This is a genomic window from Nocardia brasiliensis (assembly GCF_042691675.1).
Lineage (GTDB): Bacteria > Actinomycetota > Actinomycetes > Mycobacteriales > Mycobacteriaceae > Nocardia > Nocardia brasiliensis_D.
On the sequence record NZ_CP170507.1, the window covers coordinates 8,542,587 to 8,600,257 of the forward strand.

Annotated in this window: 51 protein-coding genes (2 of these 51 cut by a window edge); 28 read left to right on the top strand and 23 right to left on the bottom strand. The window is 67.3% G+C overall.

Annotated elements, in window-relative coordinates:
* A protein-coding gene (gene leuS, locus ACFK0J_RS39500; protein ID WP_378734982.1) for a leucine--tRNA ligase crosses the window boundary here: on the top strand, positions 1–594 show its end. The gene continues 2,253 nt to the left of window position 1, outside the view; only the last 594 of its 2,847 coding nucleotides appear in the window; the start codon falls outside the window, past its left edge; the stop codon is at positions 592–594.
* Between the two features lie 69 nt (positions 595–663).
* On the opposite strand, the gene ACFK0J_RS39505 is transcribed toward leuS, so the two are convergent.
* A complete protein-coding gene (locus ACFK0J_RS39505; RefSeq protein ID WP_378734984.1) occupies positions 664–1,365 on the bottom strand; it encodes an SDR family oxidoreductase in 702 nt (233 codons plus the stop codon).
* A 196-nt stretch (positions 1,366–1,561) separates the two neighbouring features.
* Between ACFK0J_RS39505 and ACFK0J_RS39510 the strand changes: the two genes are divergently transcribed.
* Together ACFK0J_RS39510 and ACFK0J_RS39515 are read left to right on the top strand one after the other, a co-directional pair.
* Positions 1,562–2,899, top strand: coding sequence for a glycogen debranching protein (locus tag ACFK0J_RS39510; protein ID WP_378743331.1), 1,338 nt, complete (start codon positions 1,562–1,564; stop codon positions 2,897–2,899).
* 113 nt (positions 2,900–3,012) lie between these two features.
* Positions 3,013–3,747 (top strand): glycoside hydrolase family 25 protein, encoded by a 735-nt coding sequence (locus ACFK0J_RS39515; RefSeq protein WP_378734986.1) that lies wholly within the window; start codon positions 3,013–3,015, stop codon positions 3,745–3,747.
* Between the two features lie 68 nt (positions 3,748–3,815).
* Here ACFK0J_RS39515 and ACFK0J_RS39520 read toward each other — a convergent pair whose 3' ends face one another.
* From ACFK0J_RS39520 to ACFK0J_RS39550, 7 genes are all read right to left on the bottom strand, one after another.
* On the bottom strand, positions 3,816–5,882 hold the full coding sequence (locus ACFK0J_RS39520) for a PhoX family protein (RefSeq protein ID WP_378734989.1): 2,067 nt from the start codon (positions 5,880–5,882) through the stop codon (positions 3,816–3,818).
* Between the two features lie 95 nt (positions 5,883–5,977).
* Positions 5,978–6,265 carry a type II toxin-antitoxin system Phd/YefM family antitoxin gene (locus tag ACFK0J_RS39525; RefSeq protein WP_378734991.1) on the bottom strand — a complete coding sequence of 96 codons (288 nt, stop codon included), beginning with the start codon at positions 6,263–6,265 and terminating at the stop codon, positions 5,978–5,980.
* 57 nt (positions 6,266–6,322) lie between these two features.
* Positions 6,323–7,162, bottom strand: coding sequence for an alpha/beta fold hydrolase (locus ACFK0J_RS39530; RefSeq protein ID WP_378734993.1), 840 nt, complete (start codon positions 7,160–7,162; stop codon positions 6,323–6,325).
* A 31-nt stretch (positions 7,163–7,193) separates the two neighbouring features.
* Positions 7,194–7,490 (bottom strand): hypothetical protein, encoded by a 297-nt coding sequence (locus ACFK0J_RS39535; protein WP_378734995.1) that lies wholly within the window; start codon positions 7,488–7,490, stop codon positions 7,194–7,196.
* Between the two features lie 90 nt (positions 7,491–7,580).
* Entirely contained in the window at positions 7,581–8,306 is a 726-nt protein-coding gene (locus ACFK0J_RS39540; protein ID WP_378734997.1) for an amino acid ABC transporter ATP-binding protein, read from the bottom strand.
* 3 nt (positions 8,307–8,309) lie between these two features.
* Positions 8,310–10,106: an ABC transporter substrate-binding protein/permease gene (locus ACFK0J_RS39545; protein ID WP_378734999.1), complete on the bottom strand. Its 1,797-nt coding sequence runs from the start codon at positions 10,104–10,106 to the stop codon at positions 8,310–8,312.
* A gap of 171 nt (positions 10,107–10,277) precedes the next feature.
* Entirely contained in the window at positions 10,278–11,072 is a 795-nt protein-coding gene (locus ACFK0J_RS39550) for an LLM class F420-dependent oxidoreductase (protein WP_378735001.1), read from the bottom strand.
* 317 nt (positions 11,073–11,389) lie between these two features.
* Here ACFK0J_RS39550 and ACFK0J_RS39555 point away from each other — a divergent pair, with 317 nt between their 5' ends.
* Entirely contained in the window at positions 11,390–12,472 is a 1,083-nt protein-coding gene (locus ACFK0J_RS39555) for an ABC transporter ATP-binding protein (protein WP_378743333.1), read from the top strand.
* 74 nt (positions 12,473–12,546) lie between these two features.
* Here ACFK0J_RS39555 and ACFK0J_RS39560 read toward each other — a convergent pair whose 3' ends face one another.
* Positions 12,547–13,071 carry a winged helix-turn-helix transcriptional regulator gene (locus tag ACFK0J_RS39560; RefSeq protein WP_378735003.1) on the bottom strand — a complete coding sequence of 175 codons (525 nt, stop codon included), beginning with the start codon at positions 13,069–13,071 and terminating at the stop codon, positions 12,547–12,549.
* 99 nt (positions 13,072–13,170) lie between these two features.
* Here ACFK0J_RS39560 and ACFK0J_RS39565 point away from each other — a divergent pair, with 99 nt between their 5' ends.
* The gene (locus ACFK0J_RS39565) at positions 13,171–14,340 is read left to right on the top strand and encodes a thiolase family protein (protein WP_378735005.1); all 1,170 of its coding nucleotides are present in this window, start codon (positions 13,171–13,173) and stop codon (positions 14,338–14,340) included.
* A 40-nt stretch (positions 14,341–14,380) separates the two neighbouring features.
* Here the strand turns inward: ACFK0J_RS39565 and ACFK0J_RS39570 are convergent, their stop codons facing one another.
* Positions 14,381–14,689 (bottom strand): hypothetical protein, encoded by a 309-nt coding sequence (locus ACFK0J_RS39570; protein ID WP_378735006.1) that lies wholly within the window; start codon positions 14,687–14,689, stop codon positions 14,381–14,383.
* A gap of 127 nt (positions 14,690–14,816) precedes the next feature.
* Here ACFK0J_RS39570 and ACFK0J_RS39575 point away from each other — a divergent pair, with 127 nt between their 5' ends.
* On the top strand, positions 14,817–15,794 hold the full coding sequence (locus ACFK0J_RS39575; RefSeq protein WP_378735008.1) for an o-succinylbenzoate synthase: 978 nt from the start codon (positions 14,817–14,819) through the stop codon (positions 15,792–15,794).
* On the opposite strand, the gene ACFK0J_RS39580 is transcribed toward ACFK0J_RS39575, so the two are convergent.
* Both ACFK0J_RS39580 and ACFK0J_RS39585 read right to left on the bottom strand, forming a co-directional pair.
* Positions 15,795–16,313 (bottom strand): TIGR04338 family metallohydrolase, encoded by a 519-nt coding sequence (locus tag ACFK0J_RS39580; RefSeq protein ID WP_378735010.1) that lies wholly within the window; start codon positions 16,311–16,313, stop codon positions 15,795–15,797.
* Between the two features lie 34 nt (positions 16,314–16,347).
* Complete coding sequence (locus ACFK0J_RS39585; RefSeq protein ID WP_378735012.1) at positions 16,348–17,214, bottom strand: DUF2786 domain-containing protein; 867 nt, start codon at positions 17,212–17,214, stop codon at positions 16,348–16,350.
* Positions 17,215–17,335: 121 nt separating this feature from the next.
* Between ACFK0J_RS39585 and ACFK0J_RS39590 the strand changes: the two genes are divergently transcribed.
* The 6 genes from ACFK0J_RS39590 to ACFK0J_RS39615 all read left to right on the top strand — a co-directional run bounded on the left by ACFK0J_RS39590 (position 17,336) and on the right by ACFK0J_RS39615 (position 24,179).
* On the top strand, positions 17,336–18,637 hold the full coding sequence (locus ACFK0J_RS39590) for an ABC transporter substrate-binding protein (protein WP_378735014.1): 1,302 nt from the start codon (positions 17,336–17,338) through the stop codon (positions 18,635–18,637).
* 137 nt (positions 18,638–18,774) lie between these two features.
* Positions 18,775–19,707, top strand: a complete 933-nt coding sequence (locus tag ACFK0J_RS39595) for a carbohydrate ABC transporter permease (protein WP_246634852.1) — start codon at positions 18,775–18,777, stop codon at positions 19,705–19,707.
* Positions 19,707–20,585, top strand: a complete 879-nt coding sequence (locus ACFK0J_RS39600; RefSeq protein WP_378735016.1) for a carbohydrate ABC transporter permease — start codon at positions 19,707–19,709, stop codon at positions 20,583–20,585. The genes ACFK0J_RS39595 and ACFK0J_RS39600 overlap by 1 nt, the downstream gene beginning before the upstream one ends.
* A 204-nt stretch (positions 20,586–20,789) precedes the next feature.
* Positions 20,790–23,096, top strand: a complete 2,307-nt coding sequence (locus ACFK0J_RS39605; RefSeq protein WP_378735017.1) for a transglycosylase domain-containing protein — start codon at positions 20,790–20,792, stop codon at positions 23,094–23,096.
* Positions 23,097–23,284: 188 nt separating this feature from the next.
* A complete protein-coding gene (locus tag ACFK0J_RS39610) occupies positions 23,285–23,743 on the top strand; it encodes a GyrI-like domain-containing protein (protein ID WP_218472360.1) in 459 nt (152 codons plus the stop codon).
* A 10-nt stretch (positions 23,744–23,753) separates the two neighbouring features.
* On the top strand, positions 23,754–24,179 hold the full coding sequence (locus ACFK0J_RS39615; RefSeq protein WP_218472361.1) for a GyrI-like domain-containing protein: 426 nt from the start codon (positions 23,754–23,756) through the stop codon (positions 24,177–24,179).
* 227 nt (positions 24,180–24,406) lie between these two features.
* Here ACFK0J_RS39615 and ACFK0J_RS39620 read toward each other — a convergent pair whose 3' ends face one another.
* On the bottom strand, positions 24,407–25,504 hold the full coding sequence (locus ACFK0J_RS39620; RefSeq protein WP_218472362.1) for an inositol-3-phosphate synthase: 1,098 nt from the start codon (positions 25,502–25,504) through the stop codon (positions 24,407–24,409).
* Positions 25,497–26,054, bottom strand: coding sequence for a PadR family transcriptional regulator (locus ACFK0J_RS39625; protein WP_014989047.1), 558 nt, complete (start codon positions 26,052–26,054; stop codon positions 25,497–25,499). Before ACFK0J_RS39625 ends, ACFK0J_RS39620 begins: the two co-directional genes overlap by 8 nt.
* A gap of 170 nt (positions 26,055–26,224) precedes the next feature.
* Here ACFK0J_RS39625 and ACFK0J_RS39630 point away from each other — a divergent pair, with 170 nt between their 5' ends.
* The 3 genes from ACFK0J_RS39630 (at position 26,225) to ACFK0J_RS39640 (ending at position 31,343) form a co-directional block, all read left to right on the top strand.
* Positions 26,225–26,644 (top strand): DUF5318 domain-containing protein, encoded by a 420-nt coding sequence (locus ACFK0J_RS39630; protein ID WP_378735020.1) that lies wholly within the window; start codon positions 26,225–26,227, stop codon positions 26,642–26,644.
* Between the two features lie 673 nt (positions 26,645–27,317).
* Positions 27,318–29,495: a transglycosylase domain-containing protein gene (locus tag ACFK0J_RS39635; protein ID WP_378743336.1), complete on the top strand. Its 2,178-nt coding sequence runs from the start codon at positions 27,318–27,320 to the stop codon at positions 29,493–29,495.
* A gap of 132 nt (positions 29,496–29,627) precedes the next feature.
* Entirely contained in the window at positions 29,628–31,343 is a 1,716-nt protein-coding gene (locus ACFK0J_RS39640; protein ID WP_378743338.1) for a glycosyltransferase family 87 protein, read from the top strand.
* Here the strand turns inward: ACFK0J_RS39640 and ACFK0J_RS39645 are convergent.
* Positions 31,325–32,953: a TerD family protein gene (locus ACFK0J_RS39645; RefSeq protein ID WP_378735022.1), complete on the bottom strand. Its 1,629-nt coding sequence runs from the start codon at positions 32,951–32,953 to the stop codon at positions 31,325–31,327. The two genes, ACFK0J_RS39640 and ACFK0J_RS39645, sit on opposite strands and share 19 nt — an antisense overlap.
* 32 nt (positions 32,954–32,985) lie before the next feature.
* On the bottom strand, positions 32,986–34,350 hold the full coding sequence (locus ACFK0J_RS39650) for a TerD family protein (protein ID WP_378735024.1): 1,365 nt from the start codon (positions 34,348–34,350) through the stop codon (positions 32,986–32,988).
* Between the two features lie 238 nt (positions 34,351–34,588).
* Between ACFK0J_RS39650 and ACFK0J_RS39655 the strand changes: the two genes are divergently transcribed.
* The 4 genes from ACFK0J_RS39655 (at position 34,589) to ACFK0J_RS39670 (ending at position 37,721) form a co-directional block, all read left to right on the top strand.
* On the top strand, positions 34,589–35,212 hold the full coding sequence (locus tag ACFK0J_RS39655) for an AIM24 family protein (protein ID WP_378735026.1): 624 nt from the start codon (positions 34,589–34,591) through the stop codon (positions 35,210–35,212).
* Positions 35,213–35,221: 9 nt separating this feature from the next.
* Positions 35,222–35,950, top strand: coding sequence for an AIM24 family protein (locus ACFK0J_RS39660; RefSeq protein WP_378735028.1), 729 nt, complete (start codon positions 35,222–35,224; stop codon positions 35,948–35,950).
* Positions 35,951–35,952: 2 nt separating this feature from the next.
* Positions 35,953–36,717, top strand: coding sequence for an AIM24 family protein (locus ACFK0J_RS39665; RefSeq protein ID WP_378735030.1), 765 nt, complete (start codon positions 35,953–35,955; stop codon positions 36,715–36,717).
* A gap of 86 nt (positions 36,718–36,803) precedes the next feature.
* On the top strand, positions 36,804–37,721 hold the full coding sequence (locus ACFK0J_RS39670; protein ID WP_378735032.1) for an SGNH/GDSL hydrolase family protein: 918 nt from the start codon (positions 36,804–36,806) through the stop codon (positions 37,719–37,721).
* Here ACFK0J_RS39670 and ACFK0J_RS39675 read toward each other — a convergent pair.
* From ACFK0J_RS39675 to ACFK0J_RS39695, 5 genes are read right to left on the bottom strand one after another with little or no spacing between them, the layout of a single operon-like run.
* Complete coding sequence (locus tag ACFK0J_RS39675; RefSeq protein ID WP_378735035.1) at positions 37,718–38,704, bottom strand: NAD-dependent epimerase/dehydratase family protein; 987 nt, start codon at positions 38,702–38,704, stop codon at positions 37,718–37,720. The genes ACFK0J_RS39670 and ACFK0J_RS39675 overlap by 4 nt on opposite strands.
* Before the next feature lie 11 nt (positions 38,705–38,715).
* On the bottom strand, positions 38,716–39,561 hold the full coding sequence (locus tag ACFK0J_RS39680; protein WP_378735037.1) for an HAD family hydrolase: 846 nt from the start codon (positions 39,559–39,561) through the stop codon (positions 38,716–38,718).
* A complete protein-coding gene (locus ACFK0J_RS39685; RefSeq protein ID WP_378735039.1) occupies positions 39,561–42,059 on the bottom strand; it encodes a phosphoribosyltransferase in 2,499 nt (832 codons plus the stop codon). The genes ACFK0J_RS39680 and ACFK0J_RS39685 overlap by 1 nt, the downstream gene beginning before the upstream one ends.
* A complete protein-coding gene (locus tag ACFK0J_RS39690) occupies positions 42,056–43,270 on the bottom strand; it encodes an HpcH/HpaI aldolase/citrate lyase family protein (protein WP_378735041.1) in 1,215 nt (404 codons plus the stop codon). Before ACFK0J_RS39690 ends, ACFK0J_RS39685 begins: the two co-directional genes overlap by 4 nt.
* A 13-nt stretch (positions 43,271–43,283) precedes the next feature.
* Positions 43,284–44,501: a hypothetical protein gene (locus ACFK0J_RS39695; RefSeq protein WP_378735043.1), complete on the bottom strand. Its 1,218-nt coding sequence runs from the start codon at positions 44,499–44,501 to the stop codon at positions 43,284–43,286.
* Positions 44,502–44,645: 144 nt separating this feature from the next.
* On the opposite strand from ACFK0J_RS39695, the gene ACFK0J_RS39700 reads away from it, so the two are divergent.
* The 4 genes from ACFK0J_RS39700 (at position 44,646) to ACFK0J_RS39715 (ending at position 48,494) form a co-directional block, all read left to right on the top strand.
* Entirely contained in the window at positions 44,646–45,221 is a 576-nt protein-coding gene (locus tag ACFK0J_RS39700; RefSeq protein ID WP_378735045.1) for a TerD family protein, read from the top strand.
* A gap of 211 nt (positions 45,222–45,432) precedes the next feature.
* On the top strand, positions 45,433–46,530 hold the full coding sequence (locus tag ACFK0J_RS39705) for a DUF475 domain-containing protein (RefSeq protein ID WP_378735047.1): 1,098 nt from the start codon (positions 45,433–45,435) through the stop codon (positions 46,528–46,530).
* 92 nt (positions 46,531–46,622) lie between these two features.
* Positions 46,623–47,246: a Tellurium resistance gene (locus tag ACFK0J_RS39710; protein ID WP_378735049.1), complete on the top strand. Its 624-nt coding sequence runs from the start codon at positions 46,623–46,625 to the stop codon at positions 47,244–47,246.
* A 528-nt stretch (positions 47,247–47,774) separates the two neighbouring features.
* Positions 47,775–48,494, top strand: coding sequence for an alpha/beta fold hydrolase (locus tag ACFK0J_RS39715; RefSeq protein WP_378735051.1), 720 nt, complete (start codon positions 47,775–47,777; stop codon positions 48,492–48,494).
* Positions 48,495–48,509: 15 nt separating this feature from the next.
* Here ACFK0J_RS39715 and ACFK0J_RS39720 read toward each other — a convergent pair whose 3' ends face one another.
* Positions 48,510–51,932, bottom strand: coding sequence for a BTAD domain-containing putative transcriptional regulator (locus ACFK0J_RS39720; protein WP_378735053.1), 3,423 nt, complete (start codon positions 51,930–51,932; stop codon positions 48,510–48,512).
* A 192-nt stretch (positions 51,933–52,124) separates the two neighbouring features.
* Positions 52,125–53,510, bottom strand: a complete 1,386-nt coding sequence (locus ACFK0J_RS39725; protein ID WP_378735055.1) for a glycosyltransferase family 87 protein — start codon at positions 53,508–53,510, stop codon at positions 52,125–52,127.
* A gap of 169 nt (positions 53,511–53,679) precedes the next feature.
* On the opposite strand from ACFK0J_RS39725, the gene rpsF reads away from it, so the two are divergent.
* From rpsF to ACFK0J_RS39750, 5 genes are all read left to right on the top strand, one after another.
* A complete protein-coding gene (gene rpsF, locus ACFK0J_RS39730; protein ID WP_040740039.1) occupies positions 53,680–53,967 on the top strand; it encodes a 30S ribosomal protein S6 in 288 nt (95 codons plus the stop codon).
* Between the two features lie 87 nt (positions 53,968–54,054).
* Positions 54,055–54,612, top strand: a complete 558-nt coding sequence (locus tag ACFK0J_RS39735; RefSeq protein ID WP_378735057.1) for a single-stranded DNA-binding protein — start codon at positions 54,055–54,057, stop codon at positions 54,610–54,612.
* A gap of 58 nt (positions 54,613–54,670) precedes the next feature.
* Positions 54,671–54,922, top strand: coding sequence for a 30S ribosomal protein S18 (gene rpsR / locus ACFK0J_RS39740; protein ID WP_014989074.1), 252 nt, complete (start codon positions 54,671–54,673; stop codon positions 54,920–54,922).
* A 17-nt stretch (positions 54,923–54,939) separates the two neighbouring features.
* Entirely contained in the window at positions 54,940–55,392 is a 453-nt protein-coding gene (rplI, locus tag ACFK0J_RS39745; protein WP_378735059.1) for a 50S ribosomal protein L9, read from the top strand.
* A gap of 657 nt (positions 55,393–56,049) precedes the next feature.
* Positions 56,050–57,671 carry the 5' portion of a replicative DNA helicase gene (locus tag ACFK0J_RS39750; protein ID WP_378735061.1) on the top strand. The gene runs 1,462 nt beyond the window's last position, so only the first 1,622 of its 3,084 coding nucleotides appear in the window; it begins with the start codon at positions 56,050–56,052; the stop codon falls past the right edge of the window.

Consider the following 57,671-nt stretch of genomic DNA (forward strand, 5'->3'; position numbering starts at 1 on the left):
CTGGACTCCTCGCGCCCGTGGGCGACCAAGGATGTGGTCGGCGCACACCGGTTCCTGCAACGGATCTGGCGTCTGGTGGTCGACGAGGAGACCGGCGAGCTGCGGGTCACCGAAGCGGCCCCGTCGCAGGAGACCTTGCGGTTGCTGCACAAGACGATCGCCGGTGTGGACGAGGATTTCGCGGCGCTGCGCGACAATACGGCGGGCGCGAAGCTCATCGAGCTGACCAACCACCTCACCAAGACCTACCCCGACGGCGCGCCGCGTTCGGTGGTGGAGCCACTGGTGCTGATGCTGGCGCCGCTGTCTCCGCACATCACCGAGGAGATGTGGGAACGCCTGGGCCACACCGAATCCCTGGCGCACGGCCCGTTCCCGGTGGCCGATCCCGCGCTGCTGGTGGACGAGTCGGTCGAGTACCCGATCCAGGTGAACGGCAAGGTGCGCAGCCGAATTCAGGTGCCCGCCGACGCCGACAATGCCGCGATCGAAGCGGCCGCGCTGGCCGACGAGAAGATCGCGGCACTGCTGAGTGGCGCCGCTCCGCGCAAGCTGATCGTCGTCCCCGGCCGACTCGTCAACATCGTCGCGTAGTCCCCGATCGAAGACGCCCTGCAACTGAAAAGGCGGTGTGCAGGGCGTCTTCGATCAAAGTGGCTCGCCCTAACTCGATACCGGGCGAAGCACGATCTCCGTCGGATGCCCGTCCCGTGGCGTCTCGACGGCGTTGCGTACCGCCCCCGCGACGGTCTCCGCTCGAAGGAACTCCTCCGGCCGGTACTCGCGTCCCTCGTGGGCTATGATCTCGCGCTGCATGTCGGTATCGATGCGACCGGGATGGATCGAGGTCACCCGCAGCGTCGGTTCTTCCAGCCGGAGTGCGTCGCCGAAGGCACGCAACCCGAACTTGCTCGCGGCGTACGACGCCCAGCCCGCATTGGCGCGTAGCCCGGCGCCCGAATTGATCAGCACCACATGGCCGTCCGCCGCGCGCAACGCGGGCAGTAGCAGCCTGGTCAGCTCGACGACGGCGATCAAGTTGGCCTCCAACGTGTTTCGCCACTGATCGACGGTCGAGTCGGCAATGCTGCCGATATCCTGGACGCCCGCGTTGTGCACCAACACATCCAACCGCCGGATCGACTGGGTGGCCGCCGCCACCGCCGGATAATCGGTCAGCGGGACCGGCCAGCCGGTCGCGTCGGGCAGTTCCTTCAGGATGTCGCGCAGCGAGTCGGCGGACCTGGCGCCGAGCAGCAGCTCATACGACGGCGCGAGCTCGCGGGCGATGGCGGCGCCGAGCCCGCGGCTGGCACCGGTGATCAGCGCGGTCGGCTTCGGAGAGCTGGTCACGGCATTGGTCATGGGCCCCACCGTAATAGCCTGCGAAAGCAGAGCGATGCACGCATACATCGATAGTGGAATCTCGAGCAGCGAATTACGGACGGGGCATTCGAGAGTGAGAACCGCCGAGCACGAGCCCGCCACCGGCGGGTGGGACGAGGCCGAGTCGGACACCGCCGAGCGGGCGTACTTGCGGGTGGCGTCGCAGAATAGGGGGATGGCACACCCGGGTTTCACCCCGACACAGCTCGCGGCCCGCGCCGCCTACCTGCTGCGCGGCAACGACCTGGGCACGATGACCAGCGCCGCGCCGAGGCTGTATCCGCACATGTGGAGCTGGGATGCCGCGTTCGTCGCGGTCGGGCTGGCCCCGCTGAGCGTGGAACGTGCCGTGATCGAGCTGGACACCTTGCTGTCCGCGCAGTGGAAGAACGGGATGATCCCGCACATCGTCTTCGCCAACGGCGTCGACGGCTATTTTCCCGGCCCGGCCCGGTGGGAGTGCCGCAAGCTGGCCGCCAACGCGCCCGACGGCCCGGACACCTCCGGCATCACCCAACCGCCCGTGCACGCCATCGCGGTGCAGCGCATCCTCGATCATTCGCGCAGGCACGGCCGCAGCACCCGCGCGGTCGCCGAGGAATTCCTGAACCGCCGCTGGCCGGACCTGGTGCGCTGGCACCGCTGGCTGGCGCACGCCCGCGACCCCAAGGAAACCGGGCGGATCACGCTGTACCACGGCTGGGAATCCGGCATGGACAACTCGCCGCGCTGGGACCGCGCCTACGACAATGTGGTCCCGGGCGATCTGCCGCCGTACCACCGCGAGGACGTGCTGGTGGTCGCCGATCCGACGCAGCGGCCGAGCGACCGCGAGTACGACCGCTACCTGTGGCTGGTCGAGCAGATGCGCCGGGCGGGCTACGACGACTACCAGCTGGCCTCGACGATGAGTTTCGCCGTCGAGGACGTGTTCGTCACCGGGATCTTCGCGCTGGCCTGCGAGGTGCTCGCGAATATCGGCGAGGAGTACAAGCAGCCGAACGCCGACGTCCGCGACCTGTACGCGTGGGCCGACCGGTTCCGGACGGGCGTCGTCGCGACGACCGATGCCCGTACCGGCGCTGCCAGAGACTTCGACGTGCGGTTGCAGCGCTGGATCGGCACCGAGACGCTGTCGATGTTCGCCCCGCTGCTGTGCGGCGGGCTGCCGCGCGACACCGAACGCAGCCTGCTGCGCACGTTCGAGGGGCCGCGCTTCTGCGGGCATCCGGATCTGCGCTACGCGCTGCCACCGTCGACCTCGCCGGTGTCGCGGGACTTCCGTTCCCGCGAGTACTGGCGTGGCCCGGTGTGGCCGGTGATGAGCTGGCTGTTCTCCTGGGTGTTCGCCAGGCGCGGTTGGGCCGAGCGCTCGTTCATGCTGCGCGCCGAGGGCTTGCGCCAGGCCAGCGACGGCAGTTTCGCCGAGTACTACGAGCCGTTCACCGGCGAACCGCTCGGCAGCATGCAGCAGTCGTGGACGGCCGCGTCGGTACTCGACTGGCTCGGCTGAGGACGCGAACCAGCGGTTTGCGGCACGTCAGCTCCGCGTTCAAGTAAACGTTGCGCAACTGCCTCTTCCGCAACACTGGTCACAGGAAGAGCAAATGGCTATCGTCGAACGCCATGGACAACCCTCGTTCGAGCTCGACCATCCGTCGCCGCGGTACGGCGCTGTCCCTGATCGCCCTTTCGGGCATCCTCACGGCAACCTTGTCGCCGACCGCCGCGGCCGCGCCGACGGGACCCGATGTCTCGTCCTGGCAGCACATCGACGGACGACTGATCGATTGGTTCGCGGTGCGGCGCTCGGGTCACGAGTTCGCCATGGTGAAAGCCACCGAGGGCCTCAGCTACATCAACCCGTACTTCGTGCCGGACAGCCTGCTGATGCGGGCGGCGGGCGTGGCCCGAGGGACCTACCACTACGCACGCCCGCACCTGCCGCCGGAACCGCAAGCCGCGCTGTACGCCACGGTGGTGCTCGGCCAGAACGGTGCGCTGGATCTGCCGCCGGTGCTCGATCTGGAGACCACCGGCGGACTGCCGCCCGCCGCGCTGATCGACTGGACGCGCCGGTATCTGAACACCGTGCAGGCGCTGACCGGACGGGTCCCGATCGTCTACACCTATCCGCATTTCTGGCGCACGGCGATGGCCGACACCAACGAGTTCACCCGGTATCCGCTGTGGATCGCGGACTATCGGGGCAACGAGGCACCCGAGGTGCCGGGCGGCTGGCCGACCTGGACCTTCTGGCAGACCACCGACAGCGGTAGCATCGACGGCATCGCCGGGCCGACCGACTTGAACGTATACAGCGGCGCCCAAGGCGATTTCGCGCGCTTCGCCAATATGTAGTTCCAAAAGAATCGCGAAACCGCCACTCCTGCAGGTTCAGTGGCGGTTTCGCGCGGAGCCTGGGGGCGCTACGCGCCGATCCGGCCACCGTTCTTCTTCCACACGACCGCGACCGAGGGCCTGGGCTGTGCGGTGCCGCCGTCGGGCCAGTGGGACAACGGATTGTCCGGCGTGGCGTCGTCGGCCTCACCAGGATGCTGCACGCACACCAGAACGCGCGACTCGGTGACCACCGGGCCACAGGTCTCGGCGCCGCGCGGCACCGTCAGGAACTGCTTGGTCGCGCCCCGATTCGCGCCGTCGAGCACCACCGAGAACAGGCCGTCGTTCGACTTCAGGGCATTGCCATCGGTGGAGATCCACAGGTTGCCGTACGGATCGAAGGCCAAATTGTCCGGGCAGGAGATCGGGCTGACCTTCGACTTGTCGAAGCCGGCGAAGTAGGTGTCGGCGGCGTTCGGGTCGCCGCACACCAGCAGCAGCGACCAGGTGAACTTCGTGCCGGTGTGGTCGTCGTCGATCTCCAGGATCTGCCCGTTCTTGTTCAGGTTGCGCGGGTTCGCCTCGTCCGGGCCCTGCTTGCCGTCCTTGCCGCGGTTGTCGTTGTTGGTCAGCGCGACATACACCTTGCCGGTGTACGGGTTGGCCTCGAAGTCCTCCGGGCGGTCCATCTTGGTGGCGCCGACCTTGTCGGCGGCCAGCCGGGTGAACACCGCGACCTCTTCCGCGCTCATGCCGTCGACCAGCGATCTGCCCTTGCCGTCCGCGCCGGTCTCCAGCAGCGGAATCCATTGGCCGGTACCGGTGAAACCCTGCTCCGAGGGCTTGGCGCCGCTGCCGTCGATCTTGTCGGCGTGGTCGCCGGTGAGCTTCGCGACATACAGCGTGCCCGCGTCCAGGATGGTCAGGTTGTGCCGCATGCTCGACGCACCGCTACCCGATTGCACCTTGCGGGTGGACACGAATTTGTACATGTAGTCGAACTTTTCGTCGTCGCCGGTGTAGGAGACGACCTCACCCGACTTCGTGACGTAGATGGTGGCGCCTTCGTGCTTGAGCCGGCCCATCGCGGTGTGCTTGATCGGTGTCGAGGTGGGATCCCACGGATCGACCTCAACGACGCAGCCGAAGCGGTTGGCCTCGTTCGGTTCCTGCGCCAGATCGAAACGCTTGTCGGTGCGCTCCCAGTGGTTGGGCGTCTTGCCCGCAGTGAAGCCGTAGCGCTTGATCCGTGCCGCGGCAACGGTTTCGGTCACCTTATCGGCGTTGGCGAAGTAGCCGTTGAAGTTCTCCTCGCCGGAAAGCACGGTGCCCCACGGGGTCACGCCGCCCGCGCAATTGGCGATGGTGCCGAGCACTTTGGTGCCGGTCGGATCGGCGGTGGTCTTGACGAGGTCGCTGCCCGCGGCCGGACCGGTGAGCCGGAACTCGGTGGTCGCGGTGATCCGGCGGTTGTACTTGCCGAAGGTGGGGGTCAGCTTGCCGGTACCCGGCTCGCCGTGCACCTCGACCACGGTTAGCCCGTGTGCCGCCTGGGTGATCGCGATCTGCTCGTCGGTCGGCGCTTCCTTGTCGTAGCCGCGGAACATGTGCGGGCCGGTGGTGTATTCGTGGTTGACCACGAGCAGGAAGGCGTTCGCCTGGCCCTCGATCGGCAGCAGTGCGGCGAAGTCGTTGTTGTAGCCGAACTGCCTGGCTTGCGCAACGGCAGACTGCTTTTCGAAGTCGAAAGCGGGCGCATCCGCGAACAGCGGGTCACCCCACCGGATCACGACGGACTGTTCGTAGCCGTCCGGGATCACGATGGCGTCCTCTTTGTTCGGTGCGACCGCGGCGAAGTCGGTGCCCGTTCCGGGCGGGCCGCTCGGCGACGGCCCGGCCGATCCGGCGTTCTCTACGTCGTCACCGCAGGCCGCGAGCACACTGACCGCACCGACCGCGAGCACCGCCGCCGCGCCACCCTTGATCAGTCCGCGCCGATTCAGGGAGCTGACGATGTCACCGAAGTACGCACCCGCCGAGGTGTTGGGCACCTCGTGGAAGCAGGCGTTCGCGCATTTGTATTCGCAGGTCACCGAAGCACGCGCGGACTGGCCGTCGTGTTTCACAAAGAGGGCGAGGGGCTCGAGGCTCACGGCCGAACGGTAAATGATTCGGACAATCCGGAAACGACGTACAGATGAACAGCTGGCCAATTAGGTAACCCTCAGTTTGCTGTCCTCCGCATTCCTCAGCCACGGGAGTTGCGAACCACCGTCGGATGTACGCCGAGCAGATCGAGCATCTCGGAGATGGACATCGCCCTGAACTCGGTCGAACCCGCATAGCCCGGCCGCGCCGCGTCCGCCAGCTCGGCGTACAGATGCAGTCGCTCGTAGTCGGCCATCGACATGATCACCGCCACTTCGGTGCCGCCGTCGGTGATGATCGCGTCTTCACCGGTGGCGACCACGTCGCGGATGACGGTGCCGATGTCCGCGGACAGCTCGTGCAGATTGCGCGTATTCGTGTTGGGCATGCTCCGCATTCGGAGCGGCGCGCCCTTTTGGATCGGCGTGTCACCGTCTCGTTAGCGTCACGTACGGTGCGCGAGCAGATGCTGCATGATCAGCCGGGTCAATTCCTCGGGTGCCTGCTCGGGAATCCAGTGCGACACTTCTTCGAGCATTTCGAATCGATAGGGGCCGGTCACGTATTTTTCGGTGGCCAGGGCCGCCGTGGAGCCGATGGTGCTGTCCTCGGTGCTCCACACGTACAGCGTCGGCACCGTCACCGGCTCGGTCGGTCCGGACAGGCGCATCGCCCGGTACCAATTCAGTGCCGCGGTGAGCGCTTCCGGCTGAACGAGCCGCTCGACGTAGTCATCGATGCGTTCTTCCGGGATCTTCCATTCGAATATTTTGCGGAGCCCGGCGGCGTTGTCCATGAGCAGTTCCCGCTCGGCCACCCGCGGCCTGCGCAGCAGTGAAAAGTATTGCGACCGCTGCGCCTGATCCTCGTCCTCGGTCATCGCCCGCCGGAAGGCGGTGGGATGCGGCACCGACACCGCGGTGAAACTACGGATCCGCTCCGGCATCTGCGCCGCTGCCGCCCACCCGACGTGCGCACCCCAGTCGTGTCCGACCAGATCGAACCGCTGCCAACCCAATTGGTCGGCGATCGCCGCGACGTCGCCGACCAATTCATCGAGCCGATAGTCGGCGACCTGCGACGGCCGCACCCCTGCCGAATAGCCCCGCTGATCAGGCGCTACAACGCGACACCCACCGCCGCCGAGCGCATGGAGCTGGAACTCCCACTCGATGGCCGCCTCCGGAAACCCGTGCAACAGCATGACTTCACGTCCGCCGACCTCCCCGCAGGCCAGCGCATCGAACGTCCCCGCAGCGGTGGGAATCTCTATCGCCTCGATCACGCAGGTGACTCTAGAACCTCACACCGACCATTCAGTGCTCGTCGTAATGCCCGTCGTGCGCGGCGTGGCGGTGGCCGTCGTGGATGTAGTCGACGTGGTCGCCGTGCTGGACGGCGTCGTGCCCACAATTGTCGCCGTGCACGTGCGCGTGGTCGGTGTGCTCGGTGTGGCCGCTCGGCTCGCACTCGTCGTAGTGACCGTCGTGTTCGCGATGCAGGTGCCCGTCGTGCGCGTAGTCGACGTGGTCACCGTGCTCGATCGCCGGGTGCCCGCAGCCGGGACCGTGGGCGTGGTCGTGCTCGGTGTGCTGCATGTGCGCCGTTGTCATCAGATCTCCCTCTTTCCTAGCGTGGACAGATGGATTTGTGAGCGACAACACATTAGCATGTGCGCATCAATGAGGTTAACTAAGGGTGTGCTACAGCACCTGGGAGAGGAAGCGCTGTAGGCGCGGCGTCGACGCGTTGTCGAACAGCGCGTCAGGCGGGCCCGTCTCGACGACCTGCCCCTCGTCCATGAACACCACACTGTCGGAAACCGTTCGGGCGAAACCCATTTCGTGGGTCACCACGATCATCGACATGCCACCGGAGGCCAGGTCGGCCATCAGCGCGAGCACGCCCTTGACCAGCTCCGGATCCAGTGCCGAGGTGGCCTCGTCGAAGAACATCACCTCCGGCTTCATGGCCAGCGCGCGGGCAATCGCGACCCGTTGCTGCTGGCCGCCGGACAGGTTCGCGGGCCGCGTGTCGACCTTGTCGGACAGCCCGACGATCTCCAGTTGCTCCACCGCGACCGCGCGCGCCTGCTCCTTGGACAGTCCGCGCAGCTTGCGCGGGCCGAGCGAGACATTGTCGACCACGCTCTTGTGCGGGAACAGGTTGAAATGCTGGAACACCATGCCGATGCGCTGGCGCAACTTGTCCGGGTCCTCGGTGAGCACGGACTTGCCGTCGAGCAGCACATCGCCCTGATCCGGCTCGTACAGGCGGTTGAGCACGCGCAGCAACGTCGACTTGCCGGAGCCGGACGGGCCGATCACCGTGGTGGTCTTGCCGGCGTCGACGTGGATGTCGATGCCGCGCAGCACGTGGTTGTGCCCGAGGGTCAAATGCAGTCCGGTTCCGGTGAGGGAGGCACTCATGGGCTATCCGCGCCCTTCCGTGATCGTGGCGGCCTCGAGCGGGTCGATCGGCTTGTCCGGCCGGCCGGTGCGCATGCGGCGGTCGATGTAGTTCACCAGGTGGGTGAGCGGGATGGTCAACAGCAGATAGACCAGGCCCGCGGCCACCAGCGGGGAGAGGTTTCCGGTCTGCGCGTTGAGGTCGCGACCGACCGCGAACAGTTCGCGCTGGGTGGCGAGCAGGCCGAGAAAGTAGATCAGCGAGGAATCCTTGATCAGCGCGATGAACTGGTTCATCAGCGCGGGCAGCACCCGCCGGACGCCCTGCGGAATGACCACCAAGGTCATTGCCTGCCGGTAGCCGAAGCCGATGGCGCGGGCCGCCTCCAACTGACCGGGTTCGACGGACTGGATACCCGAACGGAAGATCTCGCCGATATAGGCCGATGCCAGCAATGCCAGCGCTACCGCGCCGAGCCAGTAGGGGTTGTTACCGGTCACGTTCCGGGCCACCGGGCCGATGCCGAGGCCGATCAGCAGGATGATCACCACCGCGGGCAGACCGCGGAAGATGTCGGTGTAGACCCGGGCCGGCCAGCGCAGCCAGCGGGTCCGCGCGATGCCCGCCACCGCGAGAAGCATGCCGAGGACGGTGCCCAGCACGCCCGAAACCACCGCCAGAATCAGGGTATTCGGCAAACCGGTTTTGAGCAGGTCGGGAAAAGCCTTGCGGTACAACGACCAATCGAAGAATGTGTCCTTCAATTGTTGCAGCGTGGATTTCGGGGCGTTCTGCACGGCCGCTTCCGGCTGATGTTCCGCGGCAAGGGCGGCGAAGTCCGGCAGCTGCGGCAGCGGCGCGGCCTTGGAACCCGGCTTCCAGCCCGGCGGCAGTTCCCTCGGCACCCAGTCGCTGTACAGCTTGGCGTAGGTGCCGTCCTCGATCACCGCGTCGAGGCCGCTGTTCAGCGCGTCGATCAGCGGCTGGTTGGTCTTGGCGACCGCCCAGCCGACGAAGTTGTCCAGGCTGAAGGTGTTCTGCACCACCGCGGTTCCGTCGCCCGGCTTGATCGCGCCCTCCGCCTGGGCCGACGGCGCCACCCAGGCGTCGACCTGGCCGGACTTCAGATTGGCGTAGGCGGTGTTGTAGTCGGGGAACTTCACCGGATCCAGATGCAGCGTGTTGACCACGTACTCGTCCTGCACCGTGCCCTGCACGACGGCGATCCGGGTGCCCCGGTTCAAGTCCGAAAAGCCTTTGATGGCACTGCTGTTGGGGGCGACCAGGGAGAAGTAGCCGAAGTCGTAACCGTTGGTGAAGCCGACCAGCTGACGGCGCGCGTCGGTGGTGGTGATGCTCGACGAGCCGACGTCGAAACGGTTGCCCGCCACCTGGGCCAGCAGGCCGGCGAACTCGGTGCCCGAGAACTCCACCTGCAAGCCCAGTTTCGCGGCGATGGCCTTCAGCAGCTCGTTGTCGAAACCGGTGAACGAGCCCTGCCCGTTCACGCAGATGCTCGGCGGCGCGTCCGACAGCGTGCCGACGCTGAGCTTGCCCGGCGTGATCAGCCCCAGCTTCGAGGTGTCGATCGAAGCCAGCGGTGCGGTGGTCGCGGTGGTGTATTTGTCCGTGCCCGCCGACTGCGCGGACGCCAGGTTCGTCGGCGCGGGCGATGCCGCGCTCACTCCCGGCGGCGCACACAGATCGCGCGCCGACGACGCATCATCGGAGCCGGAACCGCACGCCGTGGCCGCGAGACCGACAGCAAGCAATATCACGGCGATCAACGCACGAGACCGCACAGCGGGCAGACCAGCCATGATGAAGAACCCTAGCCGCGCCCGAGTGCTAACCCGCAGCTACCCCAGCGGCCGGGCAGCGCCACCTGGGCCGTGACAAGTCGGACCAGGAACGCCCTAGTTCGGATCAGCGTGATCCGAACTAGGCAACGCCGGGGCACATCGCGCCCGGCAATCCAGGTCGGCCAGGATTCAGGCGAGTCCGCTCACCGGTTCCGGGTTCACCTCGTCGCGCCAGCGCACCGCCCGCTCGACCTCACTCAGGTCGTAGCCCGGACCACTGACGCCGACGGTGAACAGGGACACACCGGCGTCGACGAAGGCCGGGGCCTTCTCGATCCCCGGCCACGGCACCGAGCGCTCGATCTGGGACTGGTCGGTGCCGACGGCGGCGCAGTGGTCGGCGAGCACCTTGTTCTTGTGCGCGAGTTCGTCGAGGTCGGCGAAGCTGTGCCACAGGTCGGCGTACTCGGCGACCAGGCGCAAGGTCTTCTTCTCGCCACCGCCGCCGATGAGGATCGGGATCTCCCGGGTCGGCTGCGGGTTCAGCTTCTTCAGCCGGGCGCTGAGCCGGGCCATGTTGTCCTTCAGCAGCGCGAGCCTGGTGCCCGCCGTGCCGAATTCGTAGCCGTATTCGCTGTAGTCCTTCTGGAACCAGCCCGCGCCGATGCCGAGGATGAGCCGGCCGTCGCTGATGTGGTCCACCGTGCGCGCCATATCGGCGAGCAGGTCGGGGTTGCGGTAGCCGCCGCCGGTGACCAGCGCGCCGATCTCCACCCGTTCGGTCTGCTCGGCGAAGGCGCCGAGCATGGTCCAGCATTCGAAGTGCGCGCCCTCCGGGTCGCCGGAGAGCGGGTAGAAGTGGTCCCAGTTGAAGACGACGTCGACACCCGCGTCCTCGGCCCGCAGCACCGCGTCACGAATGAGTCCGTACTTGGGTGCGTGCTGAGGTTGCAGCTGTACTCCGATACGAACGGCTCGACTCATGGATGGCTCCTCGTCGCTGCGGATTGACTTCCATGATCGAGGCTACCGGCGTGGCCGAAATCCAGCTCGGTGATTCGGCGGTGCGTATCGCATTCCGGTCTGCTAGGTCGGGATATGCCGGGCGACAGGCGATTCCGCGCCTGGGCCGTCCGATCGGGTTGGTCGGTCGAGGAAGCCCAACGCCGCCCGCGCACGACCATCTTGCGCGCGAACTCGAGCATTTCGAGCGGGAATCGAGCAGACATAGTAATGTCGCCGGTCAACCCTTACTCGGATCGTCCGGCACGTTCCTGCCGGTGATGGGATGTGATTTTGTCATGGCCACGGTGACCTTCGACCGCGCTACCCGGCTCTACGCCGGATCGACCAAACCCGCTGTCGACCAGTTGAATCTGGAGATCCAAGACGGCGAATTCCTCGTTCTGGTCGGCCCCTCCGGCTGCGGAAAGTCCACCTCGCTGCGCATGCTGGCCGGCCTCGAGGACGTCAGCGACGGGCGGATCCTGATCGGCGCGAAAGACGTGACGCACGCCGAGCCCAAGGAACGCGATATCGCGATGGTGTTCCAGAACTACGCGCTCTACCCGCACATGACCGTCGCCGAGAACATGGGCTTCGCGCTGAAACTGGCCAAGGTCGCCAAGGCGGAGACGCAGAAGCGGGTGCAGGAGGCGGCGAAGCTGCTCGACCTGGAGCCGTACCTGGATCGCAAGCCGAAGGCACTGTCCGGCGGTCAGCGTCAGCGCGTCGCGATGGGCCGGGCGATCGTGCGCCAGCCGCAGGTGTTCCTGATGGACGAGCCGCTGTCCAACCTGGACGCGAAGCTGCGGGTGCAGACCCGCACCCAGATCGCGCAGCTGCAGCGCAGGCTCGGCACCACCACCGTGTACGTCACACACGATCAGGTCGAGGCGATGACCATGGGCGACCGCGTCGCGGTGCTGAAGGACGGTCTGCTGCAGCAGTGTGCGACGCCGCGCGACCTGTACCAGGATCCGGTCAACGTGTTCGTCGCCGGATTCATGGGCTCGCCCGCGATGAACCTCTTCACGCTCCCGGTATCCAACGGCACCGTCTCGCTCGGCGGCCACGAACTGCCGCTGCCGCGCTCGGTCATCGACGCCGCCGAGGGCTCGGTATCGGTCGGCATCCGACCCGAGCACTTCGAGCTCGACGGCGCGACCTCCGGCATCGAAATGGAAGTCGACGTGGTCGAGGAACTCGGCTCCGACGCCTACATCTACGGCCGCACCACCTCCGAAGGCAACGCCGTCGGCGAAACCATTGTGGCCCGCGCGGATTGGCGCAACCCGCCCGCCAAAGGCACCCGAGTCCGCCTCTCCACCGACCCCACCCACACCTACTTCTTCTCCGCCGAGGACGGCCGCCGCCTGAACTGAAAGCCGTTCGACCACAAACCTTTCGATGTGGCGCACAGCCAATTGCTGTGCGCCACATCGGGCAAGTGCGCGGTTCAGCGCTTGGCGGCTTTGCGGGCGCGGATGGCGTCGAGGTATTCGTCGTTGAGGCGGACACCTAGTTCTTCGAGGGTGATCTCGCGGCCCGACTCGCTGCGGACCTGGACGCGGACGGGGGCGCCGGTGGACTCTTCGACCAGGAGCAGGGGGGCGGGGCCCGGCTGGAGGTAGGTGTCGCCCCACTGCATGAGGGCGAGGACGGCGGGAAGCAGGTCGCGGCCCATGGGGGTCAGGACGTATTCGTGGCGGGTGCGTTTGCCCTCTTCTTGGTAGGGCTGTTTGGCGAGCAGACCCGCTTCGGTGAGTTTGCGGAGCTGGGTGGCCGCGGCCGCGTCGGTGATGCCGACCCGCTGCGCGAAGCCGTCGAACCGGGTGGTGCCGTAGTACGCCTCGCGCAGGATGAGGATCGCCGACCGGGTACCCACGAGCTCGAGCGCCTTGGCGATCGAGCAATCCACGGGCTGCCACGAGCTCAGATCGGCCAACGGCCCTTCCATCACTGCTGCCATGACGCACATCATAGCCGAGCTAGCTTGCCTCAACTATCGCCAGGTGTAACCTGACTATGTGTTGATAGAGCCAGGCAAGGCCGCCGGGCTCTCGGTCCGAAGGGAAGCACCATGAGAGACGCGGTGATTGTCGAGGCGGTACGCACCCCGATCGGCAAGGGCAAGCCGAACGGCGCACTGCACGACGTCAATGCGGTGGACCTGCTCGCGCACAGCCTGAGCGAGGTGGTGCGGCGCAGCGGCATCGACCCCGCGCTGATCGACGACGTGATCGGTGGCATCGTCACCCAGGTCGGCGAGCAGGGCGCCAATATGACGCGGCGGGCGGCACTCGCGGCCGGTTACCCCGAATCCGTGCCCGCGACCACGGTGGATCGGCAGTGCGGCAGCAGCCAGCAGGCGATCCACTTCGCCGCCCAGGGCGTGATCTCCGGGGCCTACGACATCGTCGTAGCCGCCGGTGTCGAATCGATGGGGCGGATCCCCATGGGCGCCAACCTGATCGGCTCCGAAGACTTCTCCGGCGTCGGCTTCGCCGAGCGCTACCCGGAAGGCCTGGTGCCGCAAGGGATCAGCGCCGAGTTGATCGCCGCCGAGTGGGGATTGGCCCGCACGCAACTGGACGAGTTCGCCCTCGGCAGCCACGAAAAGGCCGCGCTGGCAACGAAAAACGGCTTGTTCGCCAACGAGCTCGCACCGATCAACGGGCTGACCACTGACGAAGGAATCCGGGTCGGTAGCACCCTCGACACCCTCGCCGAGCTGCGCCCCGCCTACTACGACGAGGCCATGGCCGCCCGCTTCCCGCAGATCGGCTGGCAGATCACCGCGGCGACCGCGAGCCAGGTCAGTGACGGCAGCGCGGCGGTGCTGATCATGACCAGCGAACGCGCGCAGCAGCTCGGCCTGAAGCCGCTGGCCCGGCTGCACAGCTTCGCCGTCGCGGCCGACGATCCGCTGCTGATGCTCACCGCGGTGATCCCGGCGACCCGGAAGGTGTTGCAGCGTGCCGGACTTCAGCTGTCCGACATCGATCTGGTGGAGATCAACGAGGCGTTCTCCCCGGTGGTGCTCGCCTGGGCGCAGGACACCGGCGCCGACCTGGCCAAGGTGAACGTCAACGGCGGCGCGATCGCCCTCGGGCACCCGCTGGGCGCCTCCGGTGCCCGGCTGGCCACCACGCTGGTGCACGCGATGCAGGATCGCGGCGCACGCTACGGCCTGCAAACCATGTGCGAGGCAGGCGGTTTGTCGAACGCGATGATTCTCGAACGCGTCTGACACGTCCCGGCGCGGTACCCGCTGAGGGGTGGGTACCGCGTCAGATCGACGCGAGCACCAGCGCGATCAGAAAGCCGACCAGCCACGATTCGATGATCAGCGGCACCGCGATCAGCGGCGTCCAGGCGATCGGTGTTCGGTTGCGCAGCTTTCCCACCATCAGCACGACCGCCCAGATCAGCGACGCCGCGATGCCGGTCCAGGCGAGGGTTTGGGCCACCGCCAGGTGCCGCGCTCGCGCCACCAGCTCGTAGAGCGTCACGAAAGACGCGGCAAACCAGGCGAATACGATCGCGATCAACGAACCCAGCACCGCACGTGCGAGGTTCGGCAACTGGTCCCACGCCATACCCCCAAGGATGACGCAAGGATCATCGACCGTCAGGCTCACGGCCGGGGTAGACCTCCGAGGCAGGCACCGCCCCGCCGACAAACGTGGCGACGAACCGCGCACAGGGTCGTTAAGCTGGGCCGCGATGACCGATCACGCTGCTGACAGCATCGTCTACGCGATCCCGATGCGCACCAGGTTCCGGGGCATCACCGTGCGCGAGGGGATGCTGATCCGAGGTACGCTCGGGTGGGGCGACTTCTGTCCGTTCACCGAGTACGACGACCGAGAGGCGGCGGGCTGGCTGGCCACCGCGCTCGAACAGGTGACGGTGGGGTGGCCGGAACCGGTGCGCGACCGGATTCCGATCAACTGCACGGTGCCCGCGGTCGACCCGGAGCGGGCGCACGCGATCGTCGCGGGATCCGGCTGCGGCACCGCGAAGGTGAAGGTCGCCGACCATCCCGATTCGCTCGCCGAGGACCTGGCCCGGGTCGAGGCGGTGCGGGCCGCGCTCGGTCCGAGCGGCGCCGTCCGGGTGGACGCGAACGCTGTCTGGGATGTCGACACCGCGGTCGCCCATATCGCCCGCATCGACAAGGCCGCAGGCGGTGTGGAATACGTCGAACAGCCCTGCCGGACCATCGAGGAACTGGCCGCGGTCCGCCGCCGCGTGGACGTCCGCATCGCCGCCGACGAATCCATTCGCCGGGCCGAGGATCCGCTGCGGGTCGCCGTCGCGGGCGCCGCCGACATCGCGGTCCTGAAATGCACGCCGCTGGGCGGAGTCCGCCGCGCCCTGCGAGTCGCCGAGGCTGCCGGTCTCCCCTGCGTGGTCTCCTCGGGCTTGGAAACCAGCGTCGGTCTCGCCGCCCAACTCGCCCTCGCGGGCGCCCTCCCCGAACTCGACTTCGCCTGCGGGCTCGGCACATTGTCGCTGCTCACCGGCGATGTGGTGGCGGATTCGCTGCGCACCGTCGACGGCTACCTCCCGGTGCCGAGGACTCCGCCGCAGCCCGATCCCGCACTGCTCGAGCAGTACCGGCAGCGTGACCCGGACCGGGTCGCGTGGTGGCGGGACCGGCTCGACCGGGTACTACCGCTGGTCGAGTCACCGGCCTGACTACCCCAGGCGCACACCACAGCCGAGCATCGTCGCGCGTAGCACCAGCGCCGCCTCCGGTCCGATGATTCCGTCGACCAATTCGAGGTAGCGGGTGCAGAATTCGGGGCCGTGCGGGGCGACCGAGCCGGGCGAGGCCTCCAGATGGTGCGCCAGTTCGTGCAGGACCACCAATTCCCGCAGGGCCCACGCGGTGCCGCCGGTGTACAGGGGCACCGCGAGGACGGCGTCCTCGGCCTCGTAGTGGGCGGCGGTAGTTCCGGCCCGGGACCGGACCCGGACCGGCGTGCCCGCGCGATCCCATTGGGCCCGAACCCAATTGAGGGCGAGGACCTTGTCGGTGTAGGCCTGCACGGAATCGACCGAGGCGAACCGCCGTTCGATCGGCAGGGTGAGATGTGACCCGTACAGCTCGACGGTGCGACCGCCGTGTTCGTCCGCGCGATCGAACATGCCGCGCACCAACTGCTCCGCGTCATACACCTTGGCGCGCTGTGAATCCCGCACGCTCACGAGCATCGTCCTACCCGCGCAGATACGCGACCCGAACGACTCACGCTGATCCGTTGTTCGAACCGCGCGGCTTCCGCGTCGTCAATTGCCCACGGGGCGCACCGAGTTCGGGCGAGGTGCCCAGCCGGGCGGCCCTACCCGCCCGATCACCGGCCCGCCGCGCCGCCGCCGAGTGTCCGGCGGAGGCTTGTGGCCCGCGCCAGGTTCCGCGCGCTTCGGAGGTGCTGGTGTAGAAGTCGGTGAGCTCGATCTCCTTGTTGCGCAACGCGAGCGCGGTGCCTGCCGCCGTGCTGTCCGCGGGCACCGCCTCGGCCTCGACCTCCGCCTTCACCGCGGCCAGCCGCTGGCCGATCCGCGCGGCGAACGCCATCTGAAAGTTCAGCCGCGCCGTCACGCCCGCGACCGGCGCCTGCACCCGGCGTTGCACCTTGCGCCCCCAGCGCTTCTCGATGACCACCTTCTCCACCGTGGCCGAACGGTACTGCCCCGACTTGATGTATTGATCCGACGCGCGCACCATCTGCACGAGCAGACTCGCGTACAACGCCTCGCACGTATCAATATCGGAATCGAAACCGTAGGCGTACACCTGTGTCGATGTCCGAGCGACATCGCAGCGCACATCGTTGGCCGCCGCGATCGCGACGAACAACTGGACATAGGTGCGCAGCCCACGCTTGCCCGGCTCGCCGATCGGAATGATCCGCTGAATCGGCGTCGGCCTGCGCTCACGTCCCGCGATGTGGGCGCGCGCCACCGTCAGATCGATGGACGAGCGGGTCGCGAGCCGCTGCGCCGCGGCGAGAAAAGCCTCCGCCTCATGTTCGTTATCGGTGGATTCGGCCTGGCGCAGCAGTCCACCGATGCGTGTCAGCATCCGCTCGGGAACCGGGTTCGGCGAAGTCATCACACGCAAGACTAGCTAGCACTTCCGGCCACAATCCCGCGAGTCACTCCCACACCATGTATCTTGCGTTGTGCAACCGGCAGGGTGTGCTACTGCTCACGATTGATCTGGAGTGTCCACGATGGCTGTGAAAAAGGTGTCGTCCCTACGTACGTCGCTCGTACCGAAGGCCGCGGTCGCGGCCGTGTCGGTCGCGCTGCTGACGGCGACGTTCACCAGCGCCTGCTCCAGTGACAGCGGCGGAAGTCCGACGAGTCAGAACCTCACCGGTCGCGGCCCGATCACCTATGTCGAGGGCAAGGACACCACCGAGACCGGCGCGGTCAAGCAGCTCATCGAGCGCTGGAACGCCGCGCACCCGGACGAGCAGGTGACGTTCAAGGAACAGTCGAACGACGCCTCGCAGCAGTACGACGACCTGGTCGAGCACATGCGGTCCAAGCAGTCCAACTACGACGTCGTCGCGCTCGATGTGCCGTGGACCGCCGAGTTCGCCGCGAAGGGCTGGCTGCAGCCGCTGAAGGATTCCTTCGCCATCGACACCTCCGCGCTGCTCTCGCCGCCGGTCGCCAGCGCGACCTACAACAACACGTTGTACGCGGCGCCCCGAAACACCAACGGCGGCTTGCTGTTCTACCGCAAGGACCTGGTGCCCACCCCGCCGAAGACCTGGACCGAACTGCTCGACCAGTGCCCGATCGCCAAGGAACAGAACATCGGGTGCTACGCCGGACAGTTCGCGCCCTACGAGGGCCTGACGGTGAACACCGCCGAAGTGATCAACGCCTACGGCGGCAGCTTCGTCGGCGCCGACGGCAAGACGCCGACGGTGAACAGCCCACAGTCCCGGGCCGGGCTGAAGGTCCTGGTCGACGCGTACAAGAACGGCGACATCCCGCCGGAAGCGATTACCTTCAAGGAGCCGGAGAGCAGCAACGCCTTCGCGCAAGGCAAGTTGATGTTCCTGCGCTCCTGGCCGTCCACCTACGGTGATGTCGGCGGCGAGGCCTCCTCGGTGAAGGACAAGTTCGGCGTCGCCCCGCTGCCCGGTGAGAACGGTGTCGGCGCGTCGACCCTCGGCGGCTACAACGCCGCGATCAGCGCGTTCTCCAAGAACAAGGCCACCGCGCTCGACTTCCTGCGCTTCCTGATCAGCGAGGACGCCCAGCACATCATCGCCTCGGGCGCGCTGCCCTCGGTGCGCGCCTCGATGTACGACGACCCTGCGCTGATCGCGAAGATGCCGTACCTGCCCGCGCTCAAGGATTCCATCGCCAGCGCGGTGCCGCGCCCGGTCACGCCGTTCTACCCGGCGGTGTCGAAGGCCATCCAGGACAACGCTTATGCTGCGCTGAAGCAGACCAAGTCCGTCGACGATGCGATCATCGGCATGCAGAAGGGCATCGAGACCGCGGGATCGTAGAGCGGATAGCGCAACGGACCCGACGAGACCCGTAGGAGAGAGAAACGGTGTCGGATCCCTCGGGAGCGGCCAGCACTGTGCCGAATGACGAGTTCTTGCCACGCAAGCGTGGCTTCGGCGAAACCCTGGCACTGGAAATGCGCCGCTCCGGCAAAGCCTGGCTGTTCGTAGCGCCGGTACTGCTCGCGCTGGCCGTGGTCATCGGCTACCCGGTTGTCCGCGCGTTGTATATGTCCTTCCAGAAGGATTCCGGCCTCGACCCGGTGACGGGCATGTTCGTCGAGGGCGGCAGCGCGGGCTTCTCGAACTACACGCACTGGCTTTTCCAGCAGTGCCAGGCCGCGGGCGAGACGGTGTCCTGCCCGACCGGCAACCTCGGGTCGCAGTTCTGGCTGGCCATCGGCGTCACGCTGTTCTTCACCGTGGTCACCGTGACGCTGGAGGCCACCCTCGGCCTCGGCTTCGCCATGGTGATGGGCAAGACCTTCAAGGGACGTGCGCTGCTGCGCGCCGCGGTGCTGATTCCGTGGGCGATCCCGACCGCGGTCACAGCACGGTTGTGGGAGTTCATGTTCCAGTACGACGGCGTGGTGAACCGGGTGCTCGGCACGCACATCCTGTGGACCTCCGACGCATGGCCCGCGCGGTTCGCGGTGATCGTCGCCGACGTCTGGAAGACCACGCCGTTCATGGCCTTGCTGCTGCTGGCGGGATTGCAGGTGATCCCGGCCGACGTGTACGAGGCCGCCAAGGTCGACGGCGCCTCGGCCTGGCAGCGGTTCACTCAGATCACGCTGCCGCTGCTGAAGCCCGCCCTGCTGGTCGCGGTGCTGTTCCGGACCATGGACGCGCTGCGCATGTACGACCTGCCCGCGATCATGACACTGAACAACCCGTCCACCCGGGTGGTGTCGATCCTGGTGGTCGATCAGGTTCGGCAGGGCCCCAACAGCGCGGCGGCACTGTCGACAATCACCTTCCTGATGATCTTCGCCGTGGCCTTCGTGCTGGTGAAGGTGCTCGGCGCCAATGCCGTGCGGACCCAGGAAGAACAGCGGGAGGCGCACTGATGTCGGTTCGGACTGCTGAAAAGCCTGCCCGGCAATCGGTTCCGTGGACCCAGCGGCTTCGTTCGGTGCGGCTGTACGTGGGCGTGGCGATCGTGCTGATCTGGGGACTCGGGCCGTTCTACTGGATGGCCGTCACCGCGTTCCGCGATCCCGACTACACCTTCGGCGGCCCGCCGTGGCCGACGCACCTCACGCTGGAGAACTTCCGCAACGCCTTCGACACCAGCCGCGGCAACAACTTCGGCAAGGCGCTGGCCAACAGCGTGATCATCGGCTCGGTCACCACCCTGATCGCGCTGGTGCTCGGCGTGCTCGGCGCGTACGCGCTGGCGCGGCTCACCTTCCGCGGCAAGTACCTGGTGTCGGGGCTGATCCTGAGCGCGTCGATGTTCCCGGTGGTCGTGCTGGTAACCCCGCTGTTCCAGCTGTTCACCAATCTCGGCTGGATCGGCAAGTACCAGGCGATGATCATCCCGAACATCTCGTTCGTGCTGCCGATGACCGTCTACATTCTCGCCTCGTTCTTCGCCGAACTGCCGTGGGAACTCGAAGAGGCCGCACGGATCGACGGCGCCACCAAATTGCAGGCATTCCGGCTGGTGATGCTGCCGCTGGCGGCGCCGGCGGTGTTCACCACCGCGATCCTGGCGTTCATCGCCGCGGTCAACGAATACCTGTTGGCCCGACTGCTTTCCAGCGGCGCCACCGAGCCGGTGACCGTCGCGGTCGCCCGGTTCTCCGGCAACAACCCGCTGGTCGAGCCGTACGCCGCGATCATGGCGGCGGGTGTCATGGTGTCGATCCCGCTGGTCATCATGGTGCTGCTGTTCCAGCGCCGCATCATCTCCGGTCTCACCGCGGGTGGTGTCAAGAGCTAGAACTCCCGCTCAGGGCGGGTTTTCCGGCGAAAGCCGTCAATCGCGGCGCACCCCGGTGGCCCGGTGATAGCATCGCGGCTCACCCAGAGCGCGGGTAATGTCGTGCCTGTGGGGCCCATTTCCGATCGTTGTTCGTGCAGGTGAGTTTCGGCCGACGCTCCGGGAGGAGATGATCGTGAGCGAGCGCCAGCGAGTGAACCGAGGATGCGGTGCGCCCTCGCGCACGACGGAGCCCAGCGTCAGTGTGGGCGAGTCGTGAGCTCGTTTCGCAAGCGGCGGCGCGGCGCTGAAAGGGCGCCTGAGCCCGCGCCCTACACCTCGATCGCAGGCTTCAACGAGGTGGCCACCACTCCCGCCCGCGGCAAACGACCGCCCCGCGCGGCGAAGACGCCCAAGACACCGCGCCCGAAACCCGCGCCCGACCCGAATCGGCCGCCGCGCACGCGGGGGGAACGCTTCCGTCGGCTGCTGTTCGCCTTGTTCATCATCTTCGGTGCGGTGCCCGCGCTGCTGTCCGTGCTCGTCTATTGGAGCGCCGAGATCCCGGATCCGTCGTCGGTACAGACCAACCAGATCGCCACCATCCTGGCCGCCGACAGCAACACGGTGATCGCCAAAGTCGTGCCGCCGAACGGCAATCGGACCCCGATCCCGTTGGCCGAGGTGCCGCAGCCGGTACGCGACGCGATGCTCTCCGCCGAGGACCGCGACTTCTACCGCAACCCCGGCTACTCCACCTCCGGCTTCCTGCGCGCCGCCCGCGACAACCTGCTCGGCCGCGAGGACGCGGGTGGCGGCTCCACCATCACCCAGCAGTATGTGAAGAATGCTTTCCTCGGCTCCGAGCGCACGGTGACCAGGAAGATGCGCGAGCTGATCATCGCGGCCAAGATGGCACGGCAGTGGAGCAAGGACGACATCCTCGCCGCCTACCTCAACACCATCTACTACGGGCGCGGCGCCTACGGCATCGCCGCGGCGACCAAGGCCTACTTCAACAAGCCGGTGAACCAGCTGACCCTGGCCGAGGGCGCGGTGCTCGCCGCGCTGGTGCGCACACCGTCGATCCTCGACCCGGAAACGCACCTGCCCGATCTGACGGCGCGGTGGAAGTACGTGCTGGACGGCATGGTCGAGATGGGCGTCCTCGCACCGGGTGACCGGGACGCCACGGTCTTTCCGCAAATCATCCCGCTCAGCGAGATTCCCGACGACAACGTGGCCCGCGGCCCCGAGGGCTTGATTCGCGCCCAGGTGGTGCGCGAGTTGCGCTCCTCCGGGATCAGCGAGCACGAACTGAACACCGGTGCACTGCAGATCACCACCACCATCGATGCGAAGGCGCAGCAGGCCGCGCTCGGTGCGGTGCAGGATCGGCTCGCCGGGCAGCCGCCCGAACTGCGCGCCGCGGTGGTGTCGATCGACCCGCGCTCCGGCGCGGTGCGCGCCTACTTCGGCGGCTTCGACGGCATCGGCTACGACTACGCCCAGGCGCCGTTGCAGACCGGGTCGGCGTTCAAGCCGTTCGCGGCGGTCGCGGCGCAGCAGCAGAGCATTCCGCTGCACCGCATGCTGGACAGTTCGCCGGTCACCGATCGGGGCACCAAGATCACCAACGTGGACGGCGAATCGTGCGGCCGGTGCAGCATGGCCGAGGCACTGAAGCGCTCGCTGAACACCAGCTTCTACCGGCTGACCATGTCGATGTTCGACGGGCCGAAAGCCATTGCCGACGCGGCGCACGCGGCGGGCATTCCGGAGGAGATCGCCGGGGTCCCCGGTAAGACGCTCACCGAGGACGGCGGGCGGCCGTTGAACGGAATCGTGCTCGGTCAGTACCTCGTTCGGCCCATCGACATGGCGTCCGCGTACGGGACGATCGGTGCGTCCGGCATCTATCACCAGCCGTATTTCGTACAACGGGTGGTGACCGGCGATGGCCGGGTACTGCTGGACCGCGGCGCCCCGGAGCAGCGGGTCGGCAAGCAGCTGCCGGACGGACAGCAGCGCATTCCGCGGACGATCGCCGAGAACACCACGCAGGCGATGACGCCGATCGCCGCGTACTCCAATGGGCACGCCCTGGCCGGTGGCCGGCCGTCCGCCGCGAAGACCGGCACCACTCAGCTCGGCGAGTCCAAGCTCAACAAGGACGCGTGGATGATCGGCTTCACCCCGTCGCTGTCCACGGCCGTCTGGATCGGCACCGAACAATCGCAGCCGATCCGCACCGCCCGCGGCGCCGATATCTACGGGTCCGGCCTGCCCGCCGACATCTGGAAGCAGGTGATGGACGAGGCCCTCGCCGGCACCCCGATCGAACAGTTCCCGGCCGCGGACGGGGCCGGAGCCGTACCACCGTCGACGAGCAAACCCTCGGGCGGCAGCTACGACATCCTCAATCCGCCGCAGGGCCCGCCGCGGGAGCCGGTCGTGATCATCCCGCCTGCCCCGCAAGCACCCAAGGAAGTGGAGATATTTCCCGGTCTGAGCATTCCGGTGCCGGGATAGCGATCATGCTGTGACCTTCCCGCACCCAGGGGAACGGTTGGCATGGCAGCATCGTTTGCCAGAGTGAGAGCGAACAGCGAGTGTGTCGGACAAGGCCGACGCTGATGCCGCGGGATCGATGCGGAAGGATATGCGCTCGAGCGACGACGCCGCCAATTGGAGACAGACGAGACATAGGGGCTACGCCGGTGGATTTCAATGTCGTTGACCAACCCGAGACGCTGGTGGCGGGAACAGTACTTCGCAGCCCGGCGCTCGCGGTCGAGGGACCGCGCCGCGCGAAAGTCGAAGAGGCGTGGAAGCGCAACCTGGCTCGCCAGCTGCCCGGGCCGCCGACGACCGCGTACGTCGACCACGCGCCGGAAATCAATTCGTACCTGACCCACATCGTCGGCTACCGCTGCCGCAGTCTCGACGACCTATTACCCGGTGACGTGCTGGCCAGGGTGCCCGCGGGCCGGTTCGCCCGATTCACCGCCAGCGGCGACAACCTCGGCGACACCATCGTCTACATCTGGCGTTCGGTGTGGGACGCCGAGGCCGCGGGCCGGTTCGTGCGCGCTTACACCGGCGATTGGGAGCATTATCCCGACGCGCGCACGGTCGAAGTCTTCGTTGCGCTGGCAGACGACCAAGTCGACGGGTAGGAACAAGACTGTGGACTTCGAGATTGTCACGTTGGACGAGAGCCTGGTCGCCGGACTGACCGTCCCGCTAGCCGGACGCGAGGTGACCGCGCGCGACCTCGACCTGGTGAACTTCACCTGGGACCGCTACCTGGCACGCGAAAAGAGCGTGCCACGCGTGGCCGCCTACATCGGTCAGAACGACCACGCCGTCGCCGTGCTCGGCTACGAGGTCGCATCGATGGACGAGATGGACTCCGGCGACGTCCTCACCCGCGTCCCCCAGGGCCGCTACGCCAAGTTCGTCGTCTCCGACAAGCCATACGACCTGCTGCGCACCGCATGGGCCCAGGTCCGCAAGGCCGAAAGCGCGGGAACCATCACCCGCTCGCACACCGCGGAGATCGAGCGCTACACCGGCCCGACCTCGGTAGAGGTGTACGTCTCGCTGGACTGAGCATCCCCCGAACAGCAAGCCGCCCCGAAGTATCAACTCCGGGGCGGCCCCTCAGCTATCACCTTCGCGCTTTACCCAGCCCCGCACAGCGCGAGTCTTACGAGCGCGTTCGTGGCCCGTCTCGCGTCCGAGTGGACGAAGCGCATGCGCCGCAGGCGCGAGTCTCGTCCGCTCGGACGCGAGACACCCGGGGGCCACGAACCCGCCGCGCCCGCGCGGCCAATATCTCAGGCTTCGATGATGAATGCTTCCAACTGCTCGCGGGCGACGTCGTCGGCGAGCTGCTTGGGCGGGGACTTCATCAGGTAGGCCGAGGCCGGGATGACCGGTCCGCCGATGCCGCGGTCCTTGGCGATCTTCGCCGCGCGGACCGCGTCGATGATGATGCCCGCCGAGTTCGGCGAGTCCCACACCTCGAGCTTGTACTCCAGGCTCAGTGGCACGTCACCGAAGGCGCGGCCCTCGAGCCGGACGTAGGCCCACTTGCGGTCGTCCAGCCAGCCGACGTGGTCGGACGGGCCGATGTGCACGTCCTTGGCGCCCATTTCCTTCTTCAGGTTGCTGGTGACGGCCTGGGTCTTGGAGATCTTCTTGGACTCCAGGCGGTCGCGCTCCAGCATGTTCTTGAAGTCCATGTTGCCGCCGACGTTCAGCTGCATGGTGCGGTCCAGCTGCACGCCGCGGTCCTCGAACAGCTTGGCCATGACGCGGTGCGTGATGGTCGCGCCGACCTGGCTCTTGATGTCGTCACCGACGATGGGAACGCCTGCCTTGGTGAACTTCTCGGCCCACACCGGGTCGGAGGCGATGAACACCGGCAGCGCGTTGACGAAGGCGACGTTCGCGTCGATGGCGCACTGGGCGTAGAACTTGTCGGCCTCTTCCGAACCCACCGGCAGGTAGGAGACGAGGACGTCGACCTTGTTGTCCTTCAGCACCTTGACCACGTCGACCGGCTCGGCCTCGGACAGGTCGATCGTCTCGGCGTAGTACTTGCCGATCCCGTCGAGGGTCGGACCGCGCTGCACGACAACGTCGCTCGGCGGCACGTCGGAGATCTTGATGGTGTTGTTCTCGCTGGCGAAGATCGCTTCGGCGAGATCGAAGCCGACCTTTTTCGCATCGACATCGAACGCTGCGACGAACTTCACGTCGCGGACGTGGTACTTGCCGAATTTGACGTGCATGAGGCCGGGCACGGTCGCGGTCTCATCCGCGTCCTTGTAGTACTGCACACCCTGGACCAGCGAGGAAGCGCAGTTGCCCACACCTACGATGGCGACGCGAACTTCTGTGGCGTTGTCAGCCTTCTTGTCATCACTCATGGCCGATATTTCCCTCTTTCTGTGGTGCCGCCTTCGTCGATTGCTCCGCCGCAATCAACTCGTTGAGCCAGCGCACTTCGCGCTCGCTTGATTCGAGTCCGAGCTGGTGGAGCTGCCGGGTGTAGCGATCGAGCGACCCACTGGCCCGCTTGATCGCCTCCCGGAGTCCTTCTCGGCGCTCCTCGACCTGACGCCGCCTGCCCTCCAGAATCCGCATCCGCGCTTCCGCGGGGGTGCGGCTGAAGAAGGCGAGGTGAACGCCGAAGCCGTCGTCGGTGTAGTTCTGCGGTCCGGTGTCGGCGAGTAGTTCGCTGAACCGCTCCCGGCCCGCCGGAGTCAGTTGGTAGACCCGGCGCGCACGACGGGCGACCACGCCCGCCGGGATCTCCTCCGCGATCAATCCGTCCGACTGCATGCGGCGCAGTGTCGGATAGAGCGACCCGTAGGAGAAGGCCCGAAACGCGCCGAGCAGGCCGGTCAGCCGCTTGCGCAGCTCGTAGCCGTGCATGGGCGATTCGAGGAGCAGCCCGAGGATTGCCAGCTCGAGCACCGGGCTTCACCTCCCTGACTCTGTACAGACCTAACCGATGGATGCGATTCCAAACTATATCGGAGCGATATAACCGTGCACAGTCCTGGTCGATATAACCCGCGATCTACCGGCCATCCCATACCCCTGAGCCAGGGCGGCCCCTCGGCAACACCGCTACTCTGGTTCTCGTGCGAATCCAGCGGCAAGTGGTCGACTACGCCCTCCGGCGTCGGTCGTTGCTGGCTGACGTGTACGCGGGCCGTGTCGATGTCGCCGAGGTCTGTGATGCGAATCCCTACCTGCTGCGTGCGGCGAAGTTCCACGGTCGGGGGAGCGAGGTCACATGCCCGATCTGCCGGAAAGAACAGCTCACGCTTGTATCTTGGGTCTACGGCGACGGCCTCGGACCGGTGGCGGGATCGGCTCGCACACCAGAGGAGCTGACGCGCCTCGCCGAGACCCGCGAGGAGTTCTCGGTGCACGTCGTCGAGGTATGCCGGACCTGCAGCTGGAATCATCTGGTGCAGTCCTATGTGCTCGGTACCACGCCCGCGCCGCCGCGCCGCCGCGCTGGAACCCGAACCAACCGGCGCACCGCAGCCGAATGAAGTGCCTGGTCATCTGCCCGTCGGGTGACTCGCGGAGCCAGCACGGGTCCGCCGCGGTCGCGACCGCCCCGAGCCACCAGCAACGTTACGAGTTATGGAGATCTTGTCAGTGAATTCGCCCTACGAGACTTCCCCCTACGGCGATGATCCGCACGGCGGCCGTCCACCACGGAGTTCACATCCAGGTCCCAATCCGTATCAGAATCCACGCCCCGGTCCGCCGCCGCCCGGAGCCCGGCCGGGCCCGCCGCCCGCGCAGCGCCCCGCTCCCTACCCGGGTGAGCTCCGCGGTCCGCAGCCGCCGCGCCGACCGGGACCGCCGCCACCGCAGCGGCCGCCGCAGGGACGTCCGCCCGTCCCCGGCGTGCCCAACGGCCCCCAAGCGACCCAGAAGATCGAACGACCCAACTCGCTGACCGCGGCGGTGGCCGACCGGACCAGGCGTGGTGGGCCACCCACCGGACCACGACCGACCGCCGAACGGGCCCGCCGGGTCGGCGACCCGGGCCACGGCACCGGCGAACGCCGGCAGACCGCGGGCGGCCCGCCGTCCGGACCGCCGCCGCGCCGCAACGGCGGCAGCGGTGGTGACGGCTCCGGCGGACCGGGTGGCCGCAGGCCAGGAGCGAAGAAGAAGTCGCCGTGGCGGATCGTGCGCCGTGTCATCTACGTGATGATGGCGATGGCCATCCTGATCCCCAGCGGTGTCTTCCTCCTCGCCTACACGACCGTATCGGTACCCCAGCCCAGTGACCTCAAAACCAATCAGGTCGCGAACATCTTCGCTGCCGACGGCGAGACGGTGATCAGCAAAGTCGTTCCGGAGGAAGGAAACCGGACCGACGTCACCATCGACCAGATCCCGGCGCATGTCCGCAACGCGGTGATCGCTGCCGAGGACCGGGACTTCTATTCCAACCCCGGCTTCTCGATCTCGGGCTTCGCGCGTGCCGCACGCGACAACGTGCTCGGCAAGGAAAGCGCGGGCGGTGGGTCGACGATCACCCAGCAGTACGTGAAGAACGCACTGCTCACCAACGAACGCTCGCTCACCCGCAAGACGCGCGAGCTGGTCATCTCGGCCAAGATGGCGCGGCAGTGGAGCAAGGACGAGATCCTCGCCGCGTACCTGAACACCATCTACTTCGGCCGCGGCGCCTACGGCATCGACGCGGCGGCGAAGGCTTACTTCGGCAAGCCCGTCAGCGAACTGACTCCGGCCGAGGGCGCGGTGCTCGCGGCCACCATCCAGCAGCCGTCCGGCCTGGATCCGGAGAAGAATCCCGAGGGCGCGAAGACGCGCTGGAACTATGTGCTCGACGGCATGGTCTCCGGCGGCAACCTGCCCGCGGCCGAACGGCAGGGCCTGCAGTATCCGCAGGTGGTCCCGGTCTCCACGACCAACGACAAGAGTCTGGACACCGGCCCGGAAGGCCTGATCAAAGCGCAGGTGCTCAGGGAGCTCACCGCCGCGGGCATCAGCGAACAGCAGCTCAACACCGCTGGTCTGTCGATCACCACGACCATCGACCCGAAGGCGCAGCAGGCGGCCGTCGACGCGGCGCAGAAGAAGATGCAGGGCGAGCCCGAACAACTGCGTACCGCCGTCGTTTCGGTGGACCCACGCTCCGGTGCGGTGCGCGCCTATTACGGCGGTGACGACGGCCGCGGGTGGGACTACGCGAACGCCGGTCTGCAGCCGGGGTCCTCGTTCAAGGTGTTCGGTCTCGCGGCGAATCTCGAGCAAGGCATACCGCTGTCGCAGATGTACGACAGCTCGCCGCTCACCGTCAACGGCATCAAGATCACCAACGTCGAAGGTGAAAGCTGCGGCAAGTGCACCATCGCGGAGGCGTTGAAGCGCTCGCTGAACACCAGCTTCTACCGGATGCAGATCGACATGGGCAACGGTCCGCAGAAGATCGCCGACATGGCCCACAAGCTCGGCATCCCGGACACCATCCCCGGCATCGGCAAGACCCTCACCGAGAAGGACGGCTCCGGCCCGAACAACGGCATCGTGCTGGGCCAGTACGAGGCACGGCCGCTCGACATGGCTTCCGCCTACGCGACATTGGCCGCCTCCGGCGTCTATCACGCACCGCACTTCGTGCAGAAGGTGACGACCGCCGACGGCCAGGTCCTGCTCGATCGCGGCGAGGTGGCGGGCGAGCAGCGCGTTTCGGCGGCGGTGGCGGACAACGTGACAGCGGCCATGAAACCCATCGCGGCGTATTCGCGCAACCACAACCTGGCGGGTGGCCGTGAGTCGGCGGCCAAGACCGGCACGGCCCAGCTCGGTGACAGCGGCGACAACAAGGACGCCTGGATGGTCGGCTACACCCCGTCGCTGTCGACCGCCGTGTGGGTGGGCAGCACCGACAACTCGCCGCTGCGCAACTACGGCGGGGCGATGATCTACGGTTCCGGTCTGCCGTCCGACATCTGGAAGGCCACCATGGACGGTGCGCTGCAGGGCACCAAGATCGAGACCTTCCCGAAGCCCGCGCCGATCAAGGGGCAGGCCGGTGTGCCGGAGTGGTCCGCGGAGTACACGCCGCCGCCGACCACCGAGGCGCCGTCGATCCTGCCGCCGATCTACATCCCGCCCACGATCGACACCCCGTTCGGTCCGATCCCGATCCCGGGAGCTCAGCAGCAACAACAACAGCAACCCCAGCAACGTCCACAGCAGCAGCAGCGCGAGGACGATCCGGGCCCGCTGCCGGGCCAGCCGGTAGCACCGAGGGACGGCTCGCCGAGCGCGACCGGTTCGCCCCGGCCCGGTACCAACGGGAACCCGGGGCAGGACGATTCCACCGGAGCTCCGCCCACCACCCGCAGCAGATAGGTCTGCTCGAACTGACCAGGGGGACAGGTGCGAAGCGTGCCCGAAGGTACTCGCCGGGTAGCCTCGGGGGCCGTGACTGATCAGCAGCTGGTGGATCAGCGGACGAACGGGAGCGCGCCGCAGGGCAGCGAGCTGCCCTCCGGCGCCGCGCATTACGTGGCGCCCGGCCCGCTCGCGCCGGATCTGCGGTCGGCCGATGCGCGGGATCGGCCCAGCCGCAACGATTCGCTGACGGCACAGCTGTCGACGGTGATCGGCGGGCCGGTCGGCGAACACGCGCTGATCGGGCGGGCCCGGTTCTGGACGCCGATGCGGGTGCTGATGGCCTTCACGGTCGTGTTTCTCGCGTTCGGCTGGTTCGGCAAGGCCGGTTGCATTCAGCAGACTCCCGCCGGGGACGGCTCGCTCACGCTGGACTGGAACAACGGCCGCCAGTACGTGGCGATGTGCTACTCGGACACGGTGCCGCTCTACGGGGCGGAACGGTTGAACGAGGGCGCCTTCCCGTACAAGAAGGCCTGGATCGAGCAGACGCCGGACGGTGGCCAGGAAACCAGGTACATGGAGTATCCGGTGCTGTCCGGCCTGTACCAGTACATTTCGATGCGGATCGCCAAAGCCTGGGACGCCGCGCCACTGCCCGGTGCGCTGCAGGTGGTGATCTACTTCAACGTCGTCGCGTTCGGCCTCGCACTCGGCTGGCTGGTCACCGTGTGGGCCACCGCGCAGCTGGCCGGCCGCCGGGTCTGGGACGCGGCGCTGGTCGCCTGCTCACCGCTGGTGATCGTGCATGTGTTCACCAACTTCGACGCGCTGGCAACGGCTTTGGCAGCGACCGGCCTGCTCGCGTGGGCGCGCCGACGCCCGGCGCTCGCGGGTCTGCTGCTCGGCCTCGGCGGCGCCGCCAAGTTGTATCCGCTGTTGCTGCTCGGCCCGATCGTGGTGCTCTGCCTGCGCGCCGACCCGATGCAGCGGATGCCGAGCACCCAGCTCGGGCTACGCCTGCGCGATGTCAACAGCTGGTCGGCCGCGCGGGACTGGGTGCGCGAAACCCCCTACCGCGTCCATCTGCTCAGCGCCCGGCCGCTCGGCGCCGCGGGCGTCACGGTGGCCGCCGCACTCGGCACCTGGGTCGCGGTGAACCTGCCCATCGCCGCGCTGTATCCGGACGGCTGGCGGGAGTTCTTCCGGCTCAACACCACTCGGCACGCCGACCCGGACTCGCTGTACAACGTGATCACCTCGTTCACCGGCTGGCCCGGCTTCGACGGGGTGCTCAGCCACGCCCAGCAGCCGGTGATCCTGAACGCGGTGTCGCTGTTCGCGTTCATCGCCGCGTGCGCGGTGATCGGCTACATCGGGCTCACCGCGCCGCAACGGCCCCGGCTCGCCCAGCTGTGCTTCCTGGTGATCGCCGCGTTCCTGCTGACGAACAAGGTGTGGAGCCCGCAGTATTCGCTGTGGCTTGTTCCGGTGGCCGTGCTCGCGCTGCCGCACCGGCGAATCCTGTTGGCCTGGATGACGATCGACGCGCTGGTCTGGGCGCCACGGATGTTCTACTACCTCGGCCTGGACAAGAAGGGCCTGCCCGAGCAATGGTTCACCGGCACCGTGGTGGTCCGCGACATCGCGGTACTCGCCCTGTGCGCCTTGATCGTTCGGCAGATCTACCGGCCCGACGAGGACCTGGTGCGCCGCGACTACGTCGACGACCCGATCGGCGGCATCGTCGACCGGGCCCCGGATCCATTGCTGCCGTGGCTGCCCGAGATGCTGCGGCCCCGGGTCGCGCCGACCCGCGAGTGGCGCTCGCAGGCCGGCGGCTCGGCTCAGTGGGTGCGCAGGTAGCGCGCCAGCTGCGCCGGTTCCTGGGGCAGCACGTCCAGATCCAGCTGCCAGGGGCTGCCGGTCCACGGGTCGAACAGCGGTGTCCCGTCCACCGTCGGCAGGTGCCTGCAGGACTGCGACAGCATCGCGACGGTGGTATCGCTCGCGTCGGATTCGTCGCTGCCGACGATCACCGTCGAGAGCCCGATCAGCTCGCCCCGCATGATCAGCGAGCCGATCCGCTGCGCGTCGGAGCTCTGGTAGCCGTGCGGGAAGTCGGCCGCGACCAGAATCCGGTGTTCGCTCGGCGGGCTGCCCATGCCGCTGGCTACCGCCAGCTCGGCCAGCTCGGCGGCCTGCACCAAAGCTTCCAGCCGCTCCGAGATCTCGCTGTGGTCGGTGATCGGCGGTCCGTTCAGCACCGGGGCGAGCAGCCCGGTGAAACCGCTGAAAGCGCCGGTCAGATCGATGATGTCGACCAAGGTGCGCCGACCGGGTGCGGCGGTGAGCAGCCGCGCGAGCAGCGCACCCACCACCGGCGCGACCGCGCGGGAGGACTCGGTGTCGATCCACAGCGGCCGATTCAACGGCACCGGAACGCAATACGGCACGCGCAGCGATCCGCGATCGAGTGCGTACAGCTCGCCGAGCCGAATGCCGTCGCTCGGTGTGGTCGGCTTGTCCCAGGCCGGCGAGTCCCAGGACGCCAGCGCGGGCGGCAGCATCAGGTCGGCGTCGGCGAGCTCGCGCACCAGCTGCGCACTGTCGCGTTGGTGGTTGCTCTCCGCGGTCGCGATCAATTCGTCGTTGCGCTGCTGGGCCGCCCGGCGCGCCGCGTCGGCGGCCGGGGTGTTCCTGGTCGCGGGATCCGAGACGGCGACGGACAACTCGTGATCGAGCCGCTTGGCCGCGTAGTCGCGGGCGGAGACCAGTGCGGCGGCCGAACGGGCGGCATCCTCGAAGATCATCCACAGGCGTTCCAGCCCATGCCCGACTTCCAGCGGCGACGCCGTGGCCGAGCGGGCGTCACTCGCCATCGGACCGGCCATGGTGTGCACGCCGGGACCCGCCTGTTGCGGCACGCTCGGGTGCGGCACATCGCCGGTCTGGGCCGCCGAACCCGTCGGCGCCGACGGGTCCGCCGGATCGTCCTCGACCTCGACGCCGTGCGCCGTCAGCAGTACCCCGAGGCCACCGGAGTAGCCCTGGCCGACGGCACGCAGCCGCCAATCGGTGCCGCGGCGGTACACCTCGAGGCAGATGAGCGCCGCCTCTCCGGCCGACGGCGTGACCACGAATTCGGCTGCCACCGAACCATTTTCGGATAGGGTCGACGTCACCGTCCCGAGCCCGCCCGGCCGCCCCGGGACGGCCGGATCGGCGCTGACCACCAGCAGCACCGCCTTGGCGTCGCCGCGTACTTCGGCGAGGGTGACGATCACCTCATCCGCGTCCAGCCGCACCCCCGCCGCGGTCGGCTGGTTGTAGAACACGAAATCCTCGGCGGCGAACACCTTCAGGTTCTCCGCCACCACCAGCGCCGAAACGTCCAGCGCACCTTCTGCTTTCGCACTGAATCGAACGACATCACCGGTCAGTGGCATGTTCTGACCGGCCTTCAGTTGAATCACGTCAGTTGCCTTGCTTGTCCGCGCCGCCCCGATCAGCCGTGCTGCAAAAACCGGCCGAGATGGGGCACAGCCTCACCGGGGTGCTTGGCCGGGAAGCCTTCGCCGAGCGCCTGCATCTTCCAATCGTTGCCCATCCGGAACACCTTGGCCATCGCCAGCGCGGTGAACGGCATGCCGCCCGCCAGCGTGTACCTGGCCAGCTCGGCGTTGTTGGTGCCGTCGACCAAGCGGCAGAACGCGTTCTGCACCTGCTCGAAGGTGTGGCCCTTGTAGGAGGTCACGATGAAAACCAGCGTGCTCACATGCGCGGGGATGCGGGTGAGGTCGACCAGGATCACCTCGTCGTCGCCCTCGCCCTCACCGGTCAGGTTGTCGCCCTGGTGCCGGATCGAGCCGTCCTTCGAGGTCAGCTGGCCGTAGTAGGCGACGTCCACCGGATTCGTGTCGGCGAACATGACGACCGACGCGTCCAGGTCCACATCGACAGTGCGGTTGCCGAACATGCCGCGGTTCTTCACCGGGTCCCAGCCGAGACCCATCTTGACGAAGGTCAGCGCGGCGCCGCCCTCCTTGCGCAGGGTGACCCGCTGGCCCTTGACCAGGCTGACCGGGCGGTCCTTGCTCAGGCTGACCTCGGCGGGCGGCTGCGGCGGAACCGGTTGTCCGGCCGGTGGATAGCCGGGTCCGGGCGGCGGGTAGCCGCCGGGGCCGGGCGGCGGCGGGTAGCCGGGTCCGGGCGGCGGGAAACCACCGGCCGGGGCGCCCTGCTGGGCCGGGTACGCGGGCGCGGCCGGCGGCGGGTAGCTCTGCGGCTGAGCGGGCGGCGGCTGCGTCGGGTAGGCCGGCGGTGGTGGCGCGGCCTGCGGCGCGGGCTGAGCGGACTGGGCCGACGAATCGTCGACCGTCACACCGTGGTCGGTGACCAGTGCGGCGAAACCACCCGCGTACCCCTGCCCGACGGCACGCACTTTCCAGCTGCCCTGGCGGCGGTAGAGCTCGAGCGCGATGACGATCGACTCGGCGTTCAAGCCCTCGATCTGGTACTCGTACAACCGATTACCCGCCGCGTCCGACACGATCGCGGTGGGCGCGGGGAACCGGCCGAAATTGCTGTTCGGGTCGTCCAGCGTGATCACCGCGCGAATCTGCGCGATATCCGGCGGCACCGAGTTCAACGACACCGCCAGCGACGCGGGCTGGCCCGCGGGCGCGGGCTGCAGGTTGACCCCGGGCCCGCTCGGCTGGTTGAAGAAGACGAAGTCCGCGTCGGAGCGGACCTTGCCCTGCTCGGTGACCAATAGTGCGGACAGATCCGCCGGCGCCGTGAGCTGGATGGAGACCACCACGTCGTTCGTGGCCAGCGGACCGTTTTGGCCCTTGGCGAGTGTTGCGGACAAGTTAGACCCTTCGCTTGTCGGTGCGTTCGAATGCCACTCTACGAGAAACGCGCGGACAGCGGCTCAGGTAAACCCCGACACTTCCACGGGCATCGGTTGATGCGTACCTGCGCCTTCGCTTTGGCCATGCGCGGGCCGCGGATGGACTCCGTCCAGCCGCGCCGTTACTGTGTCGACACGCAGTTGGAATGTGGTGATTGTCCATGTTCCCGAACAAGACAGCAGGCAAAAACACCTCATGGCGCAACTGTTCGAACAATCGACGAAGGTGATCGAGGCTCATCTCGCCGGGACGAGCCTGCGCGCGATCTCCGGCTCGATGATCGCCTACGAAGGCAATGTCCAGTTCAAGGCGGCCGGTTTCGGCGGCGGCGACGGCGTGCTCGCCGGACTCAAACGCCGTGCCACCGGCGAGAAGCTTTCGCTGATGGAATGCTCCGGCAACGGCCGGGTCTTCTTCGCGGTCAACGGCCAGCACGTGACCGTCGTCAACCTGAACAACGAGACGCTGCAGGTGGAGTCGCAGCAGCTGCTCGCGTTCGCCGGAAATCTGCGCACCGACGTGCGGTTCGCCGGTCTGCGCGGCGCGTCGTCCGGTGCGGGCCTGTTCACCACCACGGTGACCGGGCAGGGGCAGGTCGCGCTGCTGTCGGCGGGCGGGCCGCTGATCCACCTCGAGGTGGCGCCGCAGTATCCGCTGGTGGTCGACCCGGACGCGTTCGTCGCGGCGCGCGGCAATCTCGATCAGTCCTTCGTCACCGACGTCTCCTGGCGGACAGTCGTCGGCCAGGATGCGGGCGAGGCGTTCTCGCTGCGCTGGGACGGTCAGGGCGTGGTGTTGATCCAGCCGGCGGAACGGTAAGGCGAGCGGATGTTCGAGAAGGTCAACGGCAAGGTCGTCAAGGTCAATGTCGGCATGGCGGGCGGCGTTGTCGCGCGTACCGGCGCGATGCTGTTCTACACCGGTGACGTTTCCTTTGCGCCGCACCAGATTCCGGGCGGACAGGGCATGGGTGGCGGCGGGCTGATGCGGATGGCGGGCCGGATGATGGCCGGTGAGCACGAGCGCACCATGCTGGCTCAGGGCACCGGCGAAGTGCATTACGGATTCGCGGGGCTCGAGGTCCATGTGGTCCAGCTGCAGCCGGGGGCGACGTTGCGGGTGGAGGCGTCGCGGCTGCTCGCCAACACCGCGGGCTTGCAGAGTTCCATTGTCTCGGTGATGAGTTCGGGCGGCGGCGGGGGCGGCGGCGGCCTGATTGGGGCGCTACGCGGTGCCGCGACCGGTGCGCTGACCGGTCAGGGGATGTTCACCACGCAACTGTCCGGGCAGGGATCAGCAGTGCTGCTCGCGCACGGCGGTTTCCTGGAACTGCAAGTGGGCGGCCCGCAGAGTTCACCTGGGGGACACCCCCAGACCCCCGGGCAGATCGTGGTCGATCCGCAAGCATTCGTCGCCGCGTACGGCAATGTGCAGACCGAGCTGAAGACGGCGATCAGCTGGCGCGACGCGGTGGGCCGCGGTGCCGGTGAGGCCATGCAATTGCATTGTGTCGGACAGGGTGTCGTGTACGTGCAGGCCTCGGAAGAGAAGTTGTGACCATGACGCAGATCCTGAATCCGATGAATCTCGGTGCGAGCGATAATCTCCCGGGGAACAGCTACGCGTACTGCATCGACCTGAACAAGCCATGGTTCATGCGCAAGGGCGCGATGATCGCCTACTACGGCGACATGCGGTTCCAGTTGCTCACCCACGGTTTGCAGGGCGGGCTGCTGCACATGGTCGCGCAACAGTTCTCGGCGCCGCTGTTCACCGGCGACTACGTCGTGGCCGAGGGCCATGGAAAGCTGATCATCGGCGACCGCGGCTACGACATCAATTCCTATGACCTCGAAGACAATGGCAACCTCACCATCCGGGCCGCCAACCTGCTCGCGTTCGAGCCGGGTCTGTCGTTGAACCAGTCCATCGTGCCCGGCTTCCTCACCCTGATCGGCACCGGTAAGTTCCTCGCCTCCTCCAATGGCCCGGTCATGTTCGCCGAGCCGCCGCTGCGGGTGGACCCGGAAGCCCTGGTCGGCTGGGCCGACTGTCCCTCCCCCAGCCATCACTACGACCAGCGCTGGGTCAGCAACTTCCTCGCCGCGGGGGCCGCCCGGTTCGGCGTCAACTCCGGCGAGGAACGGCAATTCGACTTCACCGGCGCGGGCACGGTGCTGATCCAATCCAGCGAGAAGGTGCTCAGCGACGCCATGCTGGTACGCACCATCGAGGGCCAGATCCAGAGCGGAATCACGCCGAGCGGTCTGCAGCGCCTCCAGGGAGTCATCGCCCAGCAGTTGGGCGGACAGCAGGGCTACTGAGTGTCGCTACCAAGCGGAAATACGCACTCCGATTCGTGCTACTTTCCGCTAGAGCCAGCCAGCGTTCTGGAAGGTGGTCCGATATCGTGGCACATCGTTGGAAGCTGTTCCGCCCCTTGGTAATCGTGGCCGCCGCGGCAACTGTCGCCGGTCTTGGTTCCGCTGTGGCCGCAGCGCAACCCGGTGCGGAGTACGTCGCGCTGGGCAGCTCTTACGCCGCCGGTCCGGGGATCGCGCCGGTCATCGACGCCGGATGTGCGCGCTCCGCGCAGAACTATCCACATCAGCTCGCGGCGGCCGCCGGGCTCTCGCTCGTCGACGTCACCTGCTCGGGCGCAACCACCTCGAACATCCTCGACACCCCGCAGCGACTTCACGACGGCCGTTCGGTACCCGTTCAGCTCGATGCCGTGACCGTTGATACCCGCCTTGTTACCGTCACCATCGGCGGCAACGATCTGCGGCTGGTCGGCACGATGATCGCCCAGAGTTGCGGAAACTCGGCCGCCCAAGCCTTTTCGCTGCCCACACCGGCCGCCGACGCGGTAACCGGCGTGTGCGCGCTGGGCGGTGGCGGTGTCGCCGCACCGTCGATCGACACCGACTACGGTCGCGTCGAGCAATCCCTGGTGCGTATCGCCGATGCGGTGCGCGCGAAGGCCCCCGAGGCCCGCGTGCTCTTCGTCGACTACCTGCCTGTGCTCGACCGCGAAGCGACGACCTGCGCCGCGGTCCCACTCCAGCCGCAGCAGGCGACAGCCGCGCGCGCCGGTTACGACGGACTGCTCGCCGCGACCGCCCGTGCGGCCCGGTCGGCAGGCGCGGACGTCATCCAGGTACCCGACCAGACGCACACCGCGTGCGCCCCGGACTCCTGGGTCACCGGTTTCACCACCCCCTTCACCAGCAAGCCGGACATCACCGCCGTCATGGGTTCCTACCACCCGACCCGCGACGGAATGACCGCCGTCGCACAGCAGATCGCTACCCGCATCACGGACTAGCCTGCGCTGTCGGCCCGGGCCGCCCATCCATCGCGGAGGATCGTGTCGATCTCGGAAGTTGTGGCTTTCCACTGCAATTCGCGGTGGGCGCGGCCGCTGTCGCTGACCAGCTGTGGCGGCTCCGGTGCTGCTGGGCGATGCTCGACCGGGATGCGACGACCGGTCATACGGGCGGCCGCGGCCACGAGTTCAACGACGCTGGTGCCGCTTTCGCTGCCGATGTTGTATCGGCGGCACGCGCCCGGGTCGGGCAGCTGCGTCATCGCCGCCGCGAAAGCTGTTGCGGCGTCATCGACGTGGACGTAGTCGCGGACGACGGTGCCGTCACCGTTGATCACCAGACGAGGGCTGTCGCCTGCCGCTACGGCGAGGATGCGGGGCACGATCCGGGTCGGGTCCGGGTCGGCGCCGCCCGCGATGTTGAACAGCCGCAGGATGACAGCACCCAGGTGCCCGGTAGCGGCCTGTGCGGTGATCACCGATTCGGCGGCATGTTTGCTTGCCGCGTACGGATGTGGCGGATTGTCCGGCAGGTCCTCCGACATCGGCTGCCGTTCCGGCGTGCCGTAAATCGACGCGGTGGACGCGAAGACCAGGCTGCGCACCTGGGCCTCGGCCATCGCCCGTAGCAGCGAGACCGTGCCGCCGACATTGACGTCGAAGAAGCGCAGCGGATCGGCGAAGGATTCGCGAACGCGGGTGAGCCCGGCCAGGTGGCACACCACCTCCCTGTCCTGGACCGCCGCCATCAGCGCGTCGGTGTCGAGCAGATCGGCGGACCGAACCGGCAGCCCCGCCGGAACTTGCGACAGCTCCCGATGCACCAGTCCGACCACGTCATGACCACGGGACCGCAGCAGCTCGGCAACAGCGCCGCCGAGATATCCGTTCGCCCCTGTCACCAGTACCCGCACCCGAGCATTGTCGGTCACCGGCAGACGACCGGCGTCGGCGGTCAGCTGTAGCGTCGAACGCCCCAGCACCGTCGAAGGTCCTAGTCAGCGGGCTGCGGTGAGCCCTTGATGAACCAGTTGATGATTTCCTCGCCCGCGAGAATGCCGGTGGCGCGAGTGATGGTGAGGTTGGGGTGGGTCCAGTTCAGGTGTTCCAGTTCGCCGTGCCGTGGGCGGATGGCGTAGTCGGCGGCGCGCAGCATCTCGGCGTCGAGAGCACCGTCACCGGCCGCGAAAGTCCTTGCCTCGGTGTCGAGTTCGCCGGATTCGAGGAGGCGGCGGCGGACCTCGGCCACGGCGTGGCTCTTGCAGACGACATCGGGCATCGAATAGATCTTGCGGCCCTGCTGGGAAGCGGACCAGCCGCGCGCACGGCACCAGGCATCCCATTCGGCCAGGAAGCCGTCGGGGACTTCCTTGGGGCGGACGACCAGGTAGCAGAAGAGGTCGTCGGCCTCGCGGAATTTGGTGACCCACGAATCGGCTATCCGGGTGCGGAGTTCGGCGGTGACCTCGGACAGGGTCGCGCCACCCGCGCGGACCTTGGCGTCGATGTCGATGCGCCAGCGCAGATCGGGGACGCCGTCGACGAGGATGTTGCCGCCGTTGCTGGTGATGGCGTAACGCCAGGGGGCCCCGGGCAGTTGGATGCGCGCGAACTGCTTGATGGTCCGAGTGGTGGTCGGGATGACGGCGGCGGGCTCGGTGAGCGACTGCATGCGCAGGGCCGCGGCCGTCGTCATGAACGACAGCGGCGCGCCCTCGAGATGTTCCACGCAGACGGTCGGCACGTCGGAGTTCGCGCTGAAGGCGTTGCGCGAGTAGATCATTGTTCGGTCCAGGTCGGTGGCGATCAGCGTCTGTCTTCGGGGTCTTCGGAGCTCCATCACTGCTGCTGCACGTCCTTGATCAATCCCATACACGAGTAGGCCAGGTCGGGCACGACCTCGACCGGCACACCGCGGGCCGCGGCGAGCATGCGAATGTGCGCGTGTTCGGGTGCGTCGGACTCCCGGACCAGCACCAACCACGGCAGCCGCCGCAACAGCACCCGGGTGGTCTCGCCGACGCCGGGCTTCACGAAATTCACTGTGGCGATGCCGTATTCGGCACGCACCTGCTCGACGGAGGCCCAGCCGGTCCAGGTGGGCGTGCGATCGCTGGCTCGAACCGCGGCGACCTCCGCGGGCACCCGAGCGCGGACGGCATCGAAGGCGGCACTCACCGTGTCGAGCAGGCGCAGCGAGACATCGTCGCCGACCAGCTCGCGATAGTACTTGGCGCCGTGGAACTCGCCTGGTCCGATCAGCCTGTCGTTCAGCACCGTGCGGGAAACCAAGCCGGACACAGTGGAATTCAGGCAAGCCGAGGCGATGAGGAAGTCGTCGCGCGTGCCATAGGTGCGGACACAATGCCCGGGGTCGGCGAGCACTGCCAGCTCGCCGTTGAACCGGGCACCGCCCGCCGCGTGATACGCGTCGAGCGCCTCGGTGAGCTCCCGAGTGATCGCGCCCTTGCCGGTCCAGCCGTCCACGAACACGATCGAGGACGGATCATGGTGCTGCGCGAGATAATCCAGCGCTATGGCATCGATACCCCGGTCACGCACGATCGACACCGCGTAGTGCGGCACGTCGAGACTCGGCAGCCCGGCGGCACGCTCGGACCGCAACCACCGGCGCATGAGAATCCCGATCGGCGTTCCGGCCCGCGCCAGTGACACCAACACGATGTCGTTGCCACGTTCCACCACAACAAGTTCCGCGACAGTCGCCACGGCGAGCGCCAGCCGCTCGGCACTGTCTGCGAGCACCTCGTCGAACAGCGAACGGTAGGCGGCGTCCGGTTGATACTCGATCGGCAGCGACTCCGCGTAGTGCGCGGCGCCGGACTGGATCCGACGCTCTCGGTCGGCCACATCGGCCTCGAGGTCGACGTCGGACAGGTCCTTGAGCAGCCAGGAAACCTCCTCGGCCGCATACGAACCGAACTCGGGGCCGTGCAGTGGCGCGGGCAGCGACCGGGCGGTTGCGCTGCGCTCAGCGTGTAGCGTCCGGGGATCGGCGCCGGGCAGAACCGCCACCAGCACATCCGAACCCGAGGCTGTCAGCACATCGACGAGCCCACCCGCCGCGACAAGTTCCTCGGTGTCGGCCGGTGGATCGATGACGACGACCAGCACCGGATCGCCCATCGCGTCGGCCGGATCCGTTTGCTCGGCAGCGCCGGAGAATTCCGCCGCCCAGTGCGCGTTGTAGAGATAGCGCGGTTGGTCCTGCCCGGTTTCCGGTGCGGTGAAACAGAATCCACGACGCAACGGATACCCGGGCTCATCCAGCACATACGCCGGTGACCGCGTGGTGGTCTGGTAGCGGGTAGGCGTACCGGACTCGGCCAACCCCGCCGCCAGCCGCAGCGGCAGATACATCAGTTCCTCGTGGGCGAGCACGATGACGGGCCTACCGGGAAAGTCCAGCTCCAGCCGCGCCCGCAGTACGTCGTCGGCGGCGGCGACGGCCGCGTCGAATGCGGTGATATCCGAGCGCAGAATGCCGTGCCTGCCGCCTTCCGGCACCCAAGCGGGCCAGGGCAATTCCACGCGAGCGAACGAACCACGCTGCGCGGCAACCGGATTCAGCTCGGGTTCGGGCAAGCGCGCGACCGCATCGACCAGTCCATCCGGCAGCACGGTCTGTCCCGAGGCCAAACAGACGGTGTCGATGCTGACGCCGATCTCGGCCGCCGCCTTGTCGAAGGCGATGCGATCCGCCTCGACCCGCATATCCACGAGCGAAGCCAGGACGTACTGCGAGCGCGGCGAGAACGCGTGCAATGCCCGGATCGCGTCGAGCGCGGTGGCGCCGGTGGAGATTTCGTCGTCGACCAGCACCAGCGGGAGATCGTTGACGAAGATATCGGCGGGCATGGGTTGCAGCTGATGCGAGGTGGCGTGCGAATGCCCCTCCTCGAAGCCGGTGAGGGTTTCCGCCTCGGCGACGTCCCGTCTAGTCGAATGCAGGTAGCCCACCGCGCCGATCCGGGCCGCCACGCAATGTCCTAACCCCGTGGCGGTTTCGGCGAAGCCCAGGACGAGCGCTTCGCGGTCACCGAGCACGTCCCGCACCAGGTCACCGAGCCGGTTCCCGCCGTCCAGCACGACCCGGGGGTCGGTCGGCAGATGCTTACCGAGCACCGTGGAGACCAACAGATGCGCGCGCCGCGGATTACGCCGCAGGCCCGGCTGGATCAACTCCGCGATCGCCAGCTCCGCGGGCAGCGCGCTGACCCGCCGACCATCCACCGTGCCGTAGGACTCCGCGTGTTCCAATCGAAGACCGAGAGTTTTTGTCGCCCAAGGAATTCCCAATAATTCGAGCGCACTCATACAGTGACCAACGCTGTCAGCAAATCCACGAACGAAACTCCCTTATTGGCCACACCGAACACCCGCGCCCGCAACAACGTCTGCCGCGCCCAACTGCGGTGCGGGCGCATCTCATTCATCTTGTTCCGATATCCGGACGCCGCGACGCCACCGACATCGACCTGCAAAATATCCAACGCATCCGAGTACTCCTCGTGCGTCACCACCGACAGCGCGTGTACCGCCGCCACATGCGACGGATGGATCACCGTTTTGCCCTGGATCCCATTGGCCCGGTCCAGGGTGATCTCCCGCAACAACCCGTCCAGGTCCCGACTGACCAGGTACTGCCGGAAGGGCACCGCGTCGGATTCCTCGAACGGCGCGGTGCGCAGTAACGGCCGGAACATCCGCTCGTGATCGGCGAAGTACTCCCAGACCGGTCCGGTGATCACGAACCCGGTCCCGTCCGCGCGGCCGAGGTAGTTCACGATGTCGGCGATGACATCGGCGACCACCCGCACGTCGTAGATGGTCAGATCCCGGTCCCGCCGGATGCCGAAGGTCGAGCACATGTCGGTGGCCCCGACCCGCACCGCGAGCACCCGGTCCCGATGCTCGGCCAGCAGCTCCGCGATCTGCGTCAGTTCCTGATCCCGGGTCTGCCGGTGCACCAGGCCCGCCGATTCGAGCACCGGCATCCCGTAGATGGGCCGGCCGAGCCGCTGCACCGCGGCGCTCAACGCGTCCAGATATTTCGGCCCGGTCGTGCTGTCGAACTTGGGGAAGACGAACCCGGTCAACACCGCCGCACCGGCCCCCAACTGCTCGACGATCTCGGTGATCGTGTCCGCGTCCCGGACCCGGACGAACAGCAGCGGATTCGAATCCCCGTCGACCGCCAGCAGGTTCAGCGCCGCCACCGTCTGCCGCTTGGCCAGCTCGACCTCGTCGTCGGCGACCGCGTCCTCGAGATCGATCACCATCGAGCACACCCCGCGCTCGGCGCGTTTGCTGATGGTCTGGGCGAGATCCGGTCGGGTCGCCGGGGCGTACAACGTCGCACCCAGGCCGACCGCCAACAGTTCTCGATCGGTGTAATCGTCGCCGAACGGCTCCGGCTCGCGGTGGAAAAGATCCCGTGCCTCCGGACCGTGCAGCTGCCGGAAATGGCGCAGCGGCATTCGCTTCCGCAGGGAAACCTCCCGCTGGACGGCGATGCCTGCGGTCATCGTTATCCCACCCTCATTCTCGTCGTGGTCCTGATTGTTTTCTCATTCGATCCACTACCCCGGCTATGAAGGCGGTGATGGTGTCCAGCTCCGTCACATAGGCCCAGTAGTCGGGGTGCCGCCCCGTCAGTGTTTCGCTGATTCGGTCGATCCGTGCGGCCTGCGCGTCGAGCACAGACCCCCATTCGGTGACGAGCCCGCGACTCACCGCGAGCATTTGCGCGTCCCGCAGCCGAAATCGTACGGCCTTGGCCTTGCCTTGCGGGTCGGACCGGACTTCACGCAACAGGGTGAGCCGTTTGGTGACGGCCTCGACCAGCTGCTCGGCTTCGGTGAGATACCCGCGGGCGGATGTGGTCAGCTCAAGTGCAGTCTCCGGGTCGTTCTCCGCCGCTGCCGCACGCGCCCGGGTCAGGGCGGCATCCGCGGCGTCGATGGCTCGCTGGCTTTCCCGGTCATTGTCGGTCAGATCCGCCGAACTCGCAGCGCTGAACTCGCGCAGCAACGCCGAGTAGGCCGGCGCGAGCCCCTCGGCCTTTGTCCGTGCCGCGGCGAGCCGGGTGGTCACCGAGGCGATGGCGGTCTTCGCGGCGCCGGCCCGGGATGGCGCCTGCGCCAACGCATCCGCCAGTCTTTTAGTCGCCGCCTCCAGCCGGTTCGCGGCATCGCGCACCATCGCGGGCGACGCGCCGGAACCAGCGGCTTCCACTGTGAGCAGCGCCTCATCCACCGCCGCGGCGTGTTCGCGCACCGAGGGGTAGTTCGCGTACTCGGATGTCGCCGCCTCACCACGCACCCGGGCCGCGGCGATCTTCACCTGCTCGGCCAGTTGCGGCACGGTGCCGAGGACGGCGACCGCGTTCTCCAGTTGCGCCTGATTGCCGCGGTAGAACTCGTCGACAGCACGGGCCGCCTCGGTCAGTTGCCTGGTCACCGTTTCGGCCTGCTGCGGGCCCTGTGGCAATGCTGTCCCGTCGCGTTCGGCCTGCTCGAGCTGCTCGGTCATCGTCACATACGCAGCCGCCGCGTCGTAGCACCGGCTGCGCACCGGCTCCCAGGCCGCCGCCATCCGCCGGTCCGGGAACACCTGCTCGGCCGCGTGCACCGCCGCTTCGGCCGCGCTCTGCCGACTGTCCATATCGAGGAACGCGGACGCCAGCGACTGCCTCGCCTGTTCGATCCACTGGTTGTTCCCCGATGACCGGAACCATCCGCGCCTACGACCTACCACGCCCCGATCTTAGAGATCTCCCGTGTTCACCGAGGGTTCTGCGGGTTCCTACGCAAGTTCGCGGAAACCTACTACTGTCGTAAGGCGTACCCGGCGATTCGGACATGCTGGGAACCAATGACCTCTATTGAAAGGGAATCCCGCATGGGTGTCAGTTTGTCCAAGGGCGGCAATGTCTCGCTGACCAAGGCGGCGCCTAACCTGACCGCCGTCGCGGTCGGCCTAGGGTGGGATGTGCGGACCACCACCGGTACCGACTTCGACCTCGACGCCAGCGCCATCGCGACCGGCGCGGACAAGAAAGTGCTTTCCGACCAGCACTTCGTGTTCTTCAACAACCTGAAGTCGCCGGAAGGCGCCATCGAGCACGCCGGTGACAACAAGACCGGCGAAGGTGAGGGCGACGACGAGGTCATCAACGTGGACCTGGCCAACACCCCGCCGACCATCGAGAGCATCTTCTTCCCGGTCTCGATCTACGATGCCGAGACCCGGCAGCAGTCCTTCGGTCAGGTGCGCAACGCCTACATCCGCGTCGTCGACCGCAGCAACAACGAAGAGCTGGCTCGCTACGACCTCACCGAGGATGCCTCGACCGAGACCGCCATGGTGTTCGGCGAGCTGTACCGTAACGGTGCGGAGTGGAAGTTCCGCGCCATCGGCCAGGGCTACGCCGCTGGTCTTGCCGGTATTGCCCGTGACTACGGCGTGAACGTCTAAGGAACACCCAGAGGTTCGCAGGGGGCCCGGCGACGGGCCCCCTCGTCGTGCGCCCAGGCAATACCGGTGCGCCGGGAACGCCGTCGGGCCGAGCGTCGTTGGACAAGCGAGGGTTCTCCCGCCACGCTGGTATCAGCGGCGCCAAATCGGTTTCATCAGACAAGCGCTCGGACAGTTAGCCGTCCGGTCGACGCAAACGAAAGGTCCCCGCGTGGTCCTGCGCATTTTCGGCATGTCAATCATCGTGACGGTGCTGTCGCTCGTCGTGGCATTCCTGTACGGGGGGCCGACCGCCCTGGCGCTGGCCGCGATCCTCGGCATCCTCGAAGTGTCACTCTCCTTCGACAACGCCGTGATCAACGCGACAGTCCTCCAGCGGATGAGCGAGTTCTGGCAGAAGATCTTCCTCACCATCGGCGTGCTGATCGCCGTATTCGGTATGCGCCTGGTCTTCCCGCTGGCCATCGTGTGGGTCACCGCGGGGCTGAGCCCGGTGCGGGCGCTCGATCTGGCGCTCAACCCGCCCGAGGGCGACGCCCCGTACTTCCCGAATGGCGAACCCAGCTACGAGACGCTGCTCACCGACGCGCATCCGCAGATCGCGGCGTTCGGCGGCATGTTCCTGCTGATGCTGTTCCTCAACTTCATCTTCGAAGAGCGTGAGATCACCTGGCTGTCCTGGCTGGAGCGTCCGCTCGCCCGGATCGGCAAGCTCGACATGCTCTCGGTGGTCGTCGCGGGCATCGGCCTGGTCCTCACCGCCGAACTGCTCACGCCCGATGACGAGCGCGCGACCGTGCTGCTCGCCGGCATGCTCGGCATGATCATCTACATCGCGGTGGACGGGCTCGGCTCGATGTTCCACACCGAGGAACACGTCGGTGGGCCATCGGATCTCGTCAAGGCCACTGGTAAGGCCGGGTTCTTCCTGTTCCTCTACCTGGAAGTGCTCGACGCGTCGTTCTCCTTCGACGGCGTGATCGGCGCGTTCGCCATCACCTCGGACCCGATCATCATCGCGCTCGGCCTCGGTCTGATCGGCGCCATGTTCGTCCGGTCGATCACCGTGTACCTGGTCCGCCGGGGCACCCTCGCCGAGTACGTGTACCTGGAGCACGGCGCGCACTGGGCGATCGGCGCGCTGGCGATCATCCTGTTCATCTCGATCGGTGTGCACGTCAACGAGCTCGTCACCGGTCTGGTCGGTGTCGCGTTCATCGGCGCGGCCTTCGTCAGCAGCGTTCTGCGCAACCGGCGCGAGGACGACCAAGAAGTGGACAGCAAACGAGAGCCGACCCCGGTAGGCTGATTTTCGGCAGGCAGCCGAAAACTCGTGCGGCAGCGGCCACTCCCTCGGGAGGACCGCTGCCGCTCCCATTTTCACCTGAGGGGATCGCGCCGATGGCGATCGACAGCAACGCCGGTGGGGTCAATTTGTCCAAGGTGACCCTGTCGAAGGCGACACCGAGCATCAACCTCACCAAACCCGGTGAGCAGCAGGGGACCATGCGGGTCAACCTGAACTGGTCCACCGGCTCGAAGGGCTTCTTCCGCCGGGCCAAACCCGTCGATCTCGACCTCGGCTGTCTGTACGAACTGGCCAACGGCAACAAGGGTGTCGTGCAGGCGGTCGGCAACAACTTCGGTGCGCTCGATGCCGAGCCGTACATCAAGCTCGACGGCGACGACCGCAGCGGTACCGCGGCCGGCGGTGAGAATATGCACATCAATCTCGCCCGGCCCGAACTGTTCCGGCGCATTCTGATCTTCGCCTTCATCTATGAGGGCGTGCCGAACTGGGCCGCCGCCGACGGTGTGGTCACCCTGTTCCCCACCGCGGGCCCGCAGATCGAGGTCCGCCTCGACTCCCCCGTGGACGGTGCCCGCTCCTGCGCCATCGCGCTGCTGCAGAACCAGGGCTCCGGCATCACCGTGCACCGAGAAGTGCACTACATCAACGGTGCCCAGCGAGAAATCGACGAGGCCTACCGCTGGGGCATGAACTGGCAGAGCGCCCGCAAGTAAAGGGGTGTGCACCCCTTTTGTCGTAGGTGCACACCCCGTATAGCGGGTGCGCGCTCACGTAGAAGGTGTGCGGGTTCGGCGGGGCACTGCGGGTTCGGCGCGGCACCGCGGATTCGGCGCGGCACCGCGGATTCGGCGCGGCACCGCGGATTCGACGCGGCACCGCGGATTCGGCGCGGCACCGCGAGTTCGGCGCGGCACCGCGGATTCGGCGCGGCACCGCGAGTTCGGCGCGGCACCGCGGATTCGGCGCGGCACCGCGGATTCGGCGCGGCACCGCGAGTTCGGCGCGGCACCGCGGATTCGGCGCGGCACCGCGGATTCGACGCGGCACCGCGGATTCGACGCGGCACCGCGAGTTCCGCGCGGCAGTGCGCGCTCGGTCAAGTGCGTGGGGGAGGGGCTGCGGATTGGTGGGGTGAGCAGGGCGTTCGGTAGATATTCAGGACACGTTCAGTCGGCTGGCGATGCTGTGGGGGATCGATCGCCCGCCTTCTCGGCGATCCGACGTGAACTGGAGGCAAACCGATGACCACTACCCCGAATGTGTTGCTCGTGCACGGCGCCTGGGCCGACGGGTCCAGCTGGAACAAGGTGATCGAGCGCCTGCTCGACCAGGGTTTCGGCACTGTGGTGGCCAGCCAGCTGCCGCTGCGCGGCTTCGCCGACGACGTGGCCGCGGTCACCCGCGACCTGAACGCGCTGACCGGGCCGACGATCCTGGTCGGCCACTCCTACGGCGGCGCGGTGATCAGCCAAGCAGGCGCGGACCGCGCCGACGTCACCGGGCTGGTGTTCGTCGCCGCCTACGCTCCCACCGCGGGCCAGTCCGCCTTCCAGATCAACCAGGAATTCGGGCAGGACCTGCCCAGCGGTGCGGACCTGGTGAACATCGGTGCGCAGGACGCCCCCGATCTGATCATCGCCCGCGACCGCTACCACGCCGACTTCGCCGCCGACGCCGACCCGCGCGAGACCGCGCTGCTCGCCGCCACGCAGAAGCCGACTTCCGTTCTCTCCCTTGCCGGTTCGGGCTCCGCGACGCCTGCGTGGGAGACGCTGCGGCACAACACCTGGTACCAGATCTCCGAGTTGGACGCGATGATCCACCCGGATCTGGAGACAAAGATGGCGCATCAGGTGGCGCCCGAGGAGCACATCGTGTCGCTGGCGACCGGGCACGCCTCGATGATCACCCAGCCGGACGCGATCGCCGACCTCATCGCCCGGGCCGCCGCCGATCAGTGAGCACCCCGATGCCCGTTACCCGGTGGGCGCTCCGCCGGCTGACGGGATACCCGCGGCCGCACCGAGCAAGTCGCCGATGATTTCGAGATAGCTTGTGGCCCCGATGTTTTCGGCATGCGATCGGGCCTCCCAACGCAGATCGCCAGCGGACTCGGTATCGCCGCTGGCGTGCCGGACCGCCGCGAGTTCCAGCAGCGCGGGAATCAGTTCGACCGGCGAGTCGTAGCGGCGGAGCAAGCCGACGGCCTGCTCGAGCAATTCCGCGTCGACTCCGCCGGGTGCGGCCGAAGCCATTGCGCGCAAGGCCCTTCCCATGGCGCCCGGGGTGTCCCACTGTTGCGCCAGTTCGAGTTCCGCGGCGGCGAGCTCGCGGGCCCGTTCGCGCTCACCGAGGTGCACGAGTTCCATGGCCGCGGAGCTGCGCCAAGGGATGTGGGCCGGATTGCGGATGCCCACCGCGGCGATGCGGCGACCGCAGTCGAGGAAGTGCGCGACTGCCTGGCGGGAATCGCCGCGGGCGGCACAAAGCCTGCCCTTGACGTGGATAACCACTGTCCACTCCCAGGTTTCGGGATCGGCGTACTCGGTGACGCTGTCGAGCCACTGCTCGGCTTCGGCGAACCGGCCGAGTCCGAGCAGGGCATGCGCGTACTGGGCGACCAGCGCGACCGGCGGCCGGATGGACTCGTCGTCCGGGTTCCCCACCGTCGGCGCAACCTCGCGCAGCACCCGCCGGTAGTCACCGCAACGCAACAGCACTTCCGAGCGCAGGATGAGACGGTAGACGTCGATGGTGCCGAAGTGATGATCCTTGCGCTGTTCACTGAGTTGTCTGGCCAGTGCGAGGTCGCCGGACCACATGGACAGGTGCGCGAGCAGCCCGATCAGCGGCTGCGGCAACGCATCCCAGCCGCGGTCCGGATCGGGTTCGGCGGGGAACCGCGCGAGCGTCTCGCGAGCGGTACGGCGGACGTGAAAAGCGTCGTCCCAGGTGAGTACCGCTGTAGTGATCTGGTCGGTGCGGCCGTCGGCGCGCAATGCGGCGATGAAGTCGTTCCACGTCGCCGAGGTCAGCCCGGCGACGGCCCAGGAGGCGGACCGGATGTCTCTGGCGGCCACTGGGTCTCGCTGTTCGGTCTCGGCGAGTACCTCGTTCAGCAGCGCCATCGCGGCGCCCGCCTGCGACCGGGTGGACATCGCCCAGGCCAGCGGAATGAGCGCGGTCGGCGCGACACGGCGATCGCGCTGGCCGCGTAGCGCGTCGTCGAGATGTGCGCGGGCCGCGGCCGGATTGGTCCACAACTCCAGTTGGCCGAGGCGGACCAGGATGTCGTCGCGACCTTCCGGTGCGGTTATCCGCAGTGCCGCCGCCAGCTGCCGCACCGCCTCGGCGATCATGCCGTGGCGCAAGCATTCTTCCGCCGCGTCCAGCAGCACCACCGTCCACCGGGCGTACTGCTCACCGACCAGATCGGCCAGGTAGGCCGCGACCTGGCGGGCCGAATATCCGGCGCTGCGGGCTTGCTCGGCGGCGGCGATCCGGATGCGGTCCGTGTCGTCGCGGCGGCCGAGCCAGCGAAGCGTGTTGCCGATCAATGGATGACGGAAGACCGGCGGCGACACCGAAGCCAAAATCCCACTGGCGGTGAGCACCTCGCAGCGGTGCCGGATCACGCTCACCGGTTCGGCGCACACGGCGGCGAGCACCTCGCCGGTCGGCGCGACATCCTGCAGCACCGCGAGCGCACGCAGCATGGCGACACCGCCCGGCGAGTACCGTCCGAGCAGTCGGCTGATCGACCGCGAATAGCAGCCTTCGGGCAGGTAATCCGGTATGTGCCCGTGGTCGCGCAGCGCGGCCAGGTCGGTGATCAACGCGCCTGCCAGCAGCGGAATGTCGGCCGTGGCCCGCTGAATGCCTGCGGCCAGTCCCGGCGGACAGACGGTCCCGGTGCGTCGTTCGTACAAGCCCTCGATGGCCGCGACGCTGAGTCCGCTCGGTCGCAGTACCGCGACGGCGATCGGCTCCAGCCGGGCGTGCAAATCGAGAATCGCGGGCTCCCAGGAGCGTTCGTCCAGCGCCAGCACGACGAGCACGCGCATCCTGCGCAGCCGCGGTGCCGCCGCGGTCAGTACCCGCGCGGACCGCTCGTCCATCTGCTCCGCGCCGTCCACCAGCACGACCAGCGGGCCGCCTTTACTGTCCTCGATCAGCTTGGCGCACAACGCTTCCACTATCTGTGCATCGGTATCCCGCACCGAGATGGCGGAGTCGGTCAGCTCGGCGATCAGACCGAGTGGCGGCGCACCGTCCCACGGCGGCAGCAGATCCACCCGCCGTGCCCCGGGTACCCGTCGCGCCACCTCGTCGAGCAGCTGGGTTTTGCCGAACCCCGGCCGCCCCGAAATCACCACCAGCCCACCGTTACCCGCGATCGCGCGCTGGGTCCACGCCGCGATCCTGGCCAACTCCTGGTCCCGCTCGAAGACGAGCGGCGCCGCCGAGTCCGGCACGTCTACCGGTTCGGGCCACAGTGCCGACACCATGGCGAGCCGATGTTCGGCACCCGGCGGGAGCGGCATCGCGATGTCGCTCTCACGAACCGCCGACCCACCCGTAGGCCTCGCGCCGGAAACCGGTCGTGCCACCGTCTCGCCGGACAGGATTTGGTTGTGCAGCGAGCGAAGTTCCTCCCCCGGTTCGACGCCCAGCTGATCGATCAACAGCTTGCGGGTTTCGCGGTAGACGTCCAGCGCTTCGGACTGGCGACCACGGGAGTACAGCGCGCGCATCAGCACGGCGCGCGGGCGTTCGCGCAGGGGATGTTCCGCCGTGAGCATGCGCAGGCGGTCGATCACCGCGTCGGAACGACCGAGCGCCACCGCGACATCGAGGCTGTCCTCCAGCACGGCGAGCCGTCGCTCGGCCAGCGCCGCACGCTGGCGTTGCGCGAAGGGGCCGGGTAGCCCGGCCAGTGGTTCACCCGAATACAGGGCGAGCGCCTGGGCATAGTTGTCTTCGGCGCACGCCAGGTCACCCGCTTCGCGCGCGCGGGCCGCGTCGCCGACCAACCGGTCGAACACGCCGAGGTCGGTCTGCTCGTCGTCGATCCGCAGTTGATATCCGCCGTGCCCGGACAGCAGGATCGCGGGCGGCGTCCGTGGCTTGCGGTCCGGCTCGAGCACCCGGCGCAGTGCCGATACGTAGGTCTGGATGACGCCGACACCGCTGGCCGGCGGCACGCCGTCGTACAACGCGGCAAGCAGACTCGACGCCGACACCCACTGCCGCCGCCGGAAAGCCAGCACGCACAGCACCGCCCGCCGCTGCGGCGGACCGAGCGGCAGGATCTGCTCGCCACGGTGCGCTTCTACCCCGTTGAGCAGCGTCATCCGCAGCACAGCGGGCGAGAGCGCGCCCGCGTCCGCCTGGTCCATCCGTTCTCCACAGCCTCGATGCGTCGGTAGCTCGATCAGGGTAAGCGGACCAGCGTCCAGTCAGCACGCACGCAGCTACCGGCGCAGGTCGGCCCGTACCGGGCGAGCAGCTGCCGACGCCGCGACCGGCACTCGAGCGGGCATTCGGCAAGCCTCGAGCAACCGTTGTGTGGCGCCGGACACCCCGGGCAGCTACCCGACCGGGATCAACTCACCCGGAGCGAATCGCGGCACCGGCGGCGGAACCCGGCGAAAGCCGCGCGGGAGCGCGCGCAGGAACACGAAGAACAACGCGACCAGCAGCACCGCCCTGCCCCACACGCCGAACTGAACGATCTTCTCCATCGTGTCCACCGGCCTGCCGGAGCCGAGCGAATAGAAATACCGGAACACGCCGATCCCGATGGCGGCGTCGGCGAGCAGGTAGGCCCCGATCATCGCCCACGGCACCTCGAGCAGCACCAGGAACGGCACCAGCCACAGCGTGTACTGCGGCGAATGCACCTTGTGGAACAGCAGGAACGCACACAGCATCGCGCCGCTCACCCCGACCCACGGGAACACGCCCGTCGCGATATACCGTTTCCAGCCGAGCCACATGGCCAGGGTGAACGCGGCCAGCACCAGCGTCGGCGAGGCGACCGAAACGATCTGCTGGAACAACGCCTCACTCGCGGTATCCGGCCCGAACAGCGGTCGAAGCCCCCAGTACCAAATGGAATTCGTGGTGATATCGGCCTGGCGCAACTGCTGGAAGGTGATCGACGCGCGCCAGCCCTCGTACCCGGCCACCGCGAACGGCAGGTTCACCGCGAATACCGTGCCGATGGCCGCGGCTGCCGTCAGCAGCGCTCCACGCACGTCGAAACCCGGCTCGTCCCGGTCGCGCTCGACGCCACCGGTGAGCACGTACGCCAGCAGCGGCAGCACGAAGATTCCCGGATACAGCTTGAGACAGAACCCGAGACCGAGCAGCACCGCGGCCAGCATTCCCCTGGTGCGCAAGGAGTATCGGGTCAAGGTGGCGACCACGTACACCGCGGCGACCGCCGTGCACACCACGGGAAGTTCCCAATTGTGGAAGGCGTAGAGCACCAGCGGCGGTCCCGCCGCCCACAGCAGCGCCGCGCGCCCGGCGAGCCGGGCCAACATCCAGGCGGTCAGCAACGCGAACGGCGCCAGCAGCAGCGCGGAGTGTCGCAGGAACTCGGCGTCGTTGTCCGCGCCGAGCGCACCGAGCCACATCAGAGTGCCGCTGAGCACCGGATATTCGACCGCACCGCCGACCAGCATCCCGTTGTCGGTGATGCCGCCATGGACGTAGGGGAAGACGTGCTGGTCGATCTCGCGACCGAGCCAGAGGAACTGGATATCGGAATAACAGACATCCGAATCCTTGGCGACATCGAATACCGTACTGCGGCCGTCCGCCGCGAACGGCGCACCCGCGCAACGCGCCTTGTTCGCGTACGCCAGCGCGAGGGTGAGCCCGCACAGCAGCACCACCACCGCCACCAGCGCCACGCGACGAGTCACGCGGCGCGCGATCAGGTCGCTGTCGACGAGTCCGGTCGGCATGTGGACCACACTAAGCGGCGCGATGGGCCAATGCCCCCGTTCCCTCGCCGACGGGATCGATTTCTATGGCAGCGGCTGGTCATGTAGCCTTGTCGGGTTGCTGACGCGACGACCCTCCTGCCACGGAGAGCCCGTGGCCGTTTCCTAGTCCACAGGAGGTGATTGGTCCGTGCGTCATTACGAAGTGATGGTTATTCTCGATCCAAGTCTGGATGAGCGCACCGTTGGTCCGTCGTTGGAGACCATGCTCAACGTGGTTCGTACCGATGGCGGCAAGGTCGACAAGGTCGATATCTGGGGCCGCCGCAGGCTTGCCTACGAGATCGCCAAGCAGGCCGAGGGCATCTACGCGGTGGTCGATCTGACCGCGGAGCCCGCGACCGTGAGCGAACTCGACCGCCAGCTCGGCCTGAACGAGTCGGTGCTGCGCACCAAGGTTCTGCGCCACGACAAGTAGTCCCGCAACCCTCGATTGCGTCGGAGCCTGTCTCTAGGCTCTAGCGCAACAGCGAGACGCGGACTGCACCCGAGCAGGAGGAACCACATGGCAGGCGACACGGTCATCACCGTCATCGGAAACTTGACGGCCGACCCCGAGCTTCGATTCACGCCCGCGGGAGCGGCGGTGGCTAATTTCACCGTCGCATCGACTCCCCGTGTGTTCGATCGCAATTCGAACGAATGGAAAGACGGCGAAGCGCTGTTCCTGCGCTGCAATATCTGGCGCGAAGCTGCGGAAAATGTCGCCGAAAGCCTGACCCGGGGTTCCCGAGTCATCGTGAGCGGACGACTCAAGCAGCGCTCCTACGAAACCCGCGAGGGTGAGAAGCGCACGGTCGTCGAGCTCGAGGTCGATGAGGTCGGTCCCTCGCTGCGCTACGCCACCGCGAAGGTCAACAAGACCAGTCGTGGCGGCGGTGGCGGCGGCGGAGGCTTCGGGTCCGGCGGCAGTGGTGGCTCCGGCGGCGGCAGCAACTTTGCCCCGGCCGGCTCCGGTGGTGGCGGTGGCCGTTCCGGCGGTGCCGAGGACGACCCTTGGGGCAGCGCGCCCGCGGCAGGCTCCTTCGGGGGCGGCCGCATGGATGACGAACCGCCGTTCTGATCAACGGCTCTCATAGGCCCACCCAGCGTGGACCATCAATGATTACGGAGTAAACGACATGCCTAAAGCGCCAGCGCGCGAAAAGGTGCTCAAGAAGAAGGCTTGCGCATTCTGCAAAGAAGCCAAGTCCGGAATCGTCAACATCGACTACAAGGACACGGCGCTGCTGCGTAAGTACGTCAGCGATCGCGGCAAGATCCGCGCCCGCCGGGTCACCGGTAACTGCGTGCAGCACCAGCGTGATATCGCGGTTGCCGTGAAGAACTCGCGTGAGGTGGCCCTGCTTCCTTACGTGTCGACGGCTCGCTGAGTAAGGGAGGCACGCAAATGAAGTTGATTCTGACTGCTGACGTGGACAACCTCGGTGCGCCCGGCGACACCGTCGAGGTCAAGGACGGCTACGGCCGCAATTTCCTGCTGCCGCGCGGCCTGGCGATCGTTGCCAGCCGTGGTGCCGAAAAGCAGGTCGCGGGCATCCGCCGGGCGCAGGACGCCCGTAAGGTGCGCGACCTCGATCACGCCAACGAGCTGAAGCAGGCCATCGAGGGCCTGGAGTCGGTCTCGCTGTCGGTGAAGACGGCGGGTACCGGCAAGCTGTTCGGCTCGGTGACCCAGGCGGACGTCGCCGCGGCCATCAAGGCGGCCGGTGGGCCGGTGGTCGACAAGCGCAGCATCGAGCTGCCGAAGTCGCACATCAAGTCGACCGGCAAGCACAACGTCGTGGTGCACCTGCACCCGGACGTGGTGGCCAAGTTCGACCTGACGGTCGCTGCCAGCTGAAATAGCGCTACCTCGAAGACCACTCCCGTGTTCGGCACGGGAGTGGTCTTCGGTGTGCGATGCTGCCCACGTTTCTGAATAGCTAATTATTTGCCCGCTGCCTGGCCTTGCCATCTGGACGGTTCTCGGCGGATCACCGCTGGTCACTGGCGTTCCCATTGGCGGGCCTGTGGATCAGTCAGGAAACCGACCGGTGGCAATGTGATTCAGCTCATAGCCGTCACCCGTGCTGTTAACCCAACACGCCCGGCTGTTCAACTCTGCCGACACGCCGCGACTTTATTCATCCACACGTGGATAGATCAGGAAATCGATATCTATCTGCGCGTATCCGCCGGGTGACCTGGGTTTTCCCCAAGTAGTACACAGGGGGTGCACACAGTTAGGTGAACAGTCCCCAACTTATCCACAGCTGTGTGCACAGTAGCGTTTGGTGACCGCCCCTCGGGTCGCCTAGGTTCGTCGCTACGTCGTGAACGAACGGCCCCGAACATCCGGAATTCGTGGATATCGCACCGGTAGCTGGAACCCGCGGGTGGCGCCAACCATCGTGCGGACGGCCACCGCTGCCGCTGCGGCCGACGTGTCGGAGCCCGAGAGTAGAACCAGTCATCAATAGGGTGAGCCCGGTGGGTGGAGAGAGGACGGTCGAGTCTCATGGCAGTCGTCGATGACCGCGGACACACCGAACCGCCCGGCGAGGACTTCGGTCGGCAGCCGCCGCACGACATGGCGGCCGAGCAGTCCGTACTCGGCGGCATGCTGCTGAGCAAGGACGCGATCGCCGACGTCATCGAGGTGATGCGACCCGGCGATTTCTACCGCCCCGCACACCAACTCATCTACGACACCATCCTCGACCTCTACGGTCGCGGTGAACCCGCGGACCCGGTGACCGTCTCGGCAGGCCTCGACCGCCGCGGTGAACTCAAGCGCATCGGCGGACCCCCCTACCTGGTCACGCTCACCCAGACTGTCCCCACCGCCGCCAACGCCAGCTTCTACGCCGAGATCGTCGCCGAGAAGGCCATCCTGCGCCGCCTCGTCGAAGCAGGCACCCGCATCGTCCAGTACGGCTACGCGGGCGCCGACGGCCAGGACATCGCCGAGGTCGTCGACCGCGCCCAAGCCGAGGTCTACGAGGTCACCGAACGCCGCACCACCGAAGACTTCCTCCCGCTCGAGGAACTCCTCCAACCCACGATGGACGAAATCGATTCCATCGCCAGCCGCGGCGGCATCTCCCTCGGCGTCCCCACCGGCTTCACCGAACTGGACGAAATCACCAACGGCCTACACCCCGGCCAAATGATCATCGTCGCGGCGCGCCCCGGTGTCGGCAAGGCACTCGCCCTCGACACCCCCCTGCCGACCCCCACCGGCTGGACCACCATGGGCGAAGTCCGCGTCGGCGACGAACTCCTCGACGCCAACGGACATCCCACCCGCGTCCTCGCCGCCACCGACATCCTCACCGACCGTCCGTGCTACGAGGTCGAATTCTCCGACGGCACAGTGCTCGTCGCGGACGAGGAACATCAGTGGCTCACTGTAGCCCGCTCCCATGGGTCTCAGCCCGCTGTACGGACAACTGGCGACATCGTCCACACCCTTCGCTCGGCAGATGACAACCTGAACCATGCCGTCCCCGGCACCGCGCGCTCCGAGTCCCGGCAGATCGTGGATGTCCGCAAGATCGACACGGCGCCCGTCCGTTGCGTCGAGGTCGACAACAGCGACCACCTCTACCTCGCCGGGCCAACCATGGTGCCGACCCACAACTCCACGCTCGGCATGGATTTCATGCGCAGCTGCTCGATCAAACATGGCTTGCCGAGCGTTATCTTCTCGCTGGAGATGAGTCGCACGGAAATTGTGATGCGTCTTTTGTCTGCCGAGGCGAAGATCAAGCTCGGCGACATGCGGTCGGGGCGGATGAGTGACGACGACTGGACCAAGCTGGCCCGCCGCATGAGCGAGATCAGTGAGGCGCCGCTGTTCGTGGACGATTCACCGAACCTCACCATGATGGAGATTCGCGCCAAGGCGCGTCGCCTGAAGCAGCGCCACGATCTGAAACTCGTTGTGGTGGACTACCTCCAGCTGATGACCTCCGGCAAGAAGGTCGAATCCCGACAGCAAGAAGTCTCGGACTTCTCGCGAAACTTGAAGCTGCTCGCCAAGGAACTCGAGGTTCCGGTGGTCGCGATCAGCCAGCTGAACCGTGGTCCCGAACAGCGAACCGACAAGCGGCCCATGGTCTCCGACCTTCGCGAATC

What these genes read in the sequence shown, in the direction of transcription:
- ACFK0J_RS39505 (WP_378734984.1), bottom strand. Translation starts at nt 1,365, where the DNA reads ATGACCAATGCCGTGACCAGCTCTCCGAAGCCGACCGCGCTGATCACC.
- ACFK0J_RS39510 (WP_378743331.1), top strand. Translation starts at nt 1,562, where the DNA reads ATGGCACACCCGGGTTTCACCCCGACACAGCTCGCGGCCCGCGCCGCC.
- ACFK0J_RS39515 (WP_378734986.1), top strand. Translation starts at nt 3,013, where the DNA reads ATGGACAACCCTCGTTCGAGCTCGACCATCCGTCGCCGCGGTACGGCG.
- ACFK0J_RS39525 (WP_378734991.1), bottom strand. Translation starts at nt 6,265, where the DNA reads ATGCCCAACACGAATACGCGCAATCTGCACGAGCTGTCCGCGGACATC.
- ACFK0J_RS39535 (WP_378734995.1), bottom strand. Translation starts at nt 7,490, where the DNA reads ATGACAACGGCGCACATGCAGCACACCGAGCACGACCACGCCCACGGT.
- ACFK0J_RS39540 (WP_378734997.1), bottom strand. Translation starts at nt 8,306, where the DNA reads ATGAGTGCCTCCCTCACCGGAACCGGACTGCATTTGACCCTCGGGCAC.
- ACFK0J_RS39545 (WP_378734999.1), bottom strand. Translation starts at nt 10,106, where the DNA reads ATGGCTGGTCTGCCCGCTGTGCGGTCTCGTGCGTTGATCGCCGTGATA.
- ACFK0J_RS39550 (WP_378735001.1), bottom strand. Translation starts at nt 11,072, where the DNA reads ATGAGTCGAGCCGTTCGTATCGGAGTACAGCTGCAACCTCAGCACGCA.
- ACFK0J_RS39555 (WP_378743333.1), top strand. Translation starts at nt 11,390, where the DNA reads ATGGCCACGGTGACCTTCGACCGCGCTACCCGGCTCTACGCCGGATCG.
- ACFK0J_RS39560 (WP_378735003.1), bottom strand. Translation starts at nt 13,071, where the DNA reads ATGATGTGCGTCATGGCAGCAGTGATGGAAGGGCCGTTGGCCGATCTG.
- ACFK0J_RS39565 (WP_378735005.1), top strand. Translation starts at nt 13,171, where the DNA reads ATGAGAGACGCGGTGATTGTCGAGGCGGTACGCACCCCGATCGGCAAG.
- ACFK0J_RS39570 (WP_378735006.1), bottom strand. Translation starts at nt 14,689, where the DNA reads ATGGCGTGGGACCAGTTGCCGAACCTCGCACGTGCGGTGCTGGGTTCG.
- ACFK0J_RS39575 (WP_378735008.1), top strand. Translation starts at nt 14,817, where the DNA reads ATGACCGATCACGCTGCTGACAGCATCGTCTACGCGATCCCGATGCGC.
- ACFK0J_RS39580 (WP_378735010.1), bottom strand. Translation starts at nt 16,313, where the DNA reads ATGCTCGTGAGCGTGCGGGATTCACAGCGCGCCAAGGTGTATGACGCG.
- ACFK0J_RS39585 (WP_378735012.1), bottom strand. Translation starts at nt 17,214, where the DNA reads ATGACTTCGCCGAACCCGGTTCCCGAGCGGATGCTGACACGCATCGGT.
- ACFK0J_RS39590 (WP_378735014.1), top strand. Translation starts at nt 17,336, where the DNA reads ATGGCTGTGAAAAAGGTGTCGTCCCTACGTACGTCGCTCGTACCGAAG.
- ACFK0J_RS39595 (WP_246634852.1), top strand. Translation starts at nt 18,775, where the DNA reads ATGCGCCGCTCCGGCAAAGCCTGGCTGTTCGTAGCGCCGGTACTGCTC.
- ACFK0J_RS39600 (WP_378735016.1), top strand. Translation starts at nt 19,707, where the DNA reads ATGTCGGTTCGGACTGCTGAAAAGCCTGCCCGGCAATCGGTTCCGTGG.
- ACFK0J_RS39605 (WP_378735017.1), top strand. Translation starts at nt 20,790, where the DNA reads ATGCGGTGCGCCCTCGCGCACGACGGAGCCCAGCGTCAGTGTGGGCGA.
- ACFK0J_RS39620 (WP_218472362.1), bottom strand. Translation starts at nt 25,504, where the DNA reads ATGAGTGATGACAAGAAGGCTGACAACGCCACAGAAGTTCGCGTCGCC.
- ACFK0J_RS39635 (WP_378743336.1), top strand. Translation starts at nt 27,318, where the DNA reads ATGATGGCGATGGCCATCCTGATCCCCAGCGGTGTCTTCCTCCTCGCC.
- ACFK0J_RS39655 (WP_378735026.1), top strand. Translation starts at nt 34,589, where the DNA reads ATGGCGCAACTGTTCGAACAATCGACGAAGGTGATCGAGGCTCATCTC.
- ACFK0J_RS39660 (WP_378735028.1), top strand. Translation starts at nt 35,222, where the DNA reads ATGTTCGAGAAGGTCAACGGCAAGGTCGTCAAGGTCAATGTCGGCATG.
- ACFK0J_RS39665 (WP_378735030.1), top strand. Translation starts at nt 35,953, where the DNA reads ATGACGCAGATCCTGAATCCGATGAATCTCGGTGCGAGCGATAATCTC.
- ACFK0J_RS39680 (WP_378735037.1), bottom strand. Translation starts at nt 39,561, where the DNA reads ATGGAGCTCCGAAGACCCCGAAGACAGACGCTGATCGCCACCGACCTG.
- ACFK0J_RS39685 (WP_378735039.1), bottom strand. Translation starts at nt 42,059, where the DNA reads ATGAGTGCGCTCGAATTATTGGGAATTCCTTGGGCGACAAAAACTCTC.
- ACFK0J_RS39690 (WP_378735041.1), bottom strand. Translation starts at nt 43,270, where the DNA reads ATGACCGCAGGCATCGCCGTCCAGCGGGAGGTTTCCCTGCGGAAGCGA.
- ACFK0J_RS39700 (WP_378735045.1), top strand. Translation starts at nt 44,646, where the DNA reads ATGGGTGTCAGTTTGTCCAAGGGCGGCAATGTCTCGCTGACCAAGGCG.
- ACFK0J_RS39710 (WP_378735049.1), top strand. Translation starts at nt 46,623, where the DNA reads ATGGCGATCGACAGCAACGCCGGTGGGGTCAATTTGTCCAAGGTGACC.
- ACFK0J_RS39715 (WP_378735051.1), top strand. Translation starts at nt 47,775, where the DNA reads ATGACCACTACCCCGAATGTGTTGCTCGTGCACGGCGCCTGGGCCGAC.
- ACFK0J_RS39720 (WP_378735053.1), bottom strand. Translation starts at nt 51,932, where the DNA reads ATGGACCAGGCGGACGCGGGCGCGCTCTCGCCCGCTGTGCTGCGGATG.
- ACFK0J_RS39725 (WP_378735055.1), bottom strand. Translation starts at nt 53,510, where the DNA reads ATGCCGACCGGACTCGTCGACAGCGACCTGATCGCGCGCCGCGTGACT.
- ACFK0J_RS39735 (WP_378735057.1), top strand. Translation starts at nt 54,055, where the DNA reads ATGGCAGGCGACACGGTCATCACCGTCATCGGAAACTTGACGGCCGAC.
- rpsR (WP_014989074.1), top strand. Translation starts at nt 54,671, where the DNA reads ATGCCTAAAGCGCCAGCGCGCGAAAAGGTGCTCAAGAAGAAGGCTTGC.
- rplI (WP_378735059.1), top strand. Translation starts at nt 54,940, where the DNA reads ATGAAGTTGATTCTGACTGCTGACGTGGACAACCTCGGTGCGCCCGGC.